The following is a 57,472-nucleotide window of genomic DNA, read 5'->3' as shown; positions in this document are numbered from 1 at the left end:
TCTGAAACTGGCCGATCGCGCTCTGAGCTGGCAAGACTCTCCCAAGCACGCCACAAAGCCACTGTTTAAACCCGCAACCTATCCGGCAATCCTTGATAAACCGGGCGTTATCCGCATTGGCATCAGCGTAGCCGCCGGGAATAAAGCGAAAACCGTTCCGCCGGTCATCTGGAAGCAAATTGCCGATCGTCTCGCCGACCTGCCCTGCGAATTTTATGTGTTTGGCGCCCCGAATGAACAATCGTGGATGGATGATATCACCCGCGCCTATGGTGAACTGCCAAACTTTATTAATCTGATTGGCAAAATCTCGCTTGAAGAGCTGCCGTGGGCCATTTCTAAAATGGATTGCTATATCGCGTCAGACTCGGGGAATATCTACATTGCCGATGCAGTGGGGGTGCCGGTAGTTATGTTATTTGGACCTTGCTGCCATTATGAACAACGCCCTCTTGGTAACGTTCTGTTGATTGGTAATGATGAAAACATTAACTCCTACGTTTTTGAAACACGTTATTACTTCAGCCAGCCGAAAGAAAAACTTTTTGCTATAGACGACGTTGATATGGATAACATAGTGAGTTTATTAACGACCATAAATAAAAAAGCATTACCAGAGGCGTAAAATGGGCTCTCTAACCAAACAAATCTACCGATACACGCATAAGCGAAATATGCGCCACAATGAAAATTTGTGGCCCTTTATTAAATTATCTCGCAATGAAACCGGGGAGATTTGTGATTTAAAATATAAAGGCCAGAACATCAACCTCACTACGCTTACCTCGCTTCAGGATCGGTTTGAGGGAGAGGTTCTTATAGCTGCGACCGGCCCTTCAATCAAAAAGATTAATTTTGATAACCTGTCATCCACGATAGTGACTGCAGGTGTGAACGGCGCATGGCATCTTAATAATAAGCTGCATTTTAGCCTCTATTTTGTGGTCGATATGACATTCATCGACCGTCAGACTGCCCTTTTAAAGCAGGTTATTGGCTGTAAACATGTCATTTTGTTTACGACCGTAATGGGAATCGTTAAGCTCATAAACCGTTTTTCATATGAAAATATCCAGTGCGAAATATGCATCATCGAAGATATTTGTTATGAGACCTATAAACCCTCTATTAAAATGGCTAATTTGCACCAGGCATTAGCGGGTAGGCCAGAGATCGTCTTTTCCGATACACACCCCAACATTGCCTTTAGCCGTGATGCGAGGCGCGGTGTGGTAGATGCTGGTACCGTAATGTATTGGGCACTACAGGTAATTTATTTTTTGAGATTCAATAAGATTTACATCGCTGGTCTGGATATGAATAATTTCAACCAACCGCGATTTTATGAAAACGGTAACACCATGTTGCCTTCATTCCTTGGAGACAAAGTACATAATATTGTGATCCCCGCGTTCACACTGGCAAGTACTGTTTTGAAAAAAGATAACATCACTGTTATTAATCTATCACCTCAAAGCGCTATACCTGACTTTGTTTTCCCCAGAAAGGATTTTACTGATGTTTTCAATTAATTACCAACGCATTCCGTTCTATCCTTTTACGCTTTTTGTATTTTTAAGCATGATTTTTTGCGGAATTTCTCGCGTAAACACCTTATTTCATCTTGCACTCGGGCTATTTATCATTGCCACAATTATCAGCAATGAATTCAGAGTACGTTTTATCAACGACCGTACCTTTCTTCCCGCTCTGGGCATTACCGGCGCCTTTTTAATATATTTTTCACTTTCGAATCTTTGGGCGGAGTCGTCTCAGGTAAGCTCTGCCTTAACACATTCATTTTATTTATTTATTTTCATATGTCTTTACCGTCAGTGTGAACTGCAGGGAAAGAAAAAATTCGTCATTGGCGCAGCTTATGCAGGTATTGTCGCACTCGCCATACTCACCCTGATTTATGTTGATAAAGCGAACATTTTCAATAACAGACTTTCGAGTGCCTTTCCTTATGCACCTGACAATGTAATTGATCTCGGTGGATACATGGCGTTAGGAATTCTATTAAGCGCGATACTGGTTCGTGAAACTCGTAACATCTGGTTTTATCTTCCCGTCCCGTTGCTGCTGGCCTGCTTAGTTTTGACTCAAAGCCGCGGGCCATTTCTTTCACTCGTGGTGGCCGCGACAGTGGCGTTTCTTTGTAAACCAAAGTGGAATGTTAAGCTGCTGCTGGGTTCGGTAGCTATATTGCTATTAATCGGTCTCGCTTTCTATTTTAGCGGCTCGATCGATATATTTATCAATCGAGCAGAAGAGTCTTCTCGTGCAGGTACCGTGCGTTTTGGCATCTGGCAACACGCTGTTGAAGTGGCAAAACAGAAAGCGATTTTCGGATGGGGCTTCAACAAGGAGCTTCAGTTCATTAACGGCTATGGCCAGACCATTTCCACAACGCACAGCCTCTATTTAGCTACCTTCCTTAAGGGGGGGATCGTGGGGCTTCTGCTACTCGCCGGTATGATTTTATACGCCGCCAGACAGTCTCTTCGCCACCTCGCGGCCGACCATAAGGCCGAGATCGCTGTCCTTGTCTTCGCGCTGATGTTCTATATCACCCAGGGTATGTTTATTATCAGTAACCCACGGGAATATTGGGTACTATTCTGGCTGCCTTTCGCCATTATTTTCAGTACCCCCGTTAAAACGCTGCTGCAAAAATAAATCTTACAGCGCCGATTACCCGGCGCTTTTTTTATGGGAATAAAACTCCGCCAGCGTCATCCCCACCGTCTTATCGGATAACCAGCTAAAGAGCGTTTCTAAATCCTGATACAGCCCTTCGATCGCCGCCTCATCTTTGAACGTGGGGCTTCCACCAGGCATAAATTCCGACGAATGAAGCATAAACTCCACGTACTCACTTCCCTGAGACAGGCATTGCTGTGCGACCTGAATCATCTGCGCCGCATTCCCCCGGGACGGTCTTAGCCAGTTGACCGAGGGTGAGCGGTATTTTCCGCGAAGCCTGTCGTAACCCTGTTTGATCGTGTTCAACCAGGCCGGGTGTTTATACTGAATGCTCATTGGCACTTCGAGTAATGGGCTATTGCCCGCCCGGGAAATATTATCTAAATCCATAAAATAGGCGTGGTCGGGGAAATGCTGGTAATTCGTTCCGCCATTACCCTGCGGCGCACCTTTCGCATTGCGCCAGTTCACCCGCGGCGTCACGGAGCAATCAACCTGGTAACCCAGTTCAACGAGCAATTTTGCGTAGCGACTGTCAAATGCCCAACGTCCGGCACGGTGGCTTAACATTTTGGTCTGGAATGTCTCTTCCAGCAGGCGGGTCATGAACAGCACTTTCTCGCGCATCACCTCATCCGAAAATTCAATCAAATAAGGCTGCCAGCGCCAGTCGTCTCCCGTGAGATCGTGTTCCGGTGGGCTATTCCATGCGTGAAGGTGCATTCCCACCTCCCCCTGACCGCGGGCGATCGCGTCCCTGGCGAATTCAATGAAAACGGGTTCGATCGCCATCTCGTAATTGGTCAGCCACACGGGCTTAAAACCGAAACGCTCACAAAGCGTCTGGAACCGCGCCAGATAGCGCGCGTTTTCCGTTTTAATGACGCGGTGATTTTGCCAGAGATTATCGCCCTCAGTATCAATCGTGATGATAAACGCTGGTTTGTTCATAATGAGTCCGCAAGACAGGAAAGTTAGCGCTATGTTACGCACTCTCCAAAGCATGAGTAAACCCTTCCAGGGAAATTCCTGAGATTATGGAGAAAGAGTGCAAGTCGCTATCAGGTCTATTAGAATTGCCATCAGTACAACGCCGATAAGATGATGATGAATAACTTACCTGACACGCCTGATTTGCGCATTTTACTTATCAAACTCCGCCATCATGGCGACATGTTGCTGACCACTCCCGTCATTGATTCGTTACGTCAAAAATGGCCGCAGGCGCAGATTGATGTCCTGCTGTATGAAGAAACGCGCGATATGCTCGCCGCGCATCCGGCGATCGGTACAATTTATGGAATCGATCGTAAATGGAAGCAGCTGGGCACGCTGAAGCATCTTCAAAAAGAGTGGCAGCTGCTGTGTGCGTTAAGAAATCAGCATTATCATCTGGTCATTAACCTGGCCGATCAATGGCGTAGCGCTATCGTCACCCGTTTTACAGGTGCACCCGTTCGCCTCGGCTTCGCGTTTAACAAACGCAAAAGTGCATTCTGGCGTTTTTGTCATACCGATCTGGTCTCTGTCGACGGCCACAAATCCCTGCATACGGTCCAGCAGAATCTCTCCATTTTGACGCCATTACCGGTTGCGCCGCAGCCTGCCGTCACCATGGCCTACGCCGCAGAAGACTGGGATTATGCCCGTCAAAGATTGACGCAGGCGGGTGTGGGCGAGCGCTATATCGTGATCCAGCCGACGTCCCGCTGGTTCTTTAAATGCTGGAGCGAAGACAAAATGGCGCAAACCATTACTGCACTGCAGCAGGATGGTCATACGGTTGTACTCACCGCGGGCCCGGATAAAAAAGAGCTGGCGATGATCGATCGCATTCTCGCTGCCGCACCGAAGACCGGTGTCGTTTCGCTCGCGGGCCAGTTGACGCTGCGTCAACTGGCGTCGCTTATCGATCACGCCTCGCTGTTTATTGGTGTCGACTCCGTGCCGATGCATATGGCCGCCGCGCTGCAAACGCCCTGCGTGGCATTGTTTGGTCCATCAAAACTGACGTTCTGGTCGCCGTGGCAGGTTAAAGGGGAAGTGATCTGGGCCGGCGATTACGGCCCGCTCCCCGATCCGGATGCCATTGATACCAGGACGAAAGAACGCTATCTCGACGCCATTCCCGTTGATGCTGTCGTCTCCGCCGCAAGGAGATATCTGTCATGAAACCCCATCGCCTGGCCATTGTTCGCCAAAAGTATCGCCCTGATGGCGGAGCGGAACGCTTCGTTTCGCGCGCCCTCACCGCGCTGAGCAATCAGAACCTTGAACTCAACGTCATTACGCGTGAGTGGCAGGGAGAGAAGCAAGACGACTGGCATATTCACATTTGCAACCCTCAAAAATGGGGTCGTATCAGTCGTGAACGCGGATTTGCACAGGCCGCCCGCGCGCTATGGCAGCAACAGCAGTTTGATATTGTTCAAAGCCATGAGCGCATCCCGGGTTGTGATATCTATCGCGCGGGTGATGGGGTGCATCGCCGCTGGCTGCTGCAGCGCGCGCGCATTTTACCTGCCTGGCGTGCGCAAATGCTGATGTATGACCGCTATCACCGCTACGTGATGCGTGCGGAACGGGAAATGTACCAGGCGCCTGAGTTAAAAGCCGTAATTTGTAATGCGGAGATGATCAAACGCGAAATCGTTGAAGACTTTGATATTGACGCAAATAAAATTCATGTGATTTATAATTCTATTGATTCCAGCCGCTTCATTCCGGCCCAGGAGTCACAGCGTGCGATTTTGCGCCAACAATTTGGTTTGCCAGCCGATGCCGTTGTGTTCTGTTTTGTCGGCTCAGGGTTTGAACGAAAAGGATTGGCCAGCGCCATACGCGCTATCGCGGGAACATCAGCGTGGCTGATTGTGGTTGGACAAGATAAAGCAGAAAGTCGTTATCGCGACCTCGCCCGTTCGTTAGGCTGCGAGGGGCAAATCCGTTTCCTGGGGGTGCAAAAAGAAACTCTGCCTTTTTATCAGCTATCCGATGGTTTACTGTTGCCAACGCTGTATGATCCCTTTCCTAACGTCATTCTTGAAGCGATGGCCTGCGGCTTACCCGTCATTACTTCAGAGAGTTGCGGTGGTGCAGAATTTATTCAACAAGGCCAGAACGGATTTTTTTGTGACGCACTTGATATCAGTACATTGAAGGAAGCGGTAGCAGCCATCCCTTCTCTGGAAAAAAATAACAACATGGGACGAGCGGCACGTGAACGTGTAAAAGACGCCACTCCCGAAAAACTGTCAAGTCAGCTTATTACGCTTTATCAAAAATTACTGGATTAAAAATGCGCATCCTAATGATTATTGATGGTTTACCCGGTGGAGGAGCTGAAAAAACGGTTCTTACACTCTCCCGCGGGCTAATAGAAATGGGGCATCAGGTCTCTCTATTCTCTCTGCGGAAAGTGTGCGACTACGCCATCCCGGAAGGCATCGATTATCAGGTTGTTCAGGACACATGTAAAAAACCGTGGCGAAAGCTGACGGAGATCCCACGCCGCGCCCAATTGCTGGATCAGGAGATTGAACGGGCTGAGCGCAGCGGCAAATTTGATGTGGTTTTCTCTCATTTGCACAAAACCGACCGCATTGTGGCGCACTGCCGCGCGCTGGAACGTGACAAAGTCTGGTTCTGCGTGCACGGCATGTTCTCGTTCTCCTATCTTCGCCATCGCAGCGGACTTTCACGCTGGTTTAAACACCTTAAAATTCGTCATACCTACGAAAACCGAAACGTTGTCGCCGTCTCAGGCGCCGTGTTGAAAGATCTTTCCGAGACGCTGGCACTCAATCTTCGACGCAAAGCGGTTATCCACAATCCTTTCGATATTCCTGAAATTCAGCGTCTGGCGGATGCTCCCTTCGAGATGCAGGGAAAGGATTATATTATTCATGTTGGCCGCTTCCATGAGCACAAACGTCACGACCGTCTCTTACGTGCGTTCGCCCTGAGTAAAATTGACACAACGCTGGTCATGATGGGCAATGGATCCGAAGCGCAAATTCAAAAGCTCAAGCAGCTTGCTGCCGAGCTGGGTATTGAAAACAAAACGGTTTTCCGCCCGTTTGATTCCAATCCCTATCCGTGGATTAAAGGGGCACGCCTTTTAGTGTTAAGTTCTGACTGCGAAGGTTTTGGTAATGTGCTGGTTGAAGCCATTATCTGCCAGACGCCACCGGTCAGTACAAATTGCCCCGGTGGCCCCGCCGAAATCCTTACCGGAGCCTTAGCGCGCGGGCTGGCAGAGTTAAATGACGCGTCACTGGCAAAAACGCTGGCGGATATTTATACCGCCCCGCCGGTCGTTGGCGATGCAACCATCGCATCGTTCGGTATCAGCGCCATTTGCCAGCAATATATTGCTCTGGTCGACAATCAAAAATAATCAGGTTTCTTATGCAAAATTCAGCCCCATTGTTGAGCGTGGTGGTTGCCGTTTATAACGGTGAAGCTTTCCTGGATCAGTTCTTTACCTGCCTTGTGAATCAACGCATCGACAGCATGGAAGTCATTATTGTCAATGACGGCTCTACTGACCGCTCGATGGAGATCGTCGAAAACTGGCGAGAAAAACTGCCGCAGCTGCAGGTCATAGAACAGCAAAACCAGGGCGTATCCATCGCGCGTAACACCGGTCTGGCCGTTGCGACGGGTCAATATCTCTCTTTCCCGGATATTGATGATGTCTTTAAACCCGGCATGTACCAGCGCCTGCTGGAGATGGCCGTCACGCAGGATCTGGATGTCGCCACCTGTAACGGGAACTACGTCTGGGAGAACAACAAGAAGCCCTCACGCCCGATCTTCCCAGAAGACAAACTGGCTTCGACAGGGGTCATGGCTGGCCCGGCGTGGTTAAAAATGGCGCTGGATTCGCGTAAGTTCCTTCACGTCACCTGGTTGAACATCTATCGCCACGACTTTATCCGTAAACACAATTTCCATTTCGAACCCGGTCTGCGCCATCAGGATATCCCGTGGACCACCGAAGTCCTGCTCGCGGCAGAGCGGGTGCAGTACACCAGTGAGCGTTATTACGACTACTACATTCACTCCGCATCGGTGTCCCATATGCCGGACAATGACGACACGCTGATTCGCTCGGCGCGCCACTACATGAAAATCCTGCAGCAGCTCGATGCCATCAATCAGCGTTACCCGGATAAAGTGAAAGGGATCCCTGCCTGCCACTGGCAAATTGCCAAAGAGGGGCTGGGAATTATTCACACCTTCGACAACATGAAGGATGAGAAGAAGAAATCAATGATTATTAAAGAGTTCTTCGACACAGGCATCTGGAAACTCATCTGGAAAAGTGCAAAAAGTCCGCGTCTGCGCTGGCGGCTGGGTCGACGTTATTTCCGTTTGAAACGGTATCTGGCATAAGAGATAGCTTTACCTGGCCTAAATGCTTAGAATTTGCCCGCCGAAACTAAAAAAACGGATAATCGCTTGGAATTGTTGTATACCGCTCTGCTCTACATCATTCAGCCACTGGTGTGGCTGAGACTGTTGCTTCGTAGCCGGAAAGCGCCTGCGTATCGTAAACGCTGGGCTGAACGCTATGGCTTCTGCCGCAATAAAGTCGTACCGGACGGTATTTTGCTGCATTCCGTTTCTGTCGGTGAAACGCTGGCGGCGATCCCGCTGGTTCGCGCCCTGCGTCACCGTTACCCATCGCTGCCGATCACCGTCACGACGATGACGCCGACCGGCTCCGAGCGCGCGTTATCCGCTTTCGGTAAAGACGTGCAGCACGTCTATCTTCCTTACGATCTGCCCTGCGCCATGAATCGTTTCCTCAACACCGTGCGCCCGAAGCTGGTGATCGTGATGGAAACCGAACTGTGGCCGAACATGATTTCCGCCCTGCATGCCCGTAAAATTCCGCTGGTGATTGCCAACGCGCGCCTGTCAGAGCGCTCGGCGAAAGGTTACGGCAAGCTGGGTAAATTTATGCGCCGCCTGCTCAGCAGGATCACGCTGATTGCCGCGCAGAACGAAGAGGACGCGGCGCGCTTTATCGCGCTGGGCCTGAAACGCAACCAGCTTGCGGTAACGGGCAGCCTGAAATTTGATATTTCCGTTACCCCTGAGCTCGCCGCCCGTGCGATCACACTGCGTCGCCAGTGGGCACCACGCCGTCAGGTCTGGATTGCAACCAGTACTCATGATGGCGAAGAAGAGATCATCCTGCAGGCTCACCGCAAGCTGCTGGAAAAATTCCCTGATTTACTGCTGATCCTCGTGCCTCGTCATCCGGAGCGTTTTAAAGATGCCCGCGACATGGTGCAAAAAGGTGGCTTCAGCTACACCCTTCGCAGCAGCGGTGAAATCCCTTCAGGCAGCACCCAGGTGGTGATTGGCGATACGATGGGCGAACTGATGCTGCTGTACGGCATTGCTGACCTCGCGTTTGTCGGTGGCAGCCTGGTCGAGCGCGGCGGTCATAACCCGCTGGAGCCGGCAGCCCACGCCATTCCGGTGCTGATGGGGCCGCACACGTTTAACTTCAAAGATATCTGCGCGAAATTACAGCAGGCCGATGGTTTAATTACCGTGACCGATGCAGATTCGGTGGTCAAAGAGGTCTCGACCCTTCTGACTGACGAAGATTATCGCCTGTGGTACGGGCGTCATGCCGTCGAAGTGCTGCACCAGAACCAGGGCGCACTGACCCGTCTGCTGCAGCTTCTGCAACCTTATCTGCCCCAGCGGAGCCACTAATGTCAACGCGTCTGTCGGTCGTGATGATCGCCAAAAACGCCGCCGACCTGCTTCCGGATTGCCTGGCGTCGGTTGCCTGGGCTGACGAGATAGTCATTCTTGACTCCGGAAGTACGGACAACACGGTGGACGTTGCCCGGGCAGCGGGCGCAAAAGTCTTTGTCGACGCTGACTGGCAGGGCTATGGCATCCAGCGCCAGCGCGCGCAGGGGTATGCCACAGGTGATTATGTCCTGATGCTCGATACTGACGAGCGCATTACGCCAGAACTTCAGCAGGCCATTCAGGCGGTGCTTTCCTCGCCCCAGCCTGGCGCCGTATACAGCATTGCCCGCCGCAACTACTTCCTTGGCCGTTTTATGCGCCACAGCGGCTGGTATCCCGATCGCGTGATGCGCCTCTACGAGCGCGAGCGGTATCAGTACAACGACAATCTGGTCCATGAATCCCTGAGCTGCGATAGCGCCCAGGTGATCCCCCTGACGGGCGACCTGTTGCACCTGACCTGTCGGGATTTCGCCAGCTTCCAGCGTAAACAGCTCAACTATGCCACCGCATGGGCGCAGGAGCGTCACCAGCGCGGCAAGAAAGCCTCGCTGACGGGTATCTTCACCCACACGCTGGGCGCGTTCCTGAAAACGCTGCTGCTGCGTGGTGGCGTACTGGACGGCAAACAGGGCTGGTTACTCGCGGTAGTAAATGCCCAGTATACTTTCAACAAATACACCGAGCTGTGGGCGCTCTGCCGCGGCTACTCAGAGAAAACGTGAGCCATGAGCACAAAAGCGATTTATCCGGGTACCTTCGATCCGATCACCAACGGTCATCTTGATATCATCACCCGTGCGGCGTGCATGTTCGACAAGGTGATCCTGGCCATTGCCGCCAGCCCCAGCAAAAAGCCGATGTTTGACCTCAACGAGCGCGTAAAGCTCGCCACCGATGCCATTTCGCACCTGCCGAACGTTGAGGTGGTCGGGTTTAGCGACCTGATGGCTAACTTCGCCCGCGCTCAGCAGGCAAACATTCTGATCCGTGGTTTACGCGCGGTCGCAGACTTCGAGTATGAGATGCAGCTGGCGCACATGAACCGCCACCTGATGCCGGAGCTGGAGAGCGTGTTCCTGATGCCCTCCAAAGAGTGGTCGTTTATCTCTTCTACGCTGGTAAAAGAGGTGGCGCGTCATCACGGCGATGTCACCCATTTCCTGCCGACTAACGTCCACCAGGCATTGATGGAAAAGCTAAAGTAACCCTATTTCTGGCACTGACGGCAGTAGAACGTGGCGCGCTGGGCGTGCTTCGTGGCAATAACGGGCGTGCCGCAGACTCTGCACGGTTCGCCTTTACGGCCATACACCTGAAGCTCCTGGGCAAAATAGCCCGGCTTGCCGTCACTCTGCAGGAAGTCCTTCAACGTTGTCCCGCCCTGCTCAATAGAGCGCAGCAGTACCGCCTTAATGACCCGGACCAGCAGCTCACACTCCTGCGCAGACAGCGAAGAGGCCAGCCGATCGGGATGGATCCCGGCCGCGAACAGCGATTCGCTGGCATAGATATTCCCCACGCCGACCACCAGCTTGTTATCCATCAGCCAGGGCTTAATCGGGCTTTTCTTCTTCGCACACTTCGCCTTGAGGTATTCCGCATTAAACGCGTCTGAAAGCGGTTCCGGGCCCAGATGTGCCAGCACGTTATGTCCTTCCAGCTCCTTCGTCCACAGCCACGCGCCAAAGCGCCGTGGGTCGGTGTAACGGAGCACTTTGCCGTTGCTCATCACCAGATCGACGTGGTCGTGCTTTTCCGCAGGCAGTTCTTCGGTAAGAATGCGCAGGCTCCCGGACATCCCCAGATGGATAATAATCCAGCCGTCGGGCAGCTCCAGCAGCAGGTATTTCGCGCGACGCTGTACGCTAAGGACGGGTTTATCGCTCAGGGCATGGATCTCATCGGACACCGGCCAGCGCAGACGTCCATTGCGGACCACCGCGTGAAGAATCGTTGCGCCGACCAGATGGGGCTCAATGCCGCGACGGCTGGTTTCTACCTCAGGTAATTCAGGCATGGTTCCTCCGTTGAGATACAGAATGCAAAAAACCCCGCAGTTGCGGGGTTTTTCGATACAAGGAGACTAAAATTATTTGATTTTAGCTTCTTTGTACAGTACGTGCTGGCGTACAACTGGATCGAATTTTTTCAGTTCCAGTTTTTCCGGCTTAGTACGTTTGTTCTTCGTGGTGGTGTAGAAGTGACCTGTACCAGCAGAAGAAACCAGCTTGATTTTCTCGCGAATACCTTTAGCCATGATTTATTTCCTCTTTAAGTACTTAGTACTTTTCGCCACGGGCACGCAGTTCGGACAGAACTGTATCGATGCCTTTCTTATCGATTACACGCATACCTTTAGCAGATACGCGCAGGGTGACAAAACGCTTCTCGCTCTCAACCCAGAAACGGTGAGAGTGCAGGTTCGGCAGGAAACGGCGTTTAGTCGCGTTCAGTGCGTGGGAACGGTTGTTACCGGTCACCGGACGCTTGCCAGTAACTTGGCAGACTCGGGACATGTCTATTCTCCAAAAATCAAATTAGCTCGAGCTTCGTATGGGGTATCGGCGCCTCGTCAGGCTTTACAGCCCGGTCATCGCATAGTTCTAAGTGAACTCTCGATTGCCAGGCCCAAATGCCAAACCCGAGATTCTCAAAGGTGGCGTAGTATACGCTGACTCGGCGGTGTGCTCAAGTCCCGAACAGACAAAGATCCCGATGGATCGCGAGAAATAGCCTAAATCCAGCCATGTTCTGCGAAAGAAATGTACTCACCGCGGCCAATTATCAGATGGTCCAGCACACGAATGTCCATGAATTGACAGCATTTGATAATGCGTTCGGTGATTTCTTTGTCCGCTCTGCTCGGTTCTGCACAGCCAGAGGGGTGATTATGCGCGAGGATCACGCCCGCTGCATTCACTTTTATCGCTTCCCGCACAATTTCTCGCGGATGCACCTCAACGTGGCTCAACGTGCCCGCAAAGAGACAGCTATGTTTCAGCACCCGATTTCTGTTATCGACAAAGATCACCATAAAGATCTCGCGTTCAATATCGGTTAACTGGCTTTGCAGGAATTCGCGCGTCATCGCGGGCGTCAGGATCGGCTCTTCCTTCTCCATGCGGACATTGTAAAAACGGCGGGCAAGTTCAGCAATGCCCCTCAACTGGGCATATTTCGCCACGCCGATCCCCTCAACGTGCTTAAACTGCGACAGATCGGCGGTCAGTAAACCGTACAGCGAACCGAAATGTGCTATCAGCTCTTTTGCCAGCGTAAATACCGTCTTTCCTGGCGTGCCGGTACGTAAAAAGAGCGCCAGCAGTTCATCGTCTTTTAACAGGGTGACGCCATAGCGCAGCAGTTTTTCGCGTGGCAGCAGCAGCTCATCCTCTTCTTCCATGCTCTTTCTCCCTTTTTTAACCTTATGCTGCCACAGGCCAACTCGTCGCTCGACGGCCACATTGCGTTCTTGCGTAGCGCCTCGCAAAGTGGTCGAAGGACAAAATCACCCCGCTTTGGGGATTGTGATAAAATGCCCGCTCTCTGGTGAAACCCAACAGGAAAGAATCATGATGAGCCTGGCCGGTAAAAAAATCGTTCTTGGCGTGAGCGGCGGCATTGCTGCCTACAAAGCGCCGGAGCTGGTGCGTCGTCTTCGCGAGCGCGGGGCAGATGTGCGGGTCGCGATAACCGAAGGCGGTAAAGCCTTTATCACCCCCCTGAGCCTGCAGGCCGTTTCAGGATACCCGGTATCTGACAGCCTGCTCGATCCGGCCGCCGAAGCCGCGATGGGCCATATTGAGCTGGGTAAATGGGCTGACCTGGTTATCCTCGCCCCCGCCACGGCTGATTTAATCGCTCGGGTGGCGGCCGGTATGGCAAACGACCTGGTCTCTACCATTTGTCTGGCCACGCCTGCGCCTGTTGCCGTCGTTCCTGCCATGAACCAGCAGATGTACCGTAACGCGGCCACCCAGCACAATCTCGAGACGCTGGCTTCACGCGGCCTGCTTATCTGGGGTCCGGACAGCGGCAGCCAGGCCTGCGGCGATGTTGGCCCGGGTCGCATGCTTGACCCGCTGACGATTGTTGATATGGCCGCAGCCCATTTTTCGCCTGTCAACGATCTGCAACATCTCAACATCATGATTACCGCGGGCCCGACGCGCGAGCCGCTGGATCCGGTGCGCTACATCACCAACCACAGCTCCGGCAAAATGGGCTTTGCGATTGCCGCCGCCGCCGCAAGGCGTGGCGCGCACGTCACGCTGGTGAGCGGCCCGGTATCGCTGCCTACCCCTGCGTTTGTGAAGCGAATTGACGTTACCACCGCGCTGGAGATGGAAGCCGCCGTGCAGGCACATGCGCAAAGCCAGCAGATTTTTATCGGCTGTGCGGCCGTCGCAGACTATCGTGCCGAGACGATCGCTGAGGCTAAAATTAAAAAGCAAGGCGATGAATTAACACTAAAAATGGTGAAAAACCCGGACATTGTTGCCGGTGTCGCCGCACTAAAAAGCCATCGTCCATACGTTGTTGGGTTTGCCGCAGAAACGAATAATGTGGAAGAATATGCCCGGCAAAAACGTACCCGCAAAAACCTCGATTTGATTTGCGCGAACGACGTATCGCTGGCCACACAAGGATTTAACAGCGACAGCAACGCACTGCACCTTTTCTGGCAGGATGGAGATAAAGTCTTACCGCTTGAGCGCAAGGAACTCCTGGGCCAACAATTACTCGACGAGATCGTTACCCGTTATGATGAAAAAAATCGACGTTAAGATTCTGGACCCGCGTGTTGGCGAGCAATTCCCGCTGCCAACCTATGCCACCTCCGGCTCTGCCGGTCTTGACCTGCGCGCCTGTCTCGATGACGCCGTAGAACTGGCTCCGGGTGTCACTACCCTGGTTCCAACTGGTCTGGCAATTCACATTGCTGACCCGTCGCTGGCAGCGGTGATCCTGCCGCGTTCTGGCCTGGGCCATAAGCACGGCGTTGTGCTGGGTAACCTGGTCGGCCTGATCGACTCCGACTACCAGGGTCAGCTGATGGTCTCCGTCTGGAACCGTGGTCAGGACAGCTTCACCATTGAACCGGGCGAGCGTATCGCACAGATGGTCTTTGTACCGGTGGTACAGGCAGAATTTAACCTGGTGGCAGACTTTGACACCACCGACCGTGGCGAAGGCGGCTTCGGCCATTCCGGGCGCAAATAACGGCCCGAAAGACACGTATCTCACAGCGTTATAATGCAATAACAAACCGCAAACGCCAGTTTGCGGTCGCTGTGTGGATGCCAGCCTGGCAAGTGCTTATTTTCAGGGGTATTTTGTAACATGGCAGAAAAACAAACCGCGAAAAGGAATCGTCGCGAAGAAATACTTCAATCTCTGGCTCTGATGCTTGAATCCAGCGATGGCAGTCAACGCATCACCACCGCTAAACTGGCCGCCTCTGTGGGCGTGTCTGAGGCGGCGCTGTACCGTCATTTTCCGAGCAAGACCCGGATGTTCGACAGCCTGATCGAGTTTATTGAAGACAGCCTGATCACGCGCATCAACCTGATTCTGAAAGACGAAAAAGACACCACCGCGCGTCTGCGTCTGATTGTGCTGTTAATCCTGGGCTTCGGTGAACGCAATCCGGGCTTAACCCGTATCCTCACCGGCCACGCGCTGATGTTTGAGCAGGACAGACTGCAGGGCCGCATTAACCAGCTTTTCGAACGTATTGAAGCGCAGCTGCGCCAGGTACTGCGCGAAAAGAAAATGCGTGAAGGGGAAGGTTACAGCATTGATGAAACGCTGCTGGCAAGCCAGATTCTGGCGTTTTGTGAAGGGATGCTCTCCCGCTTTGTGCGCAGCGAGTTCAAATACTGTCCAACGGACGATTTTGATGCCCGCTGGCCGTTAGTGGCCGCTCAGTTGCAGTAACATCGTTGCCGGATGGCGGCTTCGCCTTATCCGGCCTACGAAATGCGCAGGCCCGGTAAGCGTCGCGCCACCGGGCAATTTAACTACACTCCGAACTCTTCCCGGTACGCACGTACCGCCGCCAGATGGTCCGCCATCTCAGGCTTCTCTTCCAGATACGCAATCAGGTCTTTCAGGGTGATAATCGACGTCACTTTGCAGCCGTAATCGCGCTCGACTTCCTGAATAGCGGAAATTTCCCCGCGACCACGCTCCTGACGATCCAGAGAAATCAGCACCCCAGCAAGCGTCGCACCGTTGGCCTGAATAATCTCCATCGATTCGCGGATCGCCGTACCCGCGGTGATCACATCGTCGACCAGCATGACGCGGCCCTGCAGCGCGCTGCCGACCAGATTCCCGCCTTCACCGTGGGTTTTGGCCTCTTTGCGGTTAAAGCAGTACGGTACGTCGCGGTCATGGTGTTCCGCCAGCGCCACCGCGGTGGTGGTCGCAATCGGAATGCCTTTATAGGCCGGGCCAAACAGCAGGTCAAAATCAATCCCGGAATCCACCAGCGCTTCGGCATAGAAACGGCCTAACAATGCCAGATCGCGCCCGGTATTAAACAGCCCGGCGTTGAAGAAATAGGGACTCTTACGCCCGGATTTCAGCGTAAATTCGCCAAACTTAAGTACCTGCTTGTTAAGCGCAAACTCAATAAACTGGCGCTGATACGATTTCATGGATTTGCTCCTTTGGTTTTTCTGTCTTACAGGCAAAAAAAAGGCGACTCATTGGTCGCCTTTAAAATCAATTTTCTAACGCCGCTTTCTGCGTCGTTACAATGGATTCGATGCCCCCTCGGGCCAGCGCCAGCAGGGAGAGAAGTTCTTCGTGGGTGAACGGCTCGCCTTCCGCCGTGCCCTGCACCTCAATGATGCGACCGTCTTCGGTCATCACCACGTTCATGTCGGTTTCGGCTGCGGAATCTTCAACGTATTCCAGATCGCAAAGCGCTTCACCGTTAACGATACCGACAGAAACCGCCGCAACCATGCCTTTCATTGGGTTGGTTTTCAGCTTACCGGCAGCAACCAGCTTGCTCAGGGCATCGGCCAGCGCTACGCAGGCACCGGTAATGGATGCGGTACGCGTACCGCCGTCAGCCTGAATCACGTCGCAGTCCAGCGTGATGGTGAATTCGCCGAGGATTTTCAGGTCAACGGCGGCGCGCAGCGCACGCGCGATCAGGCGCTGAATCTCCATGGTACGACCGCCCTGCTTACCCTTTGCCGCTTCACGGGCATTACGGGTATGGGTCGCACGCGGCAGCATGCCGTATTCTGCGGTGATCCAGCCCTGGCCCTGACCTTTCAGGAAGCGCGGAACGCCTTCTTCGATGGAGGCGGTGCACAGCACTTTAGTGTCACCAAACTCAACCAGCACGGAGCCTTCAGCGTGTTTTGTATAGTTACGGGTCAGGGTGACGGGACGCACCTGATTGGCGCTACGGCCTGATGGACGCATGATGGATTCTCCGGCTTGAAACGAATGTGGCTGCGCATTATACGGATAAAGGACGCTTATTCCTATCCTGAGAAGCCCCCGAAAGCTATAATCCCCCCATCTCTCCTTTAAAAACGGGAATGTCTATGATCCGCAGTATGACCGCCTACGCCCGGCGTGAAATCAAGGGTAGCTGGGGCAGCGCTACATGGGAAATGCGCTCGGTAAACCAGCGTTACCTGGAAACGTATTTCCGTATGCCGGAGCAGTTCCGCAGCCTTGAGCCTGTCGTACGTGAGCGTATCCGTAATCGTCTGACGCGCGGGAAAGTGGAATGTAACCTGCGCTTTGAGCCTGATGCCAGCGCACAGGGCGAACTCATCCTCAACGAAAAACTGGCGAAACAGCTCGTGAATGCGGCGAACTGGGTCAAAATGCAGAGCGATGAAGGCGAAATCAACCCGGTTGATATTCTGCGCTGGCCTGGCGTCATGGCCGCCGGTGAGCAGGATCTGGATGCTATTGCCGCTGAAATCCTGGCAGCCCTCGACGGCACGCTGGACGACTTTATCGTTGCCCGCGAAACCGAAGGTCAGGCGCTGAAAGCGATGATTGAGCAGCGCCTTGAAGGCGTGAGCACCGAAGTTGCCAAAGTCCGCACCCATATGCCAGAAGTGCTGCAATGGCAGCGCGAGCGTCTTGTCGCCAAACTGGAAGAAGCGGAAGTTCAGCTGGAAAACACCCGTCTGGAACAAGAGCTGGTGCTGATGGCGCAGCGTATTGATGTCGCTGAAGAGCTGGACCGTCTGGAAGCGCACGTTAAAGAAACCTACAACATTCTGAAGAAGAAAGAAGCTGTGGGTCGCCGTCTGGACTTTATGATGCAGGAGTTCAACCGCGAGTCGAACACCCTGGCGTCTAAGTCGATCAATGCAGAAGTGACGAATTCAGCGATTGAGCTGAAAGTGCTGATTGAGCAGATGCGCGAGCAGATTCAGAATATCGAATAATGCCTTTCGGGTGGTGTCGACTGCACCACCCATTACTATTTCTAATCCATCTCAACGCCCATTTTTGCGCCTCACCGCCTTTCATCAAGCCCACTCAATATAAATTGATAGAAATTTATAGGGCAAACTGACTCGCCTTAGAAAATCTCAATCGTGATCTTGCGCACAAATCGCTAACCTCCCCGCGTTCACACCGGAGGGTATATGCTGCTTCACATCCTTTATCTTATTGGCATCACCGCAGAAGCCATGACCGGCGCACTTGCCGCCGGACGTCGCCGTATGGACACCTTCGGCGTAATCATTATTGCTACCGCGACCGCGCTGGGCGGCGGTTCCGTGCGCGATATCCTGCTTGGCCATTACCCGCTCGGCTGGGTTAAACACCCTGAGTATGTGATTATCGTGGCGACGGCTGCCGTGTTAACCACCATCGTGGCGCCAGTTATGCCCCATCTTCGCCGCCTGTTCCTGGTGCTTGATGCGCTGGGGCTGATCGTCTTTTCGATTATCGGTGCGCAAATCGCGCTCGATATGGGGGAAGGACCGGTTATCGCCACCATTGCTGCCGTGGTCACGGGCGTATTCGGTGGTGTGCTGCGCGATATGTTCTGCAAACGCATCCCCCTGGTCTTTCAAAAAGAGCTGTATGCCGGCATCTCCTTTGCAGCAGCAGTGCTTTATATCGCTCTACAGCATTACGTTTCGAACCATGACGTGGTAGTCATCTCGACGCTGCTGTTTGGCTTTACGGCCCGCATGCTGGCGCTGCGTCTGAAGCTCGGGCTGCCCGTTTTTCATTACAAACACAGCACACACTAGCTTCAGAACCCGTTGATGTGCTGTTCAGCGAGCCATTTCGCCAGCACATCAATCTGAGGCGCGTGCATCCAGTTAACGATTTGTCGCGCTTTCTCCCCTCCCGTTCCCGGCAGGGCCTGCCAGTCCTTTGCGTTGCGCCCGCTCATCTCCTGCCACGATATGTCGCCCATAGCCTTCAGCGAAGCCTGCGTCATTGGCACCCCCAATGCCATGAGCCAGCGGATAAACGGCTTTTCGCGCACCAGATTAAATCGGTGCCAGAGCGCCAGCCCGCGTGCTGAGGAAAACCCCGGTGTGGTCTGCAGCTGCGCCTGTGTTAATAGCAGCCATGAAAAGAGATGTTCAAAACGATGCGCCTGCCAGAGGGTCCGCCAGCCTGATTCGCCTAATCCTTCAATATCAAAGACCTGCTTTGAGCTGAGCCACGTCAGCCGGGCAAAGAACTGCTCCATACACTCCGGCGAAGCATAGAAACAGCTGAGAGCATGATAGCGCGGGGCCGGAGGCTCTGGCTTATGCCTGTCCGTCCCGCGCCAGAGCACCTTATCAAAACGGGGGATACCCTGCCCGGCCAGGCTGATCTGTATCTGGTCCCCCGGGGCAATATCCAGCCTCTGCCAGCGCCCAACCGAGCCCAGACTCACCCGCTGCACCTGTTTATCATCCAGTTGCACGGGTTCCAGCGCTGCTACAACGGAAATTTTGCCCGTTCTCCCTACGGAAAAATGAATATCACTCACCTCAGCGACCTGGGCTGCAGGAGGATATTTCCAAGCGACGACCCAGTTGCCTTCTCCCGGTAACCAGCCTTCGCCCGCGGGTTCATCCTGCGAACGCACCACAATGCCATCCGTGGCAAAGGGTAATGCGGTCGCGTGCCAGGCCGCGCGCTGTTTCTCGACGGTATCAACAGATTTAGCGGGAAGCGTGTACCGTGCCGACAGCGTAAAACCGGCCTGAGACAGTTCAGCTAAAGATGTCTGCATATCTTTCGGTCCGTCCGGCCAGGCCCAGATGAATACGCCGATCATGCTTAATAGCGCGTTATCCTTTTGCCGCATCATCGCCCCCGCCACCTTTGCGCGAGCGTTCATTCCGCCCATCTGGTTCTGAATGTGGTTGTCACGTAACCAGAAAAGCTCGCCCTGTAAGACGCTATTCGCCAGCGCGCCGGTGAGCTTTTGCGGAACCGACGGGATTAAACGCACCTTCTCGGTCCAGTCTTCCCCTTTCAGGCCATCACCGCGGCTGATGGCCTGGGTTAACTCTCCGTCACGATAGACCAACGTTACCGCCACGCCGTCAACTTTCGGCTGCAGCCACAGATGCTGTCGGGCACGCATCCACTGCCTCAGCTCCTCTTTGCTGGCCACCTTATGCACACCCGTGTGGGCAACAGGGTGTTTTACGCTCCCCGTCAGCGCGGGGAGTTTCTCTTCTGAAGGCTCACCGCCAAAACAGCGCTGCCACTGCGTTAATCGCCCGTGAAGCTGGTCGTAAACCTCGTCGTTGATCTCGCTCACGCCCTGCTTCCAGTAAGCCTCATCCCAGCGTTTGATTTGCGCGCTTAACGACGCCATCTCTTTCTCTGCTTTTGCCTGCGACCACACCGGACACACCGCCGCGCCATAGCCACACCACAACAGCATTAACCCGCTTACCCATCGCCACATCGCTACCCCTCCTTTGCATTGCAGGAGGTATACCCGGATGCCTGAAACAACGCTAACGGCAACGTTTCACAATGCGAGACGCTATCCGGGATTTCTTTTGGTTGCTGAAAACCCCAGATAAAACCTGAAAACGGCACGCAAAATTCAATAATCCAGGGGAAAAAGTGTGACAAAGGCTACGTCACGGTGCGCCGACGTGTATAATAAGCCCGTATGTAGGACTTCTTCGTTAACACATACAAAAGACTCTCATGGCTCAAGGCACGCTTTATATTGTTTCTGCCCCTAGTGGCGCGGGTAAATCCAGCCTTATTCAGGCACTGTTAAAAACCCAACCGTTGTACGACACACAGGTTTCTGTTTCTCACACCACGCGCCAGCCGCGTCCGGGTGAAGTGCACGGTGAACACTATTTCTTTGTGGATCACGACGAATTCAGAGCGATGATCGGCAGAGACGCGTTTCTTGAACACGCTGAAGTATTCGGGAATTACTACGGTACCTCGCGTGAAACCATTGAGCAGGTTCTGGCCACGGGCGTGAATGTGTTCCTGGATATCGACTGGCAGGGCGCACAGCAAATTCGCAAGAAAATGCCTGACTCGCGCAGTATCTTTATTTTACCGCCATCGAAAGATGAGTTGGATCGCCGCCTACGTGGCCGCGGTCAGGACAGCGAAGAAGTGATCGCAAAGCGTATGGAACAGGCTGTTGCAGAAATGAGCCATTACGCGGAATATGATTACCTTATTGTGAATGATGATTTTGATGCCGCATTGAGCGATCTCAAAACCATTCTTCGTGCAGAACGTCTGCGTATGAGCCGCCAGAAGCAGCGACATGACGCATTAATCACCAAACTGTTGGCAGACTGAACCCACTTTCAGTATCATGCCCAGTCATTTCTTCACCTGTGGAGCATTTTAAGTATGGCACGCGTAACTGTTCAGGACGCTGTAGAGAAAATTGGTAACCGTTTTGACCTGGTGCTGGTCGCCGCGCGTCGCGCTCGTCAGATGCAGGTAGGCGGTAAAGATCCGCTGGTACCGGAAGAAAACGATAAAACCACCGTTATTGCACTTCGCGAAATCGAAGAAGGTCTGATCAACAACCAGATCCTCGACGTGCGTGAGCGCCAGGAGCAGCAAGAGCAGGAAGCCGCAGAACTGCAGGCCGTAACCGCTATTGCTGAAGGTCGTCGTTAATTAAACCTGCGGGTCGCCCTTGTATCTGTTTGAAAGCCTGAATCAACTGATTCAAACCTACCTGCCTGAAGACCAGATTAAGCGTCTTCAGCAGGCGTATCTCGTTGCACGTGACGCTCACGAGGGCCAGACACGTTCAAGCGGTGAACCCTATATCACGCACCCGGTAGCGGTGGCCTGTATTCTGGCCGAGATGAAACTCGACTACGAAACGCTTATGGCCGCTCTGCTGCACGACGTGATCGAAGATACCCCTGCCACCTATCAGGACATGGAACAGCTGTTTGGCAAAAGCGTTGCCGAACTGGTGGAAGGGGTCTCTAAGCTTGATAAGCTGAATTTCCGCGACAAGAAAGAGGCGCAAGCCGAAAACTTCCGCAAGATGATTATGGCGATGGTGCAGGATATCCGCGTCATTCTCATCAAACTCGCTGACCGTACCCACAACATGCGCACGCTGGGCTCACTTCGCCCGGATAAACGTCGCCGCATTGCCCGTGAAACCCTCGAAATCTACAGCCCGCTGGCGCACCGTTTAGGTATTCATCACATTAAAACCGAGCTGGAAGAGCTGGGTTTTGAAGCGTTGTACCCGAACCGCTATCGCGTGATTAAAGAGGTGGTGAAAGCCGCACGCGGTAACCGTAAAGAGATGATTCAAAAAATCCTCTCTGAAATCGAAGGGCGCTTACAGGAAGCGGGGATCCCGTGCCGCGTCAGCGGTCGCGAGAAACATTTGTACTCCATCTACTGCAAAATGGTGCTCAAAGAGCAGCGTTTTCACTCGATCATGGACATCTACGCCTTCCGCGTCATTGTCCACGACTCGGACACCTGCTATCGCGTGCTGGGGCAGATGCACAGCCTCTACAAACCGCGTCCAGGGCGTATGAAAGATTACATCGCCATTCCAAAAGCGAACGGCTATCAATCTTTGCACACCTCGATGATCGGTCCGCACGGCGTGCCTGTTGAGGTGCAGATCCGCACCGAAGACATGGACCAGATGGCAGAGATGGGTGTTGCCGCACACTGGGCGTATAAAGAGCACGGTGGCGAAAGCAGCACGACCGCACAAATCCGCGCCCAGCGCTGGATGCAGAGCCTGCTGGAGCTTCAGCAGAGTGCGGGAAGCTCGTTTGAATTTATCGAGAGCGTTAAATCCGATCTCTTCCCGGATGAGATTTACGTTTTCACCCCAGAAGGTCGCATTGTCGAACTGCCTGCGGGCGCAACGCCGGTCGACTTCGCTTACGCCGTGCATACCGATATCGGGCATGCCTGCGTCGGCGCACGCGTCGACAGACAGCCTTATCCGCTGTCTCAGCCGCTCTCCAGCGGCCAGACGGTAGAAATTATTACCGCGCCGGGCGCACGTCCTAACGCGGCCTGGCTGAACTTTGTCGTGAGCTCCAAAGCGCGCGCCAAAATTCGCCAGCTGCTGAAAAACCTCAAGCGCGATGATTCCGTCAGCCTGGGGCGTCGTCTGCTCAACCACGCGTTGGGCGGCAGCCGTAAGCTGGCTGAAATTCCGCAGGAGAACATCCAGCGTGAGCTGGAGCGCATGAAGCTCGCGTCGCTTGATGACCTGCTGGCAGAGATTGGCCTCGGCAACGCCATGAGCGTGGTGGTGGCGAAGAACCTGCAGCAAGGCGACACGACAGCGGTGCCTGCAACGACGCAAAGCCACGGACACCTGCCGATTAAAGGCGCGGACGGGGTGCTGATCACCTTCGCAAAATGCTGTCGTCCAATTCCTGGCGACCCGATTATTGCGCACGTCAGCCCGGGCAAAGGGCTGGTTATCCACCACGAGTCCTGTCGTAACATTCGCGGCTACCAGAAAGAAGCCGAGAAATTTATGGCGGTCGAGTGGGATAAAGAGACCGCGCAGGAATTTATCACCGAAATTAAGGTGGATATGTTCAACCACCAGGGTGCCCTGGCGAACCTGACGGCAGCGATCAACACGGCCTCTTCCAATATTCAGAGCCTGAATACGGAAGAAAAAGATGGCCGCGTGTACAGCGCCTTTATTCGTCTGACCGCCCGCGACCGCGTGCATCTGGCGAATATTATGCGCAAGATCCGCGTCATGCCGGACGTGATTAAAGTCACCCGAAACCGAAACTAGGTTTATGAATTCACAACGTTATGCACGTATCTGCGAAATGCTCGCCAGGCGTCAGCCTGACCTGACGGTCTGCATGGAGCAGGTGCATAAACCTCATAACGTCTCTGCTATCGTCCGTACCGCAGATGCCGTCGGTGTGCATGAAGTGCACGCCGTCTGGCCGGAAGGCCGTATGCGTAATACGGTCTCGGCGGCGGCAGGCAGCAACAGCTGGGTGTCTGTCAAAAATCATCACACCATTGGCGAAGCCGTATCGCACCTGAAAGGGCGCGGGATGCAGATCCTGGCCACTAACCTGTCCGCTAAAGCCGTAGATTTCCGCGAGATCGACTACACCCGCCCGACCTGCATTTTGATGGGTCAGGAGAAAACCGGGATCACCCAGGAAGCGCTGGATCTGGCGGATCGGGACATCATCATTCCGATGATCGGCATGGTCCAGTCTCTCAACGTCTCCGTGGCGTCCGCGCTCATTCTGTATGAAGCGCAGCGCCAGCGTCAGAACGCCGGGATGTACGAGCGCAGCAACAGCATGCTGCCGGAAGAGGAACAGCAGCGCCTGCTGTTTGAAGGCGGTTATCCGGTGCTGGCTCGCGTTGCGAAGCAGAAAAAATTGCCTTACCCCCACGTCAACGCGCAGGGCGAAATTGAAGCCGATGCCGAGTGGTGGGCCACCATGCAGTACGCCGGGTAAGCGATGAAAGGCCGCCTGCTGGATGCCATCCCGCTTAACAGCCTGACGGGCGTGGGCGCGGCGCAAAGCAATAAGCTGGCAAAAATTGGCCTGCACACCGTGCAGGATCTCCTGCTTCACCTCCCCCTGCGTTACGAAGACCGCACCCAGCTCTACAAGATTGGCGATCTCCTTCCCGCCATTTACGCCACCGTTGAAGGCGAAGTCCTGAACTGCAACATCACCTTCGGCGGACGCCGGATGATGACCTGCCAGATCAGCGACGGCACCGGCATTCTCACCATGCGTTTTTTCAACTTCAGCGCGGCGATGAAAAACAGCCTGGCGACGGGCCGCAGGGTGCTGGCCTATGGCGAAGCCAAACGCGGGAAATACGGCGCAGAGATGATCCACCCGGAGTACCGCGTGCAGGGCGATCTCAGCACGCCGGAAATGCAGGAGACGCTCACCCCGGTTTACCCGACAACCGAAGGCATCAAGCAGGCGACGCTGCGTAAGCTCACCGATCAGGCGCTGGAGCTGCTGGATACCTGCGCCATTACCGAGCTGCTGCCGCCCGAGCTGGCGCAGGGCATGATGAGCCTGCCCGAGGCGCTGCGCACCCTGCACCGCCCGCCGCCAACGCTGCAGCTCAGCGATTTAGAAAGCGGCAAACACCCCGCCCAACAGCGTCTTATCCTTGAGGAATTACTGGCACATAACCTGAGCATGCTGGCGCTTCGCGCGGGCGCGCAGCGTTTCCACGCCCAGCCCTTAAGCCCGCATGATGAGCTCAAAGATAAGCTGCTGGCCTCGCTGCCGTTTAAACCCACCGGCGCGCAGGCGCGCGTCACCGCCGAAATCGAACGCGATATGGCGCTCGACGTACCGATGATGCGCCTGGTGCAGGGCGACGTAGGTTCCGGTAAAACGCTGGTTGCCGCGCTGGCGGCCCTGCGCGCGATTGCCCACGGTAAACAGGTGGCGCTGATGGCGCCGACCGAGCTGCTGGCAGAACAGCACGCCAACAATTTCCGCGCCTGGTTTACGCCGCTGGGGATTGAAGTGGGCTGGCTTGCCGGGAAGCAAAAAGGCAAAGCGCGCCTTGCGCAACAGGAGGCTATTGCCAGCGGGCAGGTGCAGATGATTGTCGGCACGCACGCCATCTTCCAGGAGCAGGTGCAGTTTAACGGTCTTGCGCTGGTGATTATCGACGAGCAGCACCGCTTCGGCGTGCATCAGCGTCTGGCACTGTGGGAGAAAGGCCTGCAGCAGGGCTTCCACCCGCATCAGCTGATCATGACCGCTACGCCGATTCCGCGCACCCTGGCGATGACCGCCTACGCCGATCTGGATACCTCCACCATCGACGAACTGCCGCCGGGCCGTACGCCGGTCACAACGGTCGCCATTCCTGACACGCGCCGCAGCGATATCATCGACCGCGTGCGCAACGCCTGCACCCATGAAGGGCGTCAGGCCTACTGGGTCTGTACACTGATTGAAGAGTCTGAACTGCTGGAAGCGCAGGCTGCCGAAGCCACGTGGGAAGAGCTTAAGCTGGCGCTGCTGGAGCTGAACGTGGGTCTGGTTCACGGACGCATGAAGCCCGCCGAAAAACAGGCGGTGATGCAGTCGTTCAAACAGGGTGATTTGCATCTGCTGATCGCCACCACGGTGATCGAAGTCGGCGTGGACGTCCCGAATTCCAGCCTGATGATCATCGAAAACCCGGAACGTCTCGGCCTTGCCCAGCTCCACCAGCTGCGCGGGCGCGTTGGCCGTGGCGCGGTAGCGTCCCACTGCGTACTGCTCTATAAAGCCCCGCTCTCGAAAACCGCCCAGATGCGGTTGCAGGTGCTGCGCGACAGCAACGACGGTTTTGTGATTGCGCAAAAAGACCTGGAGATCCGCGGCCCGGGCGAACTGCTCGGCACGCGTCAGACGGGGAACGCGGAATTCAAAGTGGCGGATTTGCTGCGCGATCAGGCGATGATCCCCGAAGTTCAGCGCCTTGCACGACATATTCATGAACGCTACCCCGAACAGGCGGCAGCGTTAATTGAGCGCTGGATGCCGGAAACCGAGCGCTATTCCAACGCCTGATTTCAGGCAAACATCGGCAGCATCAGGTACAGCTTAATCACCAGCGCGTTGACGATATCAATAAAGAACGCCCCGACCATCGGGACCACCAGAAACGCCATGTGCGATGGCCCGAACCGTTCGGTGATCGCCTGCATGTTGGCGATAGCCGTTGGGGTAGCCCCCAGGCCAAACCCGCAGTGACCCGCAGCCAGCACCGCCGCATCGTAGTTTTTGCCCATCATACGCCACGTGACAAATATGGCGTATAGAGCCATAAACAGCGCCTGCACCGCCAGAATGGCCACCATCGGCAGCGCCAGAGAGGCTAGTTCCCACAGCTTGAGGCTCATCAGCGCCATCGCCAGGAACAGCGACAGGCAGACGTTGCCGAGCACCGATACCGCCCGTTCAAATACGCGGTAGAAGCCCATCAGCGCCAGACCGTTGCTCAGGATCACCCCGATAAACAGCACGCAGACAAACGTCGGCAGTTCAAACGCTGAGCCCGCCAGCCATTGCGCAACCACTTTGCCCACGGTCAGGCAGATGGCGATCGTCGCGATGGTTTCAATCAGCACCAGCGAGGTAATGCTGCGCCCGACGTCCGGCTTTTCGAACGCGGTCGGCACCAGCTCATCGTCAGGCCTGCCGTTCGGCGTGGTGGAGTGTTTAACCAGATACCGCGCCACCGGGCCGCCAATCAGGCCACCCAGCACCAGACCAAAGGTCGCACAGGCCATCGCCACTTCCGTCGCGTTTTCAAACCCGTAGCGTTCGATGAACAGCTTGCTCCATGCGGCCCCGGTTCCGTGACCGCCCGAAAGGGTAATCGACCCCGCCAGCAGCCCCATCAGCGGATCCAGCCCCAGCAGCGTCGCCATCCCGATGCCGATAGCGTTTTGCATTAGCAGCAGCCCCACCACCACAATCAGGAATACGCCGAGCACTTTACCGCCCGCCCGCAGGCTCGCCAGGTTAGCGTTCAGGCCGATGGTGGCAAAGAAGGCCAGCATCAGCGGGTCCTTCAGGGACATATCAAAATCGATTTCCCAGCCCATGCTTTTTTTCAGTATCAGCAGGGCCAGCGCCACCAGCAGGCCACCGGCGACAGGTTCAGGAATGGTGTATTTCTTCAGAAGGGAAACGCTATGTACCAGCTTACGGCCAAGCAGTAAGACCAGCGTTGCGGCAACAAGTGTCGACAACGTATCGAGATGAATCATAGAAGGCTCCTGTTTTGCGCGTGTTCCATACACTCGCGGCGTTATCCTGGGCCGGTTTGCGCTCTTCATGAGCTCCCGGCGCGAAAAAGTGTAATTTTTTTTCCCGATGCGTTGTAGAAAACCTGCTCACAGCGGCAGATTTTCTTCCCTTTTTTTGCTGGCAATCGTTTGCTTTTACCAGGTGGTCAGATAAAATGCCCGCTTTTCCACCGTGGGATTGCCGCCGATGTCCGTTAACACCATAGAGTCGCCCGATGCGCAACCGATTGCGCAGAAGCAAAATAGCGAACTGATTTACCGCCTTGAAGACCGCCCGCCGCTGCCGCAAACGCTTTTCGCCGCCTGCCAGCATCTTCTGGCGATGTTTGTTGCGGTGATCACCCCGGCGCTGCTGATTTGCCAGGCGCTCGGTTTACCGGCGCAGGACACGCAGCACATTATCAGCATGTCTCTCTTCGCCTCCGGCGTGGCCTCGATTATTCAAATTAAAGCGTGGGGTCCGGTAGGGTCGGGATTATTGTCGATTCAGGGCACCAGCTTTAACTTCGTGGCACCGCTGATCATGGGCGGTACGGCGCTGAAAACCGGCGGTGCGGATGTTCCGACCATGATGGCGGCGCTGTTCGGCACGCTGATGCTGGCCAGCTGTACGGAGATGGTGATCTCCCGCGTTCTGCATCTGGCTCGCCGCGTCATCACCCCGCTGGTTTCCGGCGTCGTCGTAATGATTATCGGCCTGTCGCTGATCCAGGTGGGCCTGACCTCCATCGGCGGTGGCTATGCCGCAATGAGCGATCACACCTTCGGCGCGCCGAAAAACCTGCTGCTGGCGGGTGTCGTGCTGGCGATCATTATTCTGCTTAACCGTCAGCGTAACCCTTACCTGCGCGTCGCCTCGCTGGTGATCGCCATGGCGGCGGGTTACCTGCTGGCGTGGGCACTGGGCATGCTGCCTGAGAACACCGCGCCGACCAACAGCGCGCTGATCACCGTCCCCACGCCGCTGTACTACGGGCTGGGCATTGACTGGGGCCTGCTCCTGCCGCTGATGCTGGTCTTTATGATCACCTCTCTGGAGACCATCGGTGACATCACCGCCACCTCCGACGTCTCCGAGCAGCCGGTGTCCGGCCCGCTGTATATGAAGCGCCTGAAAGGCGGCGTGCTGGCGAACGGTCTGAACTCGTTTGTCTCTGCGGTATTCAACACCTTCCCGAACTCCTGCTTCGGCCAGAACAACGGCGTGATCCAGCTGACCGGCGTGGCCAGCCGCTACGTCGGTTTTGTGGTGGCGCTGATGCTGATCGTCCTCGGCCTGTTCCCGGCGGTAAGCGGCTTTGTGCAGCACATCCCTGAGCCGGTGCTGGGCGGCGCAACGCTGGTGATGTTCGGGACTATCGCGGCCTCCGGCGTGCGTATCGTTTCCCGCGAGCCGCTGAACCGCCGCGCGATCATGATTATCGCGCTGTCGCTGGCCGTCGGTCTGGGTGTTTCCCAGCAGCCGCTGATCCTGCAGTTTGCGCCTGACTGGGTGAAAAACCTGCTCTCTTCCGGCATTGCCGCGGGCGGTATCACCGCTATCGTTCTGAACCTCGTTTTCCCGCCTGAGAAAAATTGATTTCTCTCACGGCAGGCAGTCAATGCCTGCCGTGACATCTAATTACACCATTCCCGCCTTGAGGATTGCGCATAAATCGTGCATAACTCCCTTATGTGCGTTTTGCGGGATGGAAGACCATGAAATTTATTGGAAAGCTCCTCATCTATCTTCTGGTAGCCCTGCTCATTGTGATGCTGGCGCTCTATATTCTGCTCCAGACCCGCTGGGGCGCGTCTCAGGTCAGCAGCTGGGTGACGGTGAATACCGACTACGAACTCAGTTTCGACAAGATGAATCACCGCTTTTCGTCGCCTTCCCACATCATTCTGGAAAACGTCACCTTCGGTCGGGACGGTAAACCCGCCACGCTGGTAGCCAAAAAAGTCGATATTGGCCTGAGCAGCCGCCAGATAACCGATCCGCTGCATATGGACACCATCACCCTGTTCGACGGCACGCTGAATCTCTCGCCCCAGACGGCACCGCTGCCTTTCCAGGCGGATCGCCTGCAGCTGAACAACATGGCGTTTAACAGCCCGAATACCGAATGGGACCTGAGCGCGCAGAAGGTCACGGGCGGCGTCAGCCCGTGGCAGCCGGAAGCGGGCAACGTGCTGGGGAACAACGCACAGATTCAGATGAGCGCAGGCTCGCTGACCCTGAACGGCGTACCGGCCACCAACGTGCTGATCGAGGGCCAGCTTAACGGCAAGGAGGTGGTGCTGAAAACAATTGGCGCCGACATGGCCCGTGGCTCACTCACCGGCTCCGCCCTGCGCAACGCCGACGGGAGCTGGATTATCGACACGATGCGCCTGAACGAGATCCGCCTGCAGAGCGATAAAACGCTGATGGCGTTCTTCGCGCCGCTGGCCACCATCCCCACTCTGCAGATTGGTCGTCTGGACGTGACCGACGCCCGGCTTCAGGGCCCGGACTGGGCGGTGACCGATCTCGACTTAAGCCTGCGCAACCTGACTCTCAGCAAAGGCGACTGGCAGAGCCAGGAAGGACGCCTGTCCATGAACGCCAGCGAGTTCATCTACGGTTCGCTGCATCTTTTCGACCCGATCCTGAATGCGGAGTTTTCCCCACAGGGCATGGCGCTGCGTCAGTTCACCTCCCGGTGGGAAGGCGGCATGGTACGCACCTCCGGCAGCTGGCTGCGCGACGGTAAAGCGCTGGTGCTGGACGATGTCGCCATCGCCGGGCTGGAGTACACCCTGCCTGAAAACTGGAAAACGCTGTGGATGGATCCCCTCCCGGAATGGCTGAACAGCGTCACGCTGCAAAAATTCGGCCTGAGCCGCAACCTGGTGATCGACATCGATCCTGCCTTCCCGTGGCAGATCACCTCTCTGGACGGCTATGGCGCAAACCTGCAGTTGGTGAAAGATCGCCAGTGGGGTATCTGGGGCGGCAGCGCAACCCTGAACGGCGCGGCGGCGACCTTTAACCGCGTGGACGTGCGCCGTCCGTCGCTGGCGCTGAATGCCAACGCTGCCACGGTGAACATTACCGACCTGAGCGCCTTTACCGAGAAAGGTATTCTGGAAGCCACGGCAACGGTTTCACAGCTCCCGCAGCGGCAGACCACGGTGAGCCTGAACGGGCGCGGCGTGCCGCTCAACGTGCTGCAGCAGTGGGGCTGGCCTGCGCTGCCGATTACGGGCGACGGCAATATTCAGCTCACCGCCAGCGGCAGCGTGCAGGCCAGCGCACCGTTGAAGCCAACGGTGAACGGCAAGCTGAACGCGGTGAATATGGATAAACAGCAGGTGCAGCAGACGATGACGGGCGGTGTGGTTTCGACACCACCCTCACCCCAGCCCTCTCCCTAAAAGGGAGAGGGAGCAAACCATCCCTCTCCCTGTGGGAGAGGGTCAGGGTGAGGGCATCAGACCGCACATATCGTAGGCCCGGTAAGCGAAGCGCCTCCGGGCATTTTTCCAGCTCAGAAGTGAACCACCACCTCATCCCCCTCTGCTTTCACCACCACACCCCACTCGCTGCCCGCGTGTGAACCACCTTTCACGCCGCTCACCTTCTGCACGTTGCGCAAGCACACCGACCAGTTTTGCGCGTCTCCCGCGCCGGTAAAGGTCACGATGTCGCCCCGACGTGACGCCTTCAGCGTAAACGCCACGGAGCCGTCCGCCGCAGGCACTTCGCTCACCGCCGTTGCGCCGTCGTCCAGGTTAAACAGCTGGAAGGCCGTCCCCTCGTTCCACGCGTAGTCCGGCTTCTGGTTGTTGCTGCCCAGCGCCAGCAGGGTGTTATCGCGCACGTAGACCGGCAGGCTCATAAAATCGTGCTGCTGCTTATGCCAGCGGCTGCCCTGAATTTCGTCGTTGTGCCACAGGTGCGTCCAGCGTCCTTCCGGCAGATAAAACTGCACGTCGCCCGCCTCGGAGAACACCGGCGCGACCATCACCGAATCCCCCAGCATGTACTGGCGGTCGAGGTAATCGCACGCCGGATCGTCCGGGAACTCCAGCATCATCGCGCGCAGCATCGGCGTGCCGAACTCGCGCGCCAGCGCCGCCTGACGATACAGATACGGCATCAGCTGACACTTCAGCTGGGTGAAGTGGCGCACCACGTCGCAGGACTCGTCATCGTACGCCCACGGCACGCGGTAGGATTTGCTGCCGTGCAGTCGGCTATGGCTGGAGAACAGCCCGAACGCGCACCAGCGTTTGTAGACGTGCGCCGGAGCGGTGTTTTCGAACCCGCCGATATCGTGGCTCCAGAACCCGAAGCCGGACAGGCCAATCGACAGGCCGCCGCGCAGGCTTTCGGCCATGGATTCATAGTTGGCGTAGCAGTCGCCGCCCCAGTGCACCGGGAACTGCTGCGCACCCACGGACGCCGAACGGGCAAACAGCACCGCCTCTTCTTCCCCCACCGTCTCTTTCAGCACGTTCCACACCAACTCGTTATAGATGTAGGCGTAGTGGTTGTGCATCTTCTGCGGATCGGACCCGTCAAACCACTGCACGTCCGTCGGGATGCGCTCGCCGAAGTCGGTCTTAAAGCAGTCGACGCCGATCTCCACCAGGCCTTTCAGCCTGTCGGCATACCACCGGCACGCGTCCGGGTTGGTGAAGTCATAGATCGCCAGCCCGGGCTGCCATTTGTCCCACTGCCACAGGGAGCCGTCCGGGCGCTTGAGCAGGTAACCCTTCTCTTTCAGCTCCCGGAAGATCGGGGATTTCTGGCCGATGTACGGGTTGATCCACACGCAGACCTTCAGCCCTTTCTCCTTCAGGCGGCGGATCATGCCTTCCGGATCCGGGAAGGTCACCGGGTCCCACTCGAAGTCGCACCACTGGAAGGCCTTCATCCAGAAGCAGTCGAAGTGGAAGACGTGCAGTGATAGGTCGCGCTCGGCCATGCCGTCGATAAAGCTATTTACCGTCGCTTCGTCGTAGTTGGTGGTGAACGAGGTGGTCAGCCATAGGCCGAACGACCAGGCAGGCGGCAGCGCCGGACGCCCGGTAAACCGCGTATAGCGGTTCAGCACCTCTTTCGGCGTCGGGCCGTCGATCACGAAGTACTCGAGATATTCCCCTTCCACGCTGAACTGCACTTTGGAGACCTTCTCGGAGCCGACTTCAAACGAGACGTTTTCCGGATGATTCACCAGCACGCCGTAGCCGCGGTTGGTCAGGTAGAACGGGATGTTTTTGTAGGACTGCTCGGTGCTGGTACCGCCGTCGCGGTTCCAGGTTTCAACCGTCTGGCCGTTGCGCACCAGCGCGGTAAAGCGCTCGCCCAGACCGTAGACCGTTTCCCCCACGCCCAGATCCAGACGTTCGAACACGTAATTGCGGTCGGCGTTGATGTCCTGCACGTAGCCGTTGTTTTTCAGCTGGCTGCCGGTAATGCGCTGGCCGTTACGCAGGAAATCCAGCGCCCAAAACTCGCCTTTGGTGACGCGCACGCTGACGCTGCCGCTTTTCAGCTCGGCAAAATCGGCATTGTTTTCAATCTCTACCTTCACGTCTTTCAGAACGTTCAGCGGATAGTGCGGGCCGTTATTCAGCGCGCCCTGGAAGTGCTCGATGCGCACCCCGACAATCCCTTCCTGTGGGGCAAACAGGCGCACCGTGAACATCAACGTGTCGAGCTGCCAGGTGCGTTCGCGCACGTCGCGCGGCGCAACAAACACCACCAGGTCATTACCCTGCTGCTCCACGTCGAACACCTGCACCGGATACGTCACGTTCAGGCCCGGTTGAATAAGCCAGTTTCCATCACTGATTTTCATACTCTCGTCCTCTTAGTTCTGTAATTCTTTGCTGACCGGCAGGTTTTCAAACTCCTGCTGATTGCGGCGCGCGCCCTGCGCCAGCTCGCCCATGATTTTGGTCAGGAAAGGGGTTTTCAGCGTGTAGTAGCGTTTAGCGATGATGGCGCTCAGCACGTAGCAGACCGCCGGGGCCAGGGTAAACAGGCCGATAATGATGCTGATGGTCGCGCTGTTCTGGGTTTTGGCTGCCGCGTCGTAGCCGCCGCCTGCCAGCATCCAGCCGATCATCGCCCCGCCCAGCGCCAGGCCAAGCTTCAGCACGAACAGCGTGCCCGCAAAGCTAATGCCGGTCAGGCGCTTGCCGTTGGTCCATTCGCCGTAGTCGACGGTATCGGACATCATCACCCACTGAATCGGCGTCACCAGCTGGTGCAGCACGCCGATGACGAAGATAAAGGCGAACATCAGCACGGTGGCATGCATCGGGACGAAGAACATCGCCACGCTGACCACCGCCAGCGCGGCGTTGGTCCACCAGAAGATGCTGACCTTGCACTTCCAGTCGGTGAGCGGTTTCGCCAGCGCGGAGCCGATCAGGTTGCCGACGCAGTAGGTGGTGAGGAACGCGACGAACACCTCCGGCGAGCCCATGATCCAGGTGCAGTAGTACATCATCGCGCCGCCGCGCACGCAGACAGCGAGGATGTTGAGGATGGTGAGCACGCCGACGATGCGCCACTGGTCGTTGTGCCAGATGTCGCGCAGGTCTTCCCGCATGGAGGTGGTGCTCGGCGGCACCTGGATGCGCTCTTTGGTGGTAAAGAAGCAGAACGCCAGCATCAGGAACGCGACCACCGACAGCACGGCGATGCCGCCCTGGAAGCCGAACGCCTTATCGTCGCCGCCAATCAGGTTCACCAGCGGCATCATCAGCACCGTGGAGAGCATGCCGCCCGCCGTTGCCAGCACAAAGCGCCAGGACTGAAGGGAGATACGCTGCGTCGGGTCGTTGGTGATCACGCCGCCGAGCGCGCAGTACGGGATGTTCACCACGGTATAGAGCAGGGTCAGCAGGGTGTAGGTAACGGCGGCGTAAACCATTTTGCCGTTGAGGCTGAGGTCCGGCGTGGTGTAGGCCAGCACGCAGACGATGCCGAACGGGATAGCGCCAAACAAAATCCACGGACGAAACTTGCCCCAGCGGCTGCGGGTACGATCGGCAATCAGTCCCATGCACGGGTCGGAGATCGCATCCAGCGCGCGCGCCAGCAGGAACATGGTCCCGACAAACCCGGCGGGAATGCCGAAAATATCGGTGTAGAAGAACATCATGTACAACATGACGTTATCAAAAATGATGTGGCTGGCGGCATCTCCCATGCCGTAGCCAATCTTCTCTTTTACTGACAAAACTTCGCTCATCTTTTTTTATCCTTCACGCTGTAGGGGGCGCTGAGACCGGTTACAAAGTTTTAAACCATTGTTTCAGGAGCGGGTATTGCGTTTTCTGGTTAGCAGATTACGTTTCTTGTTTTTTGTGATCGCGGTAAATGTTGAGAGCACGGGGGGCTAACATGAGGATTTTCTTAGGAATTAACTGAAACAGGGGTGTACAGGTCAAAAGAGAGGTGAAAAAAGTGGTGTGGGGTATGTGGTAAATGCCTGAAAGTAGCTATAATGCGCCCCGCCTCCATGTAGCAATCGAGGCGCGGAAGATCGTCATCTCCGGTGAGGTGGCTGGACTTCAAATCCAGTTGGGGACGCCAGCGTTCCCGGGCAGGTTCGACTCCTGTGATCTTCCGCCAACTTATTGATTTAAATAAATTTCAACCCTTATTAAGTACATCCACCTAAGCATCTCTCCATTGTTTTTTTCCTATTCTCTTTTCTAGATTGCACTTATTCCAAAATTCTAGGAAAATTACCCAATGTTAGTATGGAGAATGTCATTTTGAACACTAAGACCTTTAACGTGTTTTGCGATGAATCATGTCATCTTTTACATGATCACCAAGAAGTTATGGTGATAGGTGCTACATGGTGTCCTGACTCAATTACAAAGAAAATTTCCCGTGATATCCGAGCGATAAAAGTAAAACACGGTTTAAGCGAAGAATTTGAAATAAAATGGACCAAAGTATCCAAATCTAAAGTTGCATTTTATTTAGAATTAGTTGACTACTTTTTTTCTAATCAAGCTTTACGTTTTAGAGCGGTTATAGTTCCCCATAAAAGTAGGCTAGATCATCATAGATTCAATCAAGATCATAATACATTTTATTATAAAATATGTTTCTATTTATTGAAAAACATAATTGAGAACCAAAGTTTATATAGAGTTTATTTCGATATAAAAGACACCCTTGGAATCGAGAAGATTGAAAAATTAAGAAGGGTTCTTCATAATTCAGGTTATGATTTTAATAGGGATTCAATCCAAAGAATCCAGCATATACGTTCTCACGAAGTTCAACAACTACAACTTGCTGATTTATTTATAGGTGCTTTAGGTTATCTTCATAGAGGTTTGAATACAAACGAAGGTAAATTACAGATCATCGAAAAAATAAGATTTTATACTAATAGAGATCTATTAAGAAGCACGTTGCCTACCGAGCGAAAATTCAATGTTTTTGTTTGGGAGTCACGCTAATGCTAGAAATGCCCGATCTGCTCGAATTCTCTGGTGACTGGTCATTATATATTGAAGAGGTCTATAATGAATTTCAGCATTCATTTCTAAGGTCTGGCATCCGATTTCGGGGCCTTCCGGTTCAACCTCGTTTCACTCCTGAATATGATGGAAAAGAATTTGGATTTTGGCATTTGACTTCCGAAGGTGAAAAAGAAGAAGAAAGAACTCCCGATCTTTCACGGTGTGCCAGAATCAGATGGATATCTCATATGATTATTCATTCAGATAATGAACATTTATCTTGTTGGGAAGAGAGGCGTGGAAGTAACACGGAATTCGTTATTTGGAATGAAATAGAAGACTATGTTGTGGTGTTGGCTGCTCGTAGAGACTACTGGCTGTTAAAAACAGCTTATATAGTAAATAGAAGTGGCAAACGCAGGCAACTTGCAAACAGCAGAGCGAGATCACAACTGTCATAAAAAGCTGAACCCGACACACATTTCTATGCACCGGGTTCGTACGCTCTTTCTACGCATGGTAGATGAGACACCATTAATGTAAGTTACGGGACATCTAGAGTCAACCATCCCTGGAAAAGTCAAGATTGTAAAACCACATACAGTTAGATTTAACCCATTGAAATTTATTAAAAAAAATTAATGTAAATAATTGATTGTTAATACCTATCAATTAATAAGGCAACATTACTCATCCTTTCGAGGAGACTTTTACTCACAAAACTTAAGCATACGACTAATTGTTGCTCGTTTTTTCCCGTAATCTCCGTTGACATGCTTCCTTAACCCACTTACTAAAATTCCCTTTCCCTGCAGCCTTTTCAATCTGTTCCAAAAGCTCATCCTCGAACCGGATGTTCTTCATAGTGCTTTTGGTACGGTCAAAATTTGGTTTCTTTTTCTCTTGCATGGTAGGTACCACTTAGGTTAATTTATCCGCATGTGGTACCTACCACATGGATTTGGAATTCTGACAACGCCCAACAGTGTTGGAGCACTAAAGGGCGTCTAACCTCACCAACTATCAAGGAGTTGATTATGGCTGATTCGCATTCTACCCCAGACACCGACCAATCCGGAACCGAGCGTTCGTTAATTGTGGGATACCGCCCGAATGTTTTCGACAAATCCACGCCGAAAATTATCCTTTCCGGCAAGTGGCTGCGCGCGGCGGGTTTTGATACCGGACAACAGGTCACGGTAAAGGTGATGAAAGGGTGCATCGTTCTGGTTGCGTATAATGAGCAGGAACAGCGTTTGCAGGACGATTATAAACGGACGAAAGCAAAGCTCATTGAGATAGAGGACGCGCTTGCGGCGATCCAAATTCCGCATGCTGGAAAGCGCCTCGCAAAATCAAATACAAACTACCTGGCTTAGCGGCTGTTTCTGGCATACTACGAGCTTACAGGCATCAACTTTATGACGCGGAGGCAGCATGACATATGAAGAATTAATTAATTCACCAGCCGGTGAATTCGTCATGTTTGCCAGCAAAGATGGAAAAGTTCGCATTGAATGCCGCTTCGAAAGCGATACGTTGTGGCTCTCACAGGCCACGATCTGTGAGTTATACGGCAAAGCCAAAGCAACGATCAGTGGGCATATCAAGAATATTTTTGATGAGGGTGAGCTGGTCGAAAATTCAGTTGTTCGGTTTTACCGAACAACTGCCAGCGATGGTAAAGTTTATAACGTTCAATACTTTAGCCTGCCCGTCATTCTCGCCATCGGCTATCGCGTCCGCTCCACGCGAGGCACACAGTTCCGACAGTGGGCCACCCAAACGCTGCAGGAATACCTGGTTAAAGGCTTCGTTATGGACGACGAGCGCCTGAAAAACCCACCTGTCGGATCTTCCGCCGTATCTGACTATTTCGATGAAATGCTGGAACGCATTCGCGATATACGGGCCAGCGAACGCCGGGTATATCTTCGCGTGAGGGAGATTTTCGCATTAGCCGCTGACTATCAGCCGTAACTCAAAGAAACCACGCAATTCTTCCAGACCATCCAGAATAAACTGCATTTTGCCTGCACGGGCCACACCGCTGCTGAGTTGATTCACAAACGTGCGGACGCTACTCAACCGCATATGGGGCTGACCAGCTTTAAAGGCGAAGAAGTCCGTAAAAGCGATGTCACCACTGCAAAAAATTATCTGTCTCAGGAGGAGGTGAGCGAGCTTAATCGCGTCGTTAATATGTGGCTCGATTTTGCCGAAGATCAGGCCAAACGTCGCAAGCAGGTATTTTTACAAGACTGGCAAACCAAGCTCGATCAGTTCCTGCAATTCAATGACCGGGACGTTTTAGAAGGAGCAGACAAAATCAGCAAGAAAGCTGCTGATGAAAAGGCGAGCTCAGAATACATTGAGTTTGAAAAAAAGCAGCGCCTGCTGAAAGAAGCCGAAGGCGAGAAAGATATCATCGACTTATTAAAATGGGAAAAGCAGGCTAAACGCTAATCCCGCTATCCCTGCTCAGCTTCATATGCAGCAACGGAAACGGATTCCCCTGCCCGTCCAGTTCCGAGCGTCCGACCTGCTCAAACCGCATATGGCGATAAAACGCGACGCCCTGCGGGTTCTGCTCATTCACGTCCACCTCCTTCGCGCCGAACTCTGCGATGGCGTGTGTCAGCAGCAATTTCCCAACGCCCTTCCCGCGGCTCGCGTCGTCAACAAATAGCATTTCAATGCGGTTTTCATCCACGCCTAAAAAGCCGTGAATAACGCCTGCGTCATCGCGAGCGATCACGACCTTGAGGTTAGGCAGGTAGGCGTTAAGCAATAACGGGCGCAGCGCCGCAATATCGCTTTCCTGTAAAAAGTGATGGGTGGCGCGGACGGAGGATTCCCAGATCGCGACCAGACGTTCGAAGTGTGTGGGGAGTGCGGTTTCTATTTTCATGGGGAGATCATTATAGAGCGCGGCGATTAAATCAAGTATCCAGAAGCATGGAGGCAATAAACTGAAGACCTTAAATGAAGTTATAAACTCTCGTACATCTGAAAGTCGAGAGCGTATCAGGGAAATGGCCCGGAAGTTGGTTCAGGAGACAGGTCAGCAGATAGAGCATGAAAAACAAGAATCCCCAACAGACAGTGAGAATAAAGAAACCAGCTAATCCTTCATGGCAGTTGTTCGGGTAAACAGAACAGCTGAGGAACGGTAAATATTGTAGCGCCCTGTCCACCCTCACCCTAACCCTCTCCCTCAGGGAGAGGGAACTGACCGTGCGGTTTTTCATCCCCTACCCTAATCTCCATCACCGCGTACACCCCGTCCTTCGGCACCACCACGGTGACGTTTTCCACCGGCACGCCCGCCGCGAGGTGGATATTCTGCAGCTGCTGTAACGACCTCGGGTGAATATCCTCCCAGCCGATGCCCCGCAGCACAAAGTCAATTTGCGGGCTGCTGGTCAGCATGTTCGACACAATCACCGCCCCGCCGGGTTTGACCAGCCGCAGCGCGCGCTGGAGAAAAATCACCGCATCGGTATCGTTGAAGTATTCGAAGATCCCCAGCGCGTCGACCAGTTCGGCCTGATGTTCGCCCAGCTCCAGCAGCAGGTCCTCGTTACGCACCAGGGTATGGAGCAGGTTGCGCCTGAGCAGCGTCAGCTGTTCGCCCACCACAATGCCTTCCTGAGCCGCCATGGTTTCGGCCCAGCTGAGCGCCACCGGGTCTTTGTCCACCAGCGTAAGATAGACCTGTTGGCCGTCGAGCTTTGCTTCACGCAGCGCCTCCAGCACCGGGATGGCGGCGCCGCTCGCGAGGCTGACCCAGTTGTTCTCGCTCTCATTATGAATGTACTTATCCACCAGCGCGGCCAGCACCCGGGCGCGGGAACGCACGCCAACCGCATCGTTAGCGTGGATAAACCACTGGCGGCTGTCGCTGTCCATTTTTGTGCCGTCGGGCAGGCGGTCTTCCAGCGGGTTTTGCACCACAAACAGCGCCAGCGCGGAGGGGACAAGCCGGGTTCGCCACGCGGCAAGCGCCGGGCGGTTGCGGAAGGCCTGTTCGGAATAGCGGTTCTGGGGAACAAGCACGGCCTGCCCCCCTTCGTCGTATTCCACGCTCGGCGGCCGGAGCGCTGGCTCGGCTTTCAGGGCGCGGTCAAGGGAGGCGATCTCACGGGCAGCGTCTTCTTTCATCGGCCACTGGTCGCTGACGTCGGGAAATGACGCGCTAAAAATCGTCATATTTTCCGGTGCATCGCCGCGAAAAGGCTGCCAGTTCATGTCGTCTTCCCTCCGTTGGGCTTTTAACGGAAGTCTATCCAGGCGGGCCAGTAATACCCTACGAAGAAAGCACGAAATCGGCACATCAGTTCTGCGACGTGCGCCATACTCCCGGCGTACAGCCGTACTCGGTCTGAAAATGACGAATAAAGTGGGCGCAGTCGCTGAACCGCATCCGCCGCGCAATATCCGTGACGCTTTGCTGAGAGTTTTTCAGCAGCCAGCAGGCATAGCGTAGCCTGGCGCTGCGAATAAATTCCCGCGCCGTTTTGCCAAACTCGGCATGAAACAGGCGGTTGAGCTGACGTTCACTCAGCTTGACGTCCTGCGCGAGCCTGGCGGCGTTCAGCGGGTGAGTCAGATATTGTTCGATAATCATCACCGCCCTGCGCAGTCGTGAATCAGGGATCATGGCGACATTCGCGGGCCGTGGCGTGGCGGCATCATGTGGAGGAAGAGACAGACGCCAGGAGGTAGTAGCCGCAATGTCGTCTCCCCCGTGGGCGCGGATCAGGGACGTTACCAGGGTGAGCGTTGAGATCCCACCCGGGCAGGTCAGCACATCACCTTCGTCGATAAAATCGAGGCCTTGCTCAGCATAAACCTGCGGGAACCGCTGCGTGAAAACGCCATGATGATGAGGATGAATCGAGGCACGGCGCTCGTTCAGTAAGCCTTCCTCCGCCAGAATAAAGCTGCCGGTACCAATACCTATCAGAGGAGTGCTGTTGTGATGAGCATCCGTGAGAAACGCTCTGTCGCCACGGTGCCCCTGGTGAAGATGCTCCAGACCTCCACCAATCACCGCAATGTAGTCGAAGTCACCGGGCGGTGCATGGGCGGCATCGGGCCTTACGCTGATACCAGAGCTGCTTACAACCGGTAAGTCGGGGTGAACGCTTATCAGGCTGAGTTTAAAGCATATTTTCTGGCTACGCTTTTGGACGCTGGATGCAATGCGTAACGCCTCTATCAATCCTGAAAATGCTAAAAGCGAGAACTGGGGCCACAGGAGTAAACCCATATGCAGGGATTTATTCCGTGCAGGCGTCATTCTGACGCTATCATCAATTAAAGTTTTCATTAACTTGCCGAAGAAGAATAATTACATTATCGCAACATTATTGCTGCTATTATATTTCCATAATGTATATCATAGCTGTTAAATCAAGCATAAATGACGCCGGCAAAACTTAAAAGAATTTCTCCCTTTCGCTATCTGTTTTTTGACGTGTGGCACACATAGGTTGGCAGCGTCCCCAGAATAAATAAATAATTCTCATTCTGCTGTTTCTTAATGCGCATATAAATATTCTTGTCCGGGTAGATAAAAAATAAGGGCTCGTACTTTTCAAGCCAGCTGTCGCTGATGTTGTCGTCCGGAAATTTTATATTGCGTACGGACGTCAGGTTATAGACGCTGTCTCTACGCTCAATCTGAAAGAACACTTTGCGATTTAGCCTCTTCGTTGGGTCGCTTTTCACCTTGCCATTCATGCTGAGTATTCCGCTGTTACCCTCCACGCTGTAATTCAGCCACAGAGAGAGCGTCTCATCCCGATGATGCTGAATAAAGTTCACCTGACAGGCAAAGGGCTGAATGTAATGGCGATGCCAGAGGTAATACGCCGCCGCAACAGCCCCCATCAGCAGGCACAGGCAGAGCGCAAAGAGCATTTGACGGTAGCGAATCATACTAGCGATCCTCTATAAAATAATCAGACATACAGCGGTTGGATTCCGTCATTGGCCTGTCACAGCGAATGACCGACGCGCGAGGTAGCAATGTGTAGCCGCTGACATATACCCAGGGATAGTTCACGCACTGATCCTTAAACGGGGTGGCATAGACCAGGGCTTTATCCCGATCGCGTTGTGTTTCAATATCGCGAGCAAAATAGAGCTGGCACTCGCCCAACTTCGTCGCGAAGCGGTATCCGTCCACAAAATAGCTGTCATGCATCAGGCGATGGCTTATAACGCTCACGCCAGCCAATACCAGCAATACCACCAGCGCGGCCGGCAGCCAGAAGCGGCGTGTCGATACCATCGGAGCGACGGTCTCTTCGCAGACATCCGGCGCAGCGTGTTCTTCCTCTTCAGCCTGCGGCTGCGTCTCTTTAATAGTGATTTGCGTATCGCTTGCGAGCGTGAGTCCAATGCGCGGGATAGTCACAATCGGATCGGTTTCGAAACCCACCTTCTTCAGCCCTTTACGCAGAATAGAAATGTTCTGGTAATAGGTATTAGGCGAAACCAACATCCCCCGGCGCTGCCAGACAATATCCATGCACTCCTGTTGAGTCACAATACTTCCGACTCTCTCTATTAATAACAACAAACAGCGGCCCGCCGGGGAATTTAATACCACTACCCGCTCGGGATTGTTCAGATCGCGTAATGTGCTGGCTGCTGGGTGAAACTCTACCAGGCCATTAATAATGTAATACTTATGCATAGAATGGGCTAAATACCTCCGGTCAACACCTGTTACTACAGTAAAATCCCTTTACGGTTAACCTGCGTATCCCTCGCCTGTGTAAGGATTAATGTGACGGATAAATGCGCAACTGTATATCCTGACGCCTGGCGAAAAATCTTATTTTTCCTTTCCCCTCATCTATCAGTCTGAACTTTTCTTAATCGCCGCTTAATCCGTCTTGACACTGACAAAACTCGACAAATGCGCCAGTTGAACGCTTTAGTCATCGCTGTCTAAATTATTCAGCATGCTTAATTTATTTTTTTAGCGAAAAGCAGAGAGGACGCGCCCTGCCACCGGATTTCGAAATTCCGACCAATTCTAAAGCTATCGTCTTAATTAACAATTTCAGCACGAAACTGTTAGTAACCGTCAGTAACAATGCACCTCGTATGACATCACCAGACAATCCCCTTACAAAACATTTATTAAAGCCAACTTTTTAATAAAAAATACCGGTATCATTATTTACAGGCAGATAAGTAAGAGACGGTTCAGCGAGGAGAATTGACGCTACACGTAAATTGCACTTAAAACAAATTAAGATTAATTCAGGTTACCTCTTTTACGCCTTGAGTATAGTGAGCTCACACCGTGCAATGCTTAATTGCTTCGAGAATATCAGGCATCGCCTTACCATACAGGCGAGTCTCATTACAATTATAAATCGAGGGAATGTCATGGCGAATAAACACAACAACACACGTCATTTAAATATCGCGCTATTGGGTGGGGATCACTTTACGCGCCAGGGGATCGCCGCGTTATTAAAAAACATTGCCCCTGACATGCAGATTAATGCATCAAGCAATGATTACGCGGAGCTCGAAAAGATGTTAACGGCAACACCTGTAGACGTGATTTTTTTATCCGGCACGGATAAATATCACGCGGGTTATGATTGCCTGAAATATATCAAAAAGATGAAAGTGCTCTATCCCGGCGTGCTTATTTGCATGTATTCCGCACCGGCAAATTCCTGGCTGTGGATACGCGGTGAAATAGACGCTTATATCTCGCTGCAGGACCCGCTTTATCACTGGCGAGCCAGCGTATTAAAACTGGTCGATAGCCGTTATCGCCCAATAAAGAAACCCACGGCGTTATCGCTGACGCCGGGCGAATGGAGAGTATTGAAGGAACTGCGAAAGGGTCTGGATATGCGTTACATCGCCGAAACAGAGCAGCTTTCTTACCGTCGTGTCAGCGCGTTAAAAAGCTCAGCGATAAGAAAACTCGGGCTCAGGAACAAGACAGATTTGCTGGTCTTTTTAACCAGTTAAACCTGCTCCTTTCAGAGCAAATCTCGACATAACACCATAATGGAATCAGGACAATGAAAGCTCAATTCAATACCAAAACGCTGCTTGCGGTCGCTATTGCTGCATTACTGCCAGCTGGCACGGCGCTGGCTGCCGGCACCAGCGGCGGCACGGTGAACTTTAACGGCAAAGTGGTGACCTCCGCCTGCGCCATCAGCGCAGGAAGCGCCAACATTGACGTGGATATGGGTGAAGTGCGTACCGCGACACTGGCGAGTGCGGGCAGCGAAGCCAGCACGGCGAAAGCGTTTGCCATCACGCTGGAAGATTGTGAAATCGCCGACACCTCAGCCTCAACGGAAGATAACCCGATTGCCGCGACAACCGTGGCCGTCACCTTCACCGGCACGCCGGACGGTTCCGATGTTAATAGCCTGTCCGTCGGGGCAAACGGCAGCGCCAACTCTGCGCAAAACGTGGCTATTCGCCTTTATGACGAGCAGGGCAACGTAGTGAAGCTGGGTGAACCTGCTTCGGCCATCCCTCTGCGCAAGGGTGCCAACACCCTGAACTTCAGCGCGAAATATTACTCGCCGAAGGGCGGCGCCACCGCGGGTGATGCCAGCGCTGTCGCGACCTACACCGTGACCTATTCGTAATCTTCAGGCCCGGTCTGCTGGCCGGGCCTGACTTAGCTTTCAGGAGAAACACTATGCGCGTAAACACATTGATTTGCCTGGCGGGTACGTTATGTTCCTCCGCCGTCTATGCCGGCGGCGTGGGGTTGGGCGCAACGCGAATGGTCTACTCCAGCGCGACCACCCAGTCGATGATGCAGGTGAGAAACACCCATCCCGACGCCACGTTCCTGATCCAGTCATGGATGGAAAATGAGAAAGGCGAACGTACCAACGACTTCGTGATCACGCCACCGCTTTACGTCATGAAACCGGCCAGCGAAAGCGCGGTGAAAATCATGTTTAACGGTAAAGCCCTGCCAGAGGATCGGGAGACGCTCTACTGGATGACGGTCAAAGCCATCCCCCAGCAGGCGAAAAGCGGCTCCGGGAATACGCTGCAGTTTGCATCGGCTAATCGCATCAAGGTCTTTTATCGCCCGGCGGGACTCAGTGAGAGCCCAGGAGAGGCGTGGAAACGCCTGACCGGTTCCTACCGCGCCGGAAAGGTCACGCTCAGCAACCCTACGCCGTACTACCTCACCACCATCAACGTGAAAATTGACGGTATCCCGGTGCAGCCGGTGATGGTGCCCCCGAAAGGTAGCGTGACGCTGGCCGAAACCTTCAGCCATGCGGGCAGCATGAGCTTTCAGACCATTAACGATTATGGGGCATGGACCCCCGCTTCGCGCGCATCGTTATCCCAATAATACAAACAGTAAGGCGTGACCACGTGAAAAGAAAAATCCTGTGCGCCACGGTGATCTCCCTGGTGATTCGGCAAGCCGTGGCTGCTGAAAGCGAGCTGCAATTTAACCCCGCGTTCCTCAACGGCGAGAGCGCAAACAGCGCCGATCTCGCCTGGGTCAACGCCGGGAGCGCGTTGCCGCCGGGTGATTACAACCTCAACGTGTATATCAATACCAACTACGCGTTCACAGGTAACGTCACGTTCCGCCTTGCTGAAGACAGTACGGGTGAAGCGCTGCCCTGCCTCACGCCTGATCAATTCGACGCACTGGGCATCGATAGTCATCAGGCAAAGGGCGGAGCGCTGCCGCTGGCGCAGCGCTGCATCTTCTTAACGAAGGCGTTTGCGGATACGCAGTTTGATCTGGACCAGAAGACGCTCACCCTGAGCTTCACCGTACCGCAAAGTGCGATGCGCAATTTGCCGCGCGGGTATGTCAGCCCGGAAAGCTGGGAGGCGGGCATTCCTGCCGCGTGGCTGAATTACGTGGTCAATGGCTCGAACAATGAGTATCGCGGCGAGACGCGCACGCGGGAACAGCAGCTGTTTGCGAGCCTCAACAGCGGCGTCAACCTGGGCGCGTGGCGGCTGCGTGATTTCACCACGTGGACCAAAGACAGCAATGAGCTCACCCACGTGCAGACCTGGCTGCAGCGCGATATTCACGCCCTGCGCGCCCAGGTGTATGCCGGGGAAACGTACACCTCGGCGCAGGTCTTCGATTCCGTGGGCCTGCGCGGCATCGCCCTGAAAACCGATGACAACATGCTGCCCGCCAGCCTCAGCGGCTATGCGCCGGAAGTCCGGGGCATCGCGCGCAGCGACGCTACCGTAACGGTTCGCCAGAACGGCAACATCATCTATCAAACCTCCGTTCCACCAGGGGCGTTTGTGCTGAAAGATCTCTACCCGACCTCCTCGGGAGGCGATCTGGCGGTCACCATTCAGGAGAACGACGGCAGCAAAACGCAATACACGCTTCCTTTTGCCAGCGTGCCGAACCTGGTGCGTAACGGACAGGTGAAATATGCCCTCGGTGCCGGGAAATACCGTCCGACTGGCAATCAGGATGCGCCCTCTTTCGCGCAGGGCGAACTGTTCTATGGCTGGCAATATGGCCTGACGTTTTACGGCGGGGCACAGTTTGCCGATCGGTATAACGGCCTGGCCTTCGGGTTTGGGCAAAACCTCGGCCGCTTTGGCGCCTACTCTCTTGACCTGACCCATGCCCGCAGCCAGCTGGCGGACGATCGGCACTACAGCGGTGATTCGGTGCGCCTGCGCTACAGCAAGCTGCTGAACGACATTGGCACGCGGGTGAACTTCTTCTCGCTGCGCTACTCCACGAAAGGGTTTTATACCCTCAGCGACACGACGTACAAAGGGATGTCGGGCGGATCGCCAAAGCAGACGGTGGAAAACGATGGCACCGTCACCACCCATTACGACAACGTGTACAACCTGCGCATGTCGCGCAAGGCAAAAAACCAGCTGCTGCTGTCGCAGCCGATGGGACAATACGGCTCGCTGTCACTGTCGTGGGATCAGCAGACCTACTGGAACACGTCAGACACCACGCAAAGCCTGCAGTTTGCGTGGAACGCCACGTTTCGCAACGTGTCGCTTGGCGTCAGCGTTCAGCGAAGCTCAAGCCTGTATGACGACAAGAAAGATAACATCCTGTCGATGTCGATTTCGGTCCCGCTGGGCAATCCGGCGCTGTCTACCCGCGCGCGCTTTACCACGACCCATGCGGACTCCACAGGTACAACCGCCAGCACGGGCGTGAGCGGCTACCTGCCGGGCCAGGAAAATCTGTTCTATAGCGTCAACCAGCGCTACAGCGCCCAGCAGCACTACGGCGGCGATGCCACCCTGCAATACGAAGGCGCGCGGGGAGACTACAACCTGGGCTACAGCTACACCAGCAACTCCCGCAACCTCAGCTACGGCATCAGCGGCGGTGCGGTAGTGCATGAAGATGGCCTGACGCTGAGCCAGCCGCTCGGGAACACCAACATTCTGGTAAAAGCCCCGGGGGCCAGCAACGTCGCCGTGCTTAACCATAAGGGCATCAAAACGGACAGCCGTGGCTATGCGGTGATCCCGTACGCCACGCCGTACCGCGTTAACCAGGTCGCACTGGACGTGACGACCGCTGGCAACGACGTGGAGCTGGAAAACGCCATCGCCAACAAAACGCCTACCGATGGTGCCCTGGTTCGCGCCACCTTCACCACGCGTCAGGGAGCAAAAGCGATGTTTATCGTGCGTCACGGCAACGACGTGCTCCCCTTCGGCACGCTGGTCTCGCTCGATAATGACAAAACCAGCGGCATCGTCGGCGATGGCGGCAGCCTGTATCTGTCCGGTTTGTCAGAGAAGGGAAAGCTGAACGCCGTGTGGGGTCGCGGCAACAGCCAGCGCTGCGCCATTACCTACGCCTTAAACAAGCAGAACTATAACGCCCGCACCGGTCTCTATTCTCAGGAGGTGGTATGTCAGTAATGTTCCGGCTCGGCTGCATCGCACTGCTGGTTTTCGCTCTCCCCGTTCGCGGGTATGACGTGCTGGTTTCCGTCACCGGCAATTTGATCGGCAATACCTGCGTGGTGGCACAGGACTCCGAGGAGCAGAACGTGCCGCTGGGCACCATTGGCATCAAACAATTTACGCGCGCCGGGGCCGTCAGCAATATCAAAACGCCCTTTACGCTCAGGCTTGAAGCGTGCGGGCCAACCTTTGCTGGCGTAAAAATCCGCTTCAGCGGTACGCCGGATGATGCCAACCCGCAGCTGTTGAAGATTGCCGACGATGGCGCTACCGGCGTGGCGGTGCAGATCCTCGATAAAGAGAGCGTACTCATTCCCCTGAACACGCAAACCACCGCGTACGGAACGGCGGGGGATGACAGCGTACAGATGACCTTTTACGCACAGCTGGTTGCCACCGGCGCCCCCGTGAGCGCCGGTGATGTGTCAGCCTTCGCCACCTGGACAACGGAGTATCTATGATGCGTTTATTCTTTTTTATCAGCAGTATGTTTCTCTGTGCCAGCCTGCAGGCGATGGAGTGGAAATCGGATATTACCCTCTCCCCTCAGCCGATGACCTACACCGGGCCCGCTGATTCGGTGGTGCCGGGCAACATCATTGGATCGACCTGGAGCGCCACCGCCAGCGTGCAGCAGGTGTTCTGGTGCGGATTTGTTATTCTCTGCAACAAAAGCACGCTGGAACCGAGCAGCAGCGCCGTCTCAAGCGGGATGACGGTCACCGTCGACGGGGTGAACTACACCATTTTTGAAACCGGCGTGCCGGGGGTAGGGTATATCATCGGGCTGAAGGATTTTAATGGTACAAAATACATTCCCCTGCAAACCGGTGTGACGCAAAGCTATCCGGCGGAAGGTACCACTACCAGCACCCAGGATCTGGGCTGGTCAGCAAAAGTCACCTTTATTAAAACCGGTACGGCGCTGAAATCCGGCGTCTATAACATCCCGACTATCAACGCCGCGGTATTAACCGCCTATAACAACGAGGTCAAAACGGCGCAGGTCATCATCAGCCCGACCACCATCACGGTAACCGCCAGCGGGTGTACGGTCGGCAGCAAAAACGCCAGCGTGGCGCTCGGCACCATTGATATACGCACTCTGCCCACGGTGGGAAGCACGTCGCCATCCGGGACGTTTACCGTCGGCCTGACCTGCGACGCGGACGTGGCGGTTCACGCGGTGATGACCGATCAGACCACGCCGTCGAACACCTCGTCGGTGGTGACGCTGACCGGAGACTCCACGGCGTCCGGCGTTGGGGTGCAGTTTTTCTACAACGGCACCGGACCGTTGACGATGGGACCGGACAGCTCGGCCGCGGGCACGACCGGCCAGTTCTTTATCCAGAGCACCGCGGCGGCGCAAACCCTGTCGTTACCGTTCCAGGCGCAGTACATCCGAACCGGCGAACTGGTCCCCGGCTCGGCCAACGCGCTGGCCAGCATTACGTTTTCCTACCAGTAGGGACTACTGCTTCACCCACACCAGCTGATCGGTTCGGAAGCCAAGACTGCGCGCGGTGTTCAGGTAATCCTGCTTCACCGCATCCGGAATGGTTGGCGTGCGCGAAAGGATCCACAGGTAGTCGCGGTTCGGGCCGCTGACCAGGGCGTACTGGTACTTATCGTCCAGCCTGATCACGTTATAGCCGCCGTAGAAGGGGCCGAAGAACGACACCTTGAGCGCGGCGGTGGTCGGCTCGCCGGTAAAGTACGCTTTCCCTTCGCTCTCGTTCCACTTATTCTTCACCGGATCGTAGCCCCGGTTAAGCACGCTGATGCCGCCGTCGCTGCGCTTGCCGTAGGTGGCGGTTACCTGCTCCAGCCCGCGTTCAAAGCGGTTTTCCAGACGGGCGACCTCGTACCATTTGCCGAGATAGCGGCTGGCGTCAAAACCAGAAATCGGCTGCACGCCCTTCGGCGGCGTGGGGGATTTACAGGCGACCAGCGTCAGCGCAATGGCAACACCGGTCACAACAGGCCATAGCTTCATGAGAATTCCTTTCATTTGCACGGTTGGACGTTAAGTGTAGTGCACCGTTTCGGCGCTTCATCCCGTTCGGGAAAATTCGTAGTATATTGAGAGTATTCTTCCACTCTGGAAACGGACATGGCTTACTCCATCGGCGAATTCGCCAGACTCAGCGGCATCACCGCCACCACCCTGCGGGCGTGGCAGCGTCGCTATGGTTTACTCAAGCCACAGCGCACGGAAGGCGGCCACCGCCAGTACAGCGATGAGGACGTCCAGCAGGCGCTCAAAATCCTCGACTGGGTAAAAAAAGGCGTCCCGATCGGCCAGGTCAAACCGCTGCTGGAACGCCCGATGCCGGGTCGGACCAACAACTGGCAAACCCTGCAACAGAACATGCTGCAACGCCTGCAGGACGGCAAAGTCGAGTCCCTGCGCCAGATGATTTACGACGCCGGACGCGAATACCCAAGGCCGGAGCTGGTCGCGAACGTGCTGCGCCCGCTGCGCAGCCAGGTTTCGGCCAACGTCGCCGCCGCCATGACCCTGCGCGCGATCCTCGACGGCATCATCATCGCCTACACCTCGTTTTGCCTCGAAGGCGATAAAAAAGCGCCGGGCGATAATATTCTGCTCAGCGGCTGGCACCTGAACGACCCGTGCGAGATCTGGCTCGAAGCCCTAACGCGCACCGGGCAGGGCCATCGAATCGACATCCTGCCGGTTCCGCCCGACGCGCTGGCACCGGAAATTTTCCCGGAGCGTAAATGGCTTCTGGTCACCAGCGGCAAACTCACCGCCGGGCGGAAAAAGCAGCTGGAGCAGTGGCAGCAGCAGGTATCGCTTGAAGTGATTATCCTCTGATAATTTTCTCCTGCGGGAATCTTCACGAAAAGTTGAATATTTTCCCGCGCCGCAGATGCTAACGTTTTCCTGTGACGAATAACTCCACAGGAAAACACCATGAAAAAAACTGCCCCTCTGCTGATCCTGGCCTCGATGGCCTTTGCCCCTGCTGCCTTTAGCGCCCCTGCCGGCACGCTGAGCGTCCACATTCTTGACCAGCAAACCGGGATGCCGCCGTCGGACGTGACCGTTACGCTGGAGAAGCAGCAGCAGGACAAATGGACCCCGATAGCCAGCGGCAAAACCGACCACGACGGCCGCATCAAATCGCTCTATCCGCAGGATCAGGACATGCAGCCTGGCGTGTATAAAGTGACCTTCAAAACCGCAGATTACTTCCACGGCAAAAAGCTGGACTCCTTCTTCCCGGAGATCCCGGTGCTGTTTACCGTGACCCGCACCAACGAAAAGCTGCACATCCCGCTTCTGCTGAGCCAGTACGGTTACTCGACCTACAAGGGCAGTTAAGACGCATTGATTTTAAAGGATTATAAAAAATAGTTCCGCGAATACTTGGACAAATTAGTCATGTTGTGTAAGTTTTAATTATATGAACGGGAGGACCACACCATGACAACGAAACCTGTACTCGGTATTAGCGGATGTTTGACCGGATCCGCCGTTCGCTTTGACGGCGGACACAAGCGTATGGGCTTCGTCATGGATGAGCTGGCCCAGTGGGTGAATTTCAGGCCCGTTTGCCCGGAAATGGCCATCGGTCTGCCGACGCCTCGCCCGGCCATACGCCTGACGCTGACGGACAGCGGCGAAACGCAGCTCCGTTTCAGCAAGCCGCCTCATGATGACATTACGCAGAAAATGGCCGACTTTACGGCGGACTACCTGCCAAAAATCGGCGATCTGTCGGGATTTATCGTCTGCGCAAAATCCCCAAGCTGCGGCCTGGAACGCGTGCGGCTGTACGATGAAAACGGCAACCGGGGCCGCAAGGAGGGCGTCGGGCTGTTCACCGCCGCCCTTCTTGAAACCTACCCGTGGCTGCCCGTCGAGGAAGACGGTCGGCTGCACGACCCGGTGCTGCGGGAAAACTTTATCGAGCGGGTATTTGCCCTGCACGAACTGAACACGCTGCGTAAAAATGGCCTCACGCGCCGCGCACTGCTGGACTTCCACAGCCGTTACAAACTTCAGCTCCTGGCGCACCATCAGGCAGGCTACCGTGAAATCGGCCCGTTCGTTGCCTCGCTGCACGAGTGGGAAGACCTGGACGCCTTCTTCGTGGCGTACCGGGAAAAGCTGATGACCATCCTGAAAAAACCCGCCTCGCGGAAGAATCACACCAACGTGCTGATGCATATCCAGGGGTATTTCCGTCGCCAGCTGAACACCCGCCAGCGCGGCGAGCTGCGCGACGTGATCCTGCACTATCGCAACGGACAGTTGCCTATTCTCGCCCCGATCACGCTGCTGAAGCACTACCTGGCCGAATACCCCGACCGGTATCTGATGACGCAAAACTACTTTGATCCCTATCCTGATGATTTGGGTCTGCGTCTGGCAGTCAAGTGATCATAAAAATGCGAAGGCCCCATTGACCCGTAGAGGCCCAAAGCAGTACCCCGTTTAGACGACATCCTCACTGTCGTCTCTTTTTTGCATTTCATCTCAAATACTGTGATTATATACAGGCTTATTCTGCAAAAAAGGGGCCTGCCAGTGATCAACACCCTGCACATTCAAAACTACCGCTCCATCCGCGAGATGTCGCTGGAGCTGGAGCAGCTCAACATCGTCTTCGGGCCGAATGGCACCGGGAAATCCAATATTTACAAGGCGATACATCTGATGCACAGCGCCGCCCAGGGGCAGTTTTCCCAGGCGCTGGCGAACGAGGGTGGTATTCTGAAGGTGTTCTGGGCAGGCAAAACCCGCAGCGACCAGCTGCGGCGGATGAATCTAGCGGTGGAAACAGAGACCTACGAATACGAGCTGCAGGTCGGGTTTGTGGAGAAACTGCCCTATCCCTCGCAGTTTCAGCTCGACCCGGTTATCAAAGAGGAGTCCATCTGGCTGAGCGGCCAGCACCGTCGTCCTTCGTCACAGCTGATGAAGCGTAAGAATCAGGCCGTATTTCTGAACAACGTGCATCACGAGAAAGTGACCCACAGCGGAACGCTGTACGAGAACGAATCGGTATTCGGACAGCTCGGCGAGCCGCATCTTTACCCGGAAGTGTCGCAGATGCGCGAATCCCTGCGTAACTGGCGCTTTTATCATGAGTTTTCCGTCTCATCCGGCTCGGCGATGCGCGCCCCGCAGGTCGGTTTCCGCTCCCCGGTGCTGGCCAGCGACGGTGCCAACCTGGCGGCCGCGTTTCAAACCATCGTGGAGATTGGCGACGAGCTGCTGCTGATGCGCATCCTCGACCAGGCCTTCCCCGGCTGCGTGTTTTACAGCGACAACACCGGCGGACGTTTTCGCATGATGATGCAGCGCGAGGGGCTGAGCAGGCCGCTGGAACCGGCGGAGTTCTCCGACGGCACCCTGCGCTTCCTGTGCCTGGCGGTAGCGCTGTTAAGCCCGCGCCCACCGGCGTTTATCGCGTTGAACGAACCGGAAAACAGCCTGCACCCGCAGATGCTGCCCGCGCTGGCGAGCTTAATCGCCGAGGCCAGCCGCTACTCGCAGATCTGGCTCACCAGCCACTCGCCGGAGCTGGCGAAGTTGATTGAGAAGCAGCGATCGTTTTCGCTGTATCAGCTGTCTATGGTTGAGGGGGAGACCAGGGTGGAGAGGCTGGGGTAGTCTCTATATCCTCATCTCCTACTCACCGGGATGGATTCTTTTCTTTCGACATAAAGCATTGTATTCCTCCAATGATTACCCCACCACTAATGGAAAGGTTAACAGCTTCAACAAGATCACTCATTGGAAAATCAAATTGCCCGACGAAAAAATAGGTAACAAAGGCTATCAGCAAACGACCGCATAAAAGCGTGGCAAAAATGCCAGCGATCCAAACAGCTACCAGCAATAGGAATAATTTTATCCTCGTAGTAAACATTATTTTTTCTCGCTTAATTTGTTTTGTATAGCCTCAGTGGCAGCCTGTCCTTTGCTTCCGAAATATTCAGAACTCAATGACTCCAGAACCGTTCCTGTAAATTTCGGAATCACATATTGCGGGAGCATTTCTTGTACTTTCTCATAACCCTTGCCTGTTAATACCCCTCCCGCTGTTCCTATTCCTGCACCAATGGTGGGAGCAAGTGGATCTTTCCCTTGCAACACAGCCCCCGCATAAGCACCAGCCATGCTTGCACCTTCGGTAAACCAGAATCCACGCCCTTGCGTTAATCCACTAACCCCTGTTGCTATAAGTGCGTCGGTTACGCTGAAGGGATCATTACTGTTTAATTGAGACCACACATTTGCTGTGCCACCAATCATTCCAGAAGCCACGACGGATCCTGCCGTTGCCGCTCCAGGTAATAGTGCTGGAGCAACCACAGTTGACATTCCCGCACCCCATGCTTTAACTAGCCCTGTAGCGGGTTGCTGATTTTCAGGCAAGTCTCCTTTTGCCAGCTTATTCAACATGGCCTGCTTTTCATCCGCAGATGCACCTTTGTCTTCCGCATAATTGTTCAATGAGCCTGCAGAAGTCATATAGTTGGCCAGACCATCAGGTAGAGGTAAAGAAGTTGCATTATTTTCAGCTGCATTCTTCCCGCTTTGCGCGCCCGTTGCTGCCGAGGCCGTCTTATTCCCCGCAATTCCTCCAGCCATCCCCGCCGATATTGATGCCAGAGTAATGACCGTCTGCTTTTGATCTTCGCTCAGTTTCGACAGATCTTTCACATCCGGATAGAGCAGGCTGGCTATAGCATGCGCAGCTAGCTCGCCCGTTGCAGCTCCGGCAGCTCCCGCAGCGGCGCTGTTACCCTGAAGAGCCGCCACCGCGCCGCCCAGAATAGCGTGCGCAACGGTATTGACGGTCGAATCGCCTTCGGTTGATTTAAGAAGATGCGCCAGTTCAGGCGCCGACGCGCCTGCCAATGCACCCGCAATATTACCGCCCGCCAGTCCCTGAAGTGCCGCCGTTGCCGCCTGAATACCGCGCTGAATATCGCTGCCTGTACCGTACTTCTCCATTGCCGTCTGGCCAGCCTGATTCACGATTTGCTTATCACTTGGGTTAGCATTACCTTCCGATTTCAGCTTCTCTTTGGCCGCCTTCAGCGCCTCTGGATCGGTCATGGCATTCCGTGCCGCTATCTCTCCCTGCGTCCGCGCGATATCCGCTGCCTGGCTGCCAATATCACTGATAAGCCCGACCGCTTTCAGGCGATTTTGCTCTTTCTCCTTGTCGAAGATTGGGCTGATGCTGTCGTTGGCATGTTCGGTATCGCGGCTCAGGTTTGCCACATCCTGCTTCTGATTATCCCGATCGCGAACGATAATGGTGCCGTCTGCCACCGCCGCCTGAGTGGTACCTTCCGCATGGCCGCTGTGGCTTGCGCCTGAAATCATGCCGCCCGGCATTTTGCCTTTAAAGGTATCGCCAAAACTGCCGCTCCCACTCAGGCTCACACCCGTATGGCTGACCTTATAATCCGCCTCGTTGTGAAGGTCGCTAAAGCCCAGCGTTCCCGTGTCTAACGAATTTTTGTCAGCCGTAGCCGTGGAGGCAATAACCGCGCCATCCAACTGCGTGTGACGGCCAACCGTGACGTCAAATCCACCATTACCGGCAAACAACCCCGTCTGCTCTTGAACGGAGTCGTACGTGCTCTTCATCTTATCCTGACTGGCACTGATGTAGCCGGAGCCAGTCATACTGCCGAACGTGAAGCTGCCGCCCGCCGCTACGCTGGTCTGCTTAGATTTGTAATCATTATTGTCCTGCTGACTACTCATCAAAAGATCGCGGCCAATATCAGCGACAATCTTCTCACCGTTGACCTGCGCCCCGTTCAGAATGGCATCTCTACCGCTGGTCATGGAGACCGTACCGCCGCTGTCCAGCGTGGTTTCGGTCCAGGCGGTGCCGTTACCTTTTTCATTACCTTTAGACGCATTCACATTGGCGAAGACACTGATCCCCATCCCGCCGCTGCCGCCCCCAATACTTACGCCCACACCACCACCGCTGCTGCTGTTTTTGCCGGTGGTTTTCTGCGTGTTGGCCGCTCCCGTCAGCAGGATGTCGTTTTCAGCATTCAGCGTGGCGTCACCGCCCGCTTTCAACTGACTACCGCCGATCAGGATATCGCCGCTATTCGCACTCTTACCTTTGCCCGTGGCGGTAATGGAAAGATCGTTTCCGGCATTGATCGTGCTGCCCGCTACCGTGTCGCTATCGGCATGCTGCTGAGATTTCGATTTCTGACTAGTCAGAGAGAGGCTGACACCAAATCCGTTCGCTGGATCGCCAGTCTGCTGGGCAACAACCGCTCCCTGCGCCGCCTGTACGCCCGAGAGTGTCGCTTTCGTTGCCTGCAGGGCAGCCAGACGTCCATCACTTTCTTTAGACGCCTCCTGTGCAGTGGTAACAGCGCTGTTGATTGCGCCACCCACTACGCCAGACAGAGCCACCGTAAGGCCACTGGATTTTTGTTCAAACTTCTCATCGCGGGCGCGTTTGTCATGACCTGGCTCGATCACCACGCTGTCGCCGGTGAGCGCCATATTTTTGCCAGCCACCAGGTCCGCACCGCCGACATGCAGCTGATTACCGGCGGCAATATCAACGCTCCCCCCCGTCGAACCCACCGTACTGAAGCTCTGGCTCTGGGTGGTGCCCTTCTCACGAAGATCGTGCGTGCTTTTACTGCTGCCGATGGTGAAGCCAATCCCGCCCGAGCCCATCAGGCCGGATTTTTTCTCTTCCTTAAAGCGCCAGGAGGTGTCGCTGTTCGTGGCCGCCACGATATCGACGTTGTTGCCCGCCTTAAGCTGCACGTCGCCATTGCCCGCCACCACCTGCACGTTGTCGCCGCTCAGCAAAGAGCCGGATTCACGCGTCGCGCTGTCCTCCTCGATGGTGTGGGTGGTTTTCTTGCTGAGGAAACCTTTTTTGGTTTTGGTCTGCTCTTTGTAGTGATAATCGCTTTCGGTTGCGGTATTGAGATTGACGTCGCGGCCTGCCGCCACGCCGATATCGCCCTTCGCCGTCACCTGCGCGGCTTCAGTGGTGACATCGCGTCCGGCGAGGATTTGGGTATTCGCCCCGCTGGCGATCTCGGTTCCCTGCTGACGCACCGATTCGTTAATAACGGTTTTCTTGCCTGACCTATAGCTGTCGCCCTGCGTGGTCTCTTCCGCAGCCAGATTCACGTCGCGACCCGCCTGCAGCCCGACGCTTTTCTCCGCCGCCAGCG

Annotated in this window: 54 protein-coding genes, 1 tRNA gene and 1 pseudogene (1 of these 56 cut by a window edge); 37 read left to right on the top strand and 19 right to left on the bottom strand. The window is 54.9% G+C overall.

The genetic code is table 11. The features are described 5' to 3' along the window. The 3 genes in view from KIF87_RS18965 to KIF87_RS18955 are tightly spaced (at most 49 nt apart) and all read left to right on the top strand, a layout consistent with a single transcriptional unit that may run on beyond the window. Positions 1–625, top strand: partial view of a glycosyltransferase family 9 protein gene (locus tag KIF87_RS18965; RefSeq protein WP_213330118.1) — the 3' portion only. Its footprint begins 464 nt before the window's first position; the window shows 625 of its 1,089 coding nt (coding positions 465–1,089); the start codon falls outside the window, past its left edge; its stop codon occupies positions 623–625. Positions 626–674: 49 nt separating this feature from the next. Next, complete coding sequence (locus KIF87_RS18960; RefSeq protein WP_249665973.1) at positions 675–1,532, top strand: WaaZ-like lipopolysaccharide core biosynthesis protein; 858 nt, start codon at positions 675–677, stop codon at positions 1,530–1,532. Next, a complete protein-coding gene (locus KIF87_RS18955) occupies positions 1,519–2,682 on the top strand; it encodes an O-antigen ligase family protein (protein WP_213330114.1) in 1,164 nt (387 codons plus the stop codon). The genes KIF87_RS18960 and KIF87_RS18955 overlap by 14 nt, the downstream gene beginning before the upstream one ends. 15 nt (positions 2,683–2,697) lie before the next feature. Here KIF87_RS18955 and KIF87_RS18950 read toward each other — a convergent pair whose 3' ends face one another. Beyond that, entirely contained in the window at positions 2,698–3,660 is a 963-nt protein-coding gene (locus tag KIF87_RS18950; protein ID WP_213330112.1) for a polysaccharide deacetylase family protein, read from the bottom strand. 150 nt (positions 3,661–3,810) lie between these two features. Between KIF87_RS18950 and rfaQ the strand changes: the two genes are divergently transcribed. The 7 genes from rfaQ to coaD all read left to right on the top strand — a co-directional run bounded on the left by rfaQ (position 3,811) and on the right by coaD (position 10,703). Next, complete coding sequence (gene rfaQ / locus KIF87_RS18945; protein ID WP_213330110.1) at positions 3,811–4,881, top strand: putative lipopolysaccharide heptosyltransferase III; 1,071 nt, start codon at positions 3,811–3,813, stop codon at positions 4,879–4,881. Beyond that, positions 4,878–6,005 carry a glycosyltransferase family 4 protein gene (locus KIF87_RS18940; RefSeq protein ID WP_213330109.1) on the top strand — a complete coding sequence of 376 codons (1,128 nt, stop codon included), beginning with the start codon at positions 4,878–4,880 and terminating at the stop codon, positions 6,003–6,005. Before rfaQ ends, KIF87_RS18940 begins: the two co-directional genes overlap by 4 nt. 2 nt (positions 6,006–6,007) lie before the next feature. Next, positions 6,008–7,108: a glycosyltransferase gene (locus KIF87_RS18935; RefSeq protein WP_213330107.1), complete on the top strand. Its 1,101-nt coding sequence runs from the start codon at positions 6,008–6,010 to the stop codon at positions 7,106–7,108. 11 nt (positions 7,109–7,119) lie between these two features. Beyond that, a complete protein-coding gene (locus tag KIF87_RS18930) occupies positions 7,120–8,109 on the top strand; it encodes a glycosyltransferase (protein ID WP_213330105.1) in 990 nt (329 codons plus the stop codon). Between the two features lie 66 nt (positions 8,110–8,175). Next, positions 8,176–9,450: a lipid IV(A) 3-deoxy-D-manno-octulosonic acid transferase gene (waaA, locus tag KIF87_RS18925; protein ID WP_159515243.1), complete on the top strand. Its 1,275-nt coding sequence runs from the start codon at positions 8,176–8,178 to the stop codon at positions 9,448–9,450. Then, positions 9,450–10,220: a glycosyltransferase family 2 protein gene (locus tag KIF87_RS18920; protein WP_032661926.1), complete on the top strand. Its 771-nt coding sequence runs from the start codon at positions 9,450–9,452 to the stop codon at positions 10,218–10,220. Before waaA ends, KIF87_RS18920 begins: the two co-directional genes overlap by 1 nt. A 3-nt stretch (positions 10,221–10,223) precedes the next feature. Further along, positions 10,224–10,703, top strand: a complete 480-nt coding sequence (gene coaD, locus KIF87_RS18915) for a pantetheine-phosphate adenylyltransferase (RefSeq protein WP_032661930.1) — start codon at positions 10,224–10,226, stop codon at positions 10,701–10,703. Between the two features lie 2 nt (positions 10,704–10,705). Here the strand turns inward: coaD and mutM are convergent, their stop codons facing one another. The 4 genes from mutM to radC all read right to left on the bottom strand — a co-directional run bounded on the left by mutM (position 10,706) and on the right by radC (position 12,901). After that, positions 10,706–11,515 (bottom strand): bifunctional DNA-formamidopyrimidine glycosylase/DNA-(apurinic or apyrimidinic site) lyase, encoded by an 810-nt coding sequence (gene mutM / locus KIF87_RS18910; RefSeq protein ID WP_023309890.1) that lies wholly within the window; start codon positions 11,513–11,515, stop codon positions 10,706–10,708. Positions 11,516–11,587: 72 nt separating this feature from the next. Further along, positions 11,588–11,755, bottom strand: a complete 168-nt coding sequence (gene rpmG / locus KIF87_RS18905; protein WP_003024094.1) for a 50S ribosomal protein L33 — start codon at positions 11,753–11,755, stop codon at positions 11,588–11,590. 22 nt (positions 11,756–11,777) lie between these two features. Then, a complete protein-coding gene (gene rpmB / locus KIF87_RS18900; RefSeq protein WP_002436699.1) occupies positions 11,778–12,014 on the bottom strand; it encodes a 50S ribosomal protein L28 in 237 nt (78 codons plus the stop codon). Between the two features lie 218 nt (positions 12,015–12,232). Next, positions 12,233–12,901: a RadC family protein gene (radC, locus tag KIF87_RS18895; RefSeq protein ID WP_213330103.1), complete on the bottom strand. Its 669-nt coding sequence runs from the start codon at positions 12,899–12,901 to the stop codon at positions 12,233–12,235. Positions 12,902–13,073: 172 nt separating this feature from the next. Between radC and coaBC the strand changes: the two genes are divergently transcribed. The 3 genes from coaBC (at position 13,074) to slmA (ending at position 15,438) form a co-directional block, all read left to right on the top strand. Then, on the top strand, positions 13,074–14,285 hold the full coding sequence (gene coaBC, locus KIF87_RS18890; RefSeq protein ID WP_029740800.1) for a bifunctional phosphopantothenoylcysteine decarboxylase/phosphopantothenate--cysteine ligase CoaBC: 1,212 nt from the start codon (positions 13,074–13,076) through the stop codon (positions 14,283–14,285). Beyond that, on the top strand, positions 14,263–14,721 hold the full coding sequence (gene dut, locus KIF87_RS18885) for a dUTP diphosphatase (protein WP_213330101.1): 459 nt from the start codon (positions 14,263–14,265) through the stop codon (positions 14,719–14,721). The genes coaBC and dut overlap by 23 nt, the downstream gene beginning before the upstream one ends. A gap of 120 nt (positions 14,722–14,841) precedes the next feature. Then, a complete protein-coding gene (gene slmA, locus KIF87_RS18880; protein WP_024906630.1) occupies positions 14,842–15,438 on the top strand; it encodes a nucleoid occlusion factor SlmA in 597 nt (198 codons plus the stop codon). Positions 15,439–15,521: 83 nt separating this feature from the next. Here slmA and pyrE read toward each other — a convergent pair whose 3' ends face one another. Then, positions 15,522–16,163 carry an orotate phosphoribosyltransferase gene (gene pyrE / locus KIF87_RS18875; protein WP_120158955.1) on the bottom strand — a complete coding sequence of 214 codons (642 nt, stop codon included), beginning with the start codon at positions 16,161–16,163 and terminating at the stop codon, positions 15,522–15,524. A gap of 67 nt (positions 16,164–16,230) precedes the next feature. Next, positions 16,231–16,947 (bottom strand): ribonuclease PH, encoded by a 717-nt coding sequence (gene rph, locus KIF87_RS18870; protein ID WP_121932595.1) that lies wholly within the window; start codon positions 16,945–16,947, stop codon positions 16,231–16,233. A 125-nt stretch (positions 16,948–17,072) separates the two neighbouring features. Here rph and KIF87_RS18865 point away from each other — a divergent pair, with 125 nt between their 5' ends. Together KIF87_RS18865 and KIF87_RS18860 are read left to right on the top strand one after the other, a co-directional pair. Further along, positions 17,073–17,936, top strand: a complete 864-nt coding sequence (locus KIF87_RS18865) for a YicC/YloC family endoribonuclease (protein ID WP_063145645.1) — start codon at positions 17,073–17,075, stop codon at positions 17,934–17,936. A 204-nt stretch (positions 17,937–18,140) separates the two neighbouring features. Further along, on the top strand, positions 18,141–18,758 hold the full coding sequence (locus tag KIF87_RS18860) for a trimeric intracellular cation channel family protein (RefSeq protein WP_048980250.1): 618 nt from the start codon (positions 18,141–18,143) through the stop codon (positions 18,756–18,758). A 2-nt stretch (positions 18,759–18,760) separates the two neighbouring features. Here the strand turns inward: KIF87_RS18860 and ligB are convergent, their stop codons facing one another. Beyond that, the gene (ligB, locus tag KIF87_RS18855) at positions 18,761–20,431 is read right to left on the bottom strand and encodes an NAD-dependent DNA ligase LigB (protein WP_213330099.1); all 1,671 of its coding nucleotides are present in this window, start codon (positions 20,429–20,431) and stop codon (positions 18,761–18,763) included. Positions 20,432–20,682: 251 nt separating this feature from the next. Here ligB and gmk point away from each other — a divergent pair, with 251 nt between their 5' ends. From gmk to recG, 5 genes are read left to right on the top strand one after another with little or no spacing between them, the layout of a single operon-like run. Beyond that, positions 20,683–21,306 carry a guanylate kinase gene (gene gmk / locus KIF87_RS18850; protein WP_008502674.1) on the top strand — a complete coding sequence of 208 codons (624 nt, stop codon included), beginning with the start codon at positions 20,683–20,685 and terminating at the stop codon, positions 21,304–21,306. Positions 21,307–21,360: 54 nt separating this feature from the next. Further along, positions 21,361–21,636 (top strand): DNA-directed RNA polymerase subunit omega, encoded by a 276-nt coding sequence (gene rpoZ / locus KIF87_RS18845; protein WP_000135058.1) that lies wholly within the window; start codon positions 21,361–21,363, stop codon positions 21,634–21,636. A gap of 19 nt (positions 21,637–21,655) precedes the next feature. Further along, positions 21,656–23,770, top strand: a complete 2,115-nt coding sequence (spoT, locus tag KIF87_RS18840; RefSeq protein ID WP_213330097.1) for a bifunctional GTP diphosphokinase/guanosine-3',5'-bis pyrophosphate 3'-pyrophosphohydrolase — start codon at positions 21,656–21,658, stop codon at positions 23,768–23,770. Positions 23,771–23,774: 4 nt separating this feature from the next. Then, on the top strand, positions 23,775–24,464 hold the full coding sequence (gene trmH, locus KIF87_RS18835) for a tRNA (guanosine(18)-2'-O)-methyltransferase TrmH (protein ID WP_213330095.1): 690 nt from the start codon (positions 23,775–23,777) through the stop codon (positions 24,462–24,464). A 3-nt stretch (positions 24,465–24,467) separates the two neighbouring features. After that, on the top strand, positions 24,468–26,549 hold the full coding sequence (gene recG / locus KIF87_RS18830; protein WP_213330093.1) for an ATP-dependent DNA helicase RecG: 2,082 nt from the start codon (positions 24,468–24,470) through the stop codon (positions 26,547–26,549). Between the two features lie 2 nt (positions 26,550–26,551). Here recG and gltS read toward each other — a convergent pair whose 3' ends face one another. After that, positions 26,552–27,754, bottom strand: a complete 1,203-nt coding sequence (gene gltS, locus KIF87_RS18825) for a sodium/glutamate symporter (RefSeq protein WP_063145642.1) — start codon at positions 27,752–27,754, stop codon at positions 26,552–26,554. Positions 27,755–27,980: 226 nt separating this feature from the next. Here gltS and xanP point away from each other — a divergent pair, with 226 nt between their 5' ends. After that, positions 27,981–29,372: a xanthine/proton symporter XanP gene (gene xanP / locus KIF87_RS18820; protein ID WP_014881972.1), complete on the top strand. Its 1,392-nt coding sequence runs from the start codon at positions 27,981–27,983 to the stop codon at positions 29,370–29,372. A gap of 119 nt (positions 29,373–29,491) precedes the next feature. After that, positions 29,492–31,195 (top strand): AsmA family protein, encoded by a 1,704-nt coding sequence (locus tag KIF87_RS18815; RefSeq protein ID WP_213330091.1) that lies wholly within the window; start codon positions 29,492–29,494, stop codon positions 31,193–31,195. 113 nt (positions 31,196–31,308) lie between these two features. On the opposite strand, the gene yicI is transcribed toward KIF87_RS18815, so the two are convergent. Next, on the bottom strand, positions 31,309–33,627 hold the full coding sequence (gene yicI / locus KIF87_RS18810; RefSeq protein ID WP_213330089.1) for an alpha-xylosidase: 2,319 nt from the start codon (positions 33,625–33,627) through the stop codon (positions 31,309–31,311). Between the two features lie 12 nt (positions 33,628–33,639). Further along, on the bottom strand, positions 33,640–35,031 hold the full coding sequence (locus KIF87_RS18805; RefSeq protein ID WP_010426452.1) for a glycoside-pentoside-hexuronide family transporter: 1,392 nt from the start codon (positions 35,029–35,031) through the stop codon (positions 33,640–33,642). Positions 35,032–35,319: 288 nt separating this feature from the next. Between KIF87_RS18805 and KIF87_RS18800 the strand changes: the two genes are divergently transcribed. From KIF87_RS18800 to KIF87_RS18790, 3 genes are all read left to right on the top strand, one after another. Beyond that, positions 35,320–35,414: transfer RNA gene (locus KIF87_RS18800), tRNA-Sec, on the top strand. Positions 35,415–35,560: 146 nt separating this feature from the next. Next, positions 35,561–36,262 carry a DUF3800 domain-containing protein gene (locus tag KIF87_RS18795; RefSeq protein WP_249665972.1) on the top strand — a complete coding sequence of 234 codons (702 nt, stop codon included), beginning with the start codon at positions 35,561–35,563 and terminating at the stop codon, positions 36,260–36,262. Next, positions 36,262–36,726, top strand: coding sequence for an oxidoreductase (locus tag KIF87_RS18790; RefSeq protein ID WP_213330087.1), 465 nt, complete (start codon positions 36,262–36,264; stop codon positions 36,724–36,726). Before KIF87_RS18795 ends, KIF87_RS18790 begins: the two co-directional genes overlap by 1 nt. Positions 36,727–37,000: 274 nt before the next feature. On the opposite strand, the gene KIF87_RS18785 is transcribed toward KIF87_RS18790, so the two are convergent. Further along, on the bottom strand, positions 37,001–37,174 hold the full coding sequence (locus tag KIF87_RS18785; protein WP_213330086.1) for a YlcI/YnfO family protein: 174 nt from the start codon (positions 37,172–37,174) through the stop codon (positions 37,001–37,003). 128 nt (positions 37,175–37,302) lie between these two features. Between KIF87_RS18785 and KIF87_RS18780 the strand changes: the two genes are divergently transcribed. Both KIF87_RS18780 and KIF87_RS18775 read left to right on the top strand, forming a co-directional pair. Further along, entirely contained in the window at positions 37,303–37,644 is a 342-nt protein-coding gene (locus tag KIF87_RS18780; RefSeq protein WP_213330084.1) for a SymE family type I addiction module toxin, read from the top strand. 58 nt (positions 37,645–37,702) lie between these two features. Beyond that, positions 37,703–38,731, top strand: a pseudogene (locus KIF87_RS18775) (virulence RhuM family protein). Here KIF87_RS18775 and KIF87_RS18770 read toward each other — a convergent pair. The 5 genes from KIF87_RS18770 to KIF87_RS18750 all read right to left on the bottom strand — a co-directional run bounded on the left by KIF87_RS18770 (position 38,721) and on the right by KIF87_RS18750 (position 42,974). After that, entirely contained in the window at positions 38,721–39,176 is a 456-nt protein-coding gene (locus KIF87_RS18770; RefSeq protein ID WP_213330082.1) for a GNAT family N-acetyltransferase, read from the bottom strand. The pseudogene KIF87_RS18775 and the gene KIF87_RS18770 overlap by 11 nt on opposite strands. 293 nt (positions 39,177–39,469) lie before the next feature. Beyond that, a complete protein-coding gene (locus KIF87_RS18765; RefSeq protein WP_213330080.1) occupies positions 39,470–40,516 on the bottom strand; it encodes a class I SAM-dependent methyltransferase in 1,047 nt (348 codons plus the stop codon). Positions 40,517–40,601: 85 nt separating this feature from the next. Continuing rightward, entirely contained in the window at positions 40,602–41,600 is a 999-nt protein-coding gene (locus KIF87_RS18760) for a GlxA family transcriptional regulator (RefSeq protein WP_249665971.1), read from the bottom strand. A gap of 131 nt (positions 41,601–41,731) precedes the next feature. Continuing rightward, positions 41,732–42,211, bottom strand: a complete 480-nt coding sequence (locus KIF87_RS18755) for a YqeJ family protein (RefSeq protein WP_213330078.1) — start codon at positions 42,209–42,211, stop codon at positions 41,732–41,734. A 1-nt stretch (position 42,212) separates the two neighbouring features. After that, positions 42,213–42,974: a winged helix-turn-helix domain-containing protein gene (locus KIF87_RS18750; protein WP_121426048.1), complete on the bottom strand. Its 762-nt coding sequence runs from the start codon at positions 42,972–42,974 to the stop codon at positions 42,213–42,215. A 704-nt stretch (positions 42,975–43,678) separates the two neighbouring features. Here KIF87_RS18750 and KIF87_RS18745 point away from each other — a divergent pair. The 6 genes from KIF87_RS18745 to KIF87_RS18720 are packed head-to-tail and all read left to right on the top strand — an operon-like array spanning position 43,679 to position 49,715. Then, the gene (locus tag KIF87_RS18745; RefSeq protein WP_121426049.1) at positions 43,679–44,281 is read left to right on the top strand and encodes a helix-turn-helix transcriptional regulator; all 603 of its coding nucleotides are present in this window, start codon (positions 43,679–43,681) and stop codon (positions 44,279–44,281) included. A gap of 53 nt (positions 44,282–44,334) precedes the next feature. Then, positions 44,335–44,919 (top strand): fimbrial protein, encoded by a 585-nt coding sequence (locus KIF87_RS18740; protein WP_213330076.1) that lies wholly within the window; start codon positions 44,335–44,337, stop codon positions 44,917–44,919. Positions 44,920–44,972: 53 nt separating this feature from the next. Then, positions 44,973–45,650, top strand: coding sequence for a fimbrial biogenesis chaperone (locus tag KIF87_RS18735; protein WP_213330074.1), 678 nt, complete (start codon positions 44,973–44,975; stop codon positions 45,648–45,650). A gap of 23 nt (positions 45,651–45,673) precedes the next feature. Then, positions 45,674–48,199 (top strand): fimbria/pilus outer membrane usher protein, encoded by a 2,526-nt coding sequence (locus KIF87_RS18730; protein WP_213330072.1) that lies wholly within the window; start codon positions 45,674–45,676, stop codon positions 48,197–48,199. Further along, positions 48,190–48,705, top strand: coding sequence for a fimbrial protein (locus KIF87_RS18725; protein ID WP_213330070.1), 516 nt, complete (start codon positions 48,190–48,192; stop codon positions 48,703–48,705). Before KIF87_RS18730 ends, KIF87_RS18725 begins: the two co-directional genes overlap by 10 nt. Next, entirely contained in the window at positions 48,702–49,715 is a 1,014-nt protein-coding gene (locus KIF87_RS18720) for a fimbrial protein (RefSeq protein WP_484612458.1), read from the top strand. The genes KIF87_RS18725 and KIF87_RS18720 overlap by 4 nt, the downstream gene beginning before the upstream one ends. 3 nt (positions 49,716–49,718) lie before the next feature. Here the strand turns inward: KIF87_RS18720 and KIF87_RS18715 are convergent, their stop codons facing one another. Then, entirely contained in the window at positions 49,719–50,243 is a 525-nt protein-coding gene (locus KIF87_RS18715; RefSeq protein ID WP_029740779.1) for a lipocalin family protein, read from the bottom strand. Positions 50,244–50,360: 117 nt separating this feature from the next. Between KIF87_RS18715 and KIF87_RS18710 the strand changes: the two genes are divergently transcribed. The 4 genes from KIF87_RS18710 to KIF87_RS18695 all read left to right on the top strand — a co-directional run bounded on the left by KIF87_RS18710 (position 50,361) and on the right by KIF87_RS18695 (position 53,894). Then, entirely contained in the window at positions 50,361–51,086 is a 726-nt protein-coding gene (locus KIF87_RS18710) for a MerR family transcriptional regulator (RefSeq protein ID WP_121426055.1), read from the top strand. 99 nt (positions 51,087–51,185) lie between these two features. Then, on the top strand, positions 51,186–51,596 hold the full coding sequence (gene uraH, locus KIF87_RS18705) for a hydroxyisourate hydrolase (protein ID WP_024906656.1): 411 nt from the start codon (positions 51,186–51,188) through the stop codon (positions 51,594–51,596). A gap of 102 nt (positions 51,597–51,698) precedes the next feature. Next, a complete protein-coding gene (locus KIF87_RS18700; RefSeq protein WP_063145778.1) occupies positions 51,699–52,658 on the top strand; it encodes a YbgA family protein in 960 nt (319 codons plus the stop codon). Between the two features lie 147 nt (positions 52,659–52,805). Beyond that, positions 52,806–53,894, top strand: a complete 1,089-nt coding sequence (locus KIF87_RS18695) for an AAA family ATPase (RefSeq protein WP_024906658.1) — start codon at positions 52,806–52,808, stop codon at positions 53,892–53,894. 258 nt (positions 53,895–54,152) lie between these two features. On the opposite strand, the gene KIF87_RS18690 is transcribed toward KIF87_RS18695, so the two are convergent. After that, positions 54,153–57,472 (bottom strand): hemagglutinin repeat-containing protein (locus KIF87_RS18690; protein WP_249665970.1); only part of this gene is annotated, 3,320 nt, incomplete at its 5' end.

The organism is Enterobacter sp. 120016, assembly GCF_018383635.1.
Taxonomy (GTDB): Bacteria; Pseudomonadota; Gammaproteobacteria; order Enterobacterales; family Enterobacteriaceae; genus Enterobacter; species Enterobacter asburiae_D.
Note: the sequence above shows the minus strand (reverse complement) of the source record. Positions and strands in the feature narration are given on the sequence as shown.

Bases quoted from the DNA above. Each gene is read 5' to 3' on its own strand.
- KIF87_RS18760 (WP_249665971.1), bottom strand. From the start codon at position 41,600: ATGAAAACTTTAATTGATGATAGCGTCAGAATGACGCCTGCACGGAAT.
- KIF87_RS18960 (WP_249665973.1), top strand. From the start codon at position 675: ATGCGCCACAATGAAAATTTGTGGCCCTTTATTAAATTATCTCGCAAT.
- trmH (WP_213330095.1), top strand. From the start codon at position 23,775: ATGAATTCACAACGTTATGCACGTATCTGCGAAATGCTCGCCAGGCGT.
- recG (WP_213330093.1), top strand. From the start codon at position 24,468: ATGAAAGGCCGCCTGCTGGATGCCATCCCGCTTAACAGCCTGACGGGC.
- dut (WP_213330101.1), top strand. From the start codon at position 14,263: ATGATGAAAAAAATCGACGTTAAGATTCTGGACCCGCGTGTTGGCGAG.
- KIF87_RS18920 (WP_032661926.1), top strand. From the start codon at position 9,450: ATGTCAACGCGTCTGTCGGTCGTGATGATCGCCAAAAACGCCGCCGAC.
- uraH (WP_024906656.1), top strand. From the start codon at position 51,186: ATGAAAAAAACTGCCCCTCTGCTGATCCTGGCCTCGATGGCCTTTGCC.
- KIF87_RS18770 (WP_213330082.1), bottom strand. From the start codon at position 39,176: ATGAAAATAGAAACCGCACTCCCCACACACTTCGAACGTCTGGTCGCG.
- mutM (WP_023309890.1), bottom strand. From the start codon at position 11,515: ATGCCTGAATTACCTGAGGTAGAAACCAGCCGTCGCGGCATTGAGCCC.
- KIF87_RS18950 (WP_213330112.1), bottom strand. From the start codon at position 3,660: ATGAACAAACCAGCGTTTATCATCACGATTGATACTGAGGGCGATAAT.
- KIF87_RS18750 (WP_121426048.1), bottom strand. From the start codon at position 42,974: ATGCATAAGTATTACATTATTAATGGCCTGGTAGAGTTTCACCCAGCA.
- rpmB (WP_002436699.1), bottom strand. From the start codon at position 12,014: ATGTCCCGAGTCTGCCAAGTTACTGGCAAGCGTCCGGTGACCGGTAAC.
- KIF87_RS18805 (WP_010426452.1), bottom strand. From the start codon at position 35,031: ATGAGCGAAGTTTTGTCAGTAAAAGAGAAGATTGGCTACGGCATGGGA.
- KIF87_RS18940 (WP_213330109.1), top strand. From the start codon at position 4,878: ATGAAACCCCATCGCCTGGCCATTGTTCGCCAAAAGTATCGCCCTGAT.
- coaD (WP_032661930.1), top strand. From the start codon at position 10,224: ATGAGCACAAAAGCGATTTATCCGGGTACCTTCGATCCGATCACCAAC.
- rph (WP_121932595.1), bottom strand. From the start codon at position 16,947: ATGCGTCCATCAGGCCGTAGCGCCAATCAGGTGCGTCCCGTCACCCTG.
- rpmG (WP_003024094.1), bottom strand. From the start codon at position 11,755: ATGGCTAAAGGTATTCGCGAGAAAATCAAGCTGGTTTCTTCTGCTGGT.
- KIF87_RS18765 (WP_213330080.1), bottom strand. From the start codon at position 40,516: ATGAACTGGCAGCCTTTTCGCGGCGATGCACCGGAAAATATGACGATT.
- KIF87_RS18815 (WP_213330091.1), top strand. From the start codon at position 29,492: ATGAAATTTATTGGAAAGCTCCTCATCTATCTTCTGGTAGCCCTGCTC.
- radC (WP_213330103.1), bottom strand. From the start codon at position 12,901: ATGGAAGAAGAGGATGAGCTGCTGCTGCCACGCGAAAAACTGCTGCGC.
- coaBC (WP_029740800.1), top strand. From the start codon at position 13,074: ATGAGCCTGGCCGGTAAAAAAATCGTTCTTGGCGTGAGCGGCGGCATT.
- gltS (WP_063145642.1), bottom strand. From the start codon at position 27,754: ATGATTCATCTCGATACGTTGTCGACACTTGTTGCCGCAACGCTGGTC.
- KIF87_RS18725 (WP_213330070.1), top strand. From the start codon at position 48,190: ATGTCAGTAATGTTCCGGCTCGGCTGCATCGCACTGCTGGTTTTCGCT.
- rfaQ (WP_213330110.1), top strand. From the start codon at position 3,811: ATGATGATGAATAACTTACCTGACACGCCTGATTTGCGCATTTTACTT.
- KIF87_RS18780 (WP_213330084.1), top strand. From the start codon at position 37,303: ATGGCTGATTCGCATTCTACCCCAGACACCGACCAATCCGGAACCGAG.
- yicI (WP_213330089.1), bottom strand. From the start codon at position 33,627: ATGAAAATCAGTGATGGAAACTGGCTTATTCAACCGGGCCTGAACGTG.
- KIF87_RS18860 (WP_048980250.1), top strand. From the start codon at position 18,141: ATGCTGCTTCACATCCTTTATCTTATTGGCATCACCGCAGAAGCCATG.
- KIF87_RS18865 (WP_063145645.1), top strand. From the start codon at position 17,073: ATGATCCGCAGTATGACCGCCTACGCCCGGCGTGAAATCAAGGGTAGC.
- KIF87_RS18735 (WP_213330074.1), top strand. From the start codon at position 44,973: ATGCGCGTAAACACATTGATTTGCCTGGCGGGTACGTTATGTTCCTCC.
- KIF87_RS18935 (WP_213330107.1), top strand. From the start codon at position 6,008: ATGCGCATCCTAATGATTATTGATGGTTTACCCGGTGGAGGAGCTGAA.
- ligB (WP_213330099.1), bottom strand. From the start codon at position 20,431: ATGTGGCGATGGGTAAGCGGGTTAATGCTGTTGTGGTGTGGCTATGGC.
- KIF87_RS18740 (WP_213330076.1), top strand. From the start codon at position 44,335: ATGAAAGCTCAATTCAATACCAAAACGCTGCTTGCGGTCGCTATTGCT.
- KIF87_RS18700 (WP_063145778.1), top strand. From the start codon at position 51,699: ATGACAACGAAACCTGTACTCGGTATTAGCGGATGTTTGACCGGATCC.
- KIF87_RS18930 (WP_213330105.1), top strand. From the start codon at position 7,120: ATGCAAAATTCAGCCCCATTGTTGAGCGTGGTGGTTGCCGTTTATAAC.
- gmk (WP_008502674.1), top strand. From the start codon at position 20,683: ATGGCTCAAGGCACGCTTTATATTGTTTCTGCCCCTAGTGGCGCGGGT.
- KIF87_RS18710 (WP_121426055.1), top strand. From the start codon at position 50,361: ATGGCTTACTCCATCGGCGAATTCGCCAGACTCAGCGGCATCACCGCC.
- KIF87_RS18955 (WP_213330114.1), top strand. From the start codon at position 1,519: ATGTTTTCAATTAATTACCAACGCATTCCGTTCTATCCTTTTACGCTT.
- KIF87_RS18790 (WP_213330087.1), top strand. From the start codon at position 36,262: ATGCTAGAAATGCCCGATCTGCTCGAATTCTCTGGTGACTGGTCATTA.
- rpoZ (WP_000135058.1), top strand. From the start codon at position 21,361: ATGGCACGCGTAACTGTTCAGGACGCTGTAGAGAAAATTGGTAACCGT.
- pyrE (WP_120158955.1), bottom strand. From the start codon at position 16,163: ATGAAATCGTATCAGCGCCAGTTTATTGAGTTTGCGCTTAACAAGCAG.
- KIF87_RS18720 (WP_484612458.1), top strand. From the start codon at position 48,702: ATGATGCGTTTATTCTTTTTTATCAGCAGTATGTTTCTCTGTGCCAGC.
- xanP (WP_014881972.1), top strand. From the start codon at position 27,981: ATGTCCGTTAACACCATAGAGTCGCCCGATGCGCAACCGATTGCGCAG.
- KIF87_RS18755 (WP_213330078.1), bottom strand. From the start codon at position 42,211: ATGATTCGCTACCGTCAAATGCTCTTTGCGCTCTGCCTGTGCCTGCTG.
- slmA (WP_024906630.1), top strand. From the start codon at position 14,842: ATGGCAGAAAAACAAACCGCGAAAAGGAATCGTCGCGAAGAAATACTT.
- KIF87_RS18785 (WP_213330086.1), bottom strand. From the start codon at position 37,174: ATGCAAGAGAAAAAGAAACCAAATTTTGACCGTACCAAAAGCACTATG.
- KIF87_RS18715 (WP_029740779.1), bottom strand. From the start codon at position 50,243: ATGAAGCTATGGCCTGTTGTGACCGGTGTTGCCATTGCGCTGACGCTG.
- KIF87_RS18745 (WP_121426049.1), top strand. From the start codon at position 43,679: ATGGCGAATAAACACAACAACACACGTCATTTAAATATCGCGCTATTG.